General features: G+C 66.5%; 53 protein-coding genes and 1 tRNA gene (2 of these 54 only partly in view). 26 read left to right on the forward strand and 28 right to left on the reverse strand.

Annotated elements, in window-relative coordinates:
- On the reverse strand, positions 1-371 hold the 5' portion of the coding sequence (secA, locus tag V7S63_RS11235) for a preprotein translocase subunit SecA (protein ID WP_336530284.1). The gene continues 2,476 nt to the left of window position 1, outside the view; only the first 371 of its 2,847 coding nucleotides appear in the window; its start codon is at positions 369-371; its stop codon lies beyond the left edge, outside the window.
- 306 nt (positions 372-677) lie between these two features.
- On the opposite strand from secA, the gene V7S63_RS11240 reads away from it, so the two are divergent.
- Positions 678-1,526 carry a peptidylprolyl isomerase gene (locus V7S63_RS11240; protein WP_091838140.1) on the forward strand — a complete coding sequence of 283 codons (849 nt, stop codon included), beginning with the start codon at positions 678-680 and terminating at the stop codon, positions 1,524-1,526.
- A gap of 24 nt (positions 1,527-1,550) precedes the next feature.
- Here V7S63_RS11240 and V7S63_RS11245 read toward each other — a convergent pair whose 3' ends face one another.
- Positions 1,551-1,922 carry a helix-turn-helix domain-containing protein gene (locus V7S63_RS11245; protein ID WP_091838138.1) on the reverse strand — a complete coding sequence of 124 codons (372 nt, stop codon included), beginning with the start codon at positions 1,920-1,922 and terminating at the stop codon, positions 1,551-1,553.
- A gap of 12 nt (positions 1,923-1,934) precedes the next feature.
- Entirely contained in the window at positions 1,935-2,189 is a 255-nt protein-coding gene (locus V7S63_RS11250; RefSeq protein WP_336530285.1) for a type II toxin-antitoxin system RelE family toxin, read from the reverse strand.
- Positions 2,190-2,286: 97 nt separating this feature from the next.
- Between V7S63_RS11250 and argJ the strand changes: the two genes are divergently transcribed.
- The 4 genes from argJ to mutT are packed head-to-tail and all read left to right on the forward strand — an operon-like array spanning position 2,287 to position 5,369.
- The gene (gene argJ / locus V7S63_RS11255; protein WP_336530286.1) at positions 2,287-3,540 is read left to right on the forward strand and encodes a bifunctional glutamate N-acetyltransferase/amino-acid acetyltransferase ArgJ; all 1,254 of its coding nucleotides are present in this window, start codon (positions 2,287-2,289) and stop codon (positions 3,538-3,540) included.
- On the forward strand, positions 3,509-4,450 hold the full coding sequence (locus tag V7S63_RS11260) for a DMT family transporter (protein ID WP_336530287.1): 942 nt from the start codon (positions 3,509-3,511) through the stop codon (positions 4,448-4,450). Before argJ ends, V7S63_RS11260 begins: the two co-directional genes overlap by 32 nt.
- Before the next feature lie 14 nt (positions 4,451-4,464).
- Entirely contained in the window at positions 4,465-4,956 is a 492-nt protein-coding gene (locus V7S63_RS11265; RefSeq protein WP_244543920.1) for a carboxypeptidase regulatory-like domain-containing protein, read from the forward strand.
- 8 nt (positions 4,957-4,964) lie between these two features.
- Entirely contained in the window at positions 4,965-5,369 is a 405-nt protein-coding gene (gene mutT / locus V7S63_RS11270) for an 8-oxo-dGTP diphosphatase MutT (RefSeq protein ID WP_091838125.1), read from the forward strand.
- Positions 5,370-5,585: 216 nt separating this feature from the next.
- Here the strand turns inward: mutT and V7S63_RS11275 are convergent, their stop codons facing one another.
- Positions 5,586-7,010: a glutamate synthase subunit beta gene (locus tag V7S63_RS11275; RefSeq protein ID WP_091838122.1), complete on the reverse strand. Its 1,425-nt coding sequence runs from the start codon at positions 7,008-7,010 to the stop codon at positions 5,586-5,588.
- A gap of 4 nt (positions 7,011-7,014) precedes the next feature.
- The gene (gene gltB / locus V7S63_RS11280; RefSeq protein ID WP_442896453.1) at positions 7,015-11,751 is read right to left on the reverse strand and encodes a glutamate synthase large subunit; all 4,737 of its coding nucleotides are present in this window, start codon (positions 11,749-11,751) and stop codon (positions 7,015-7,017) included.
- Positions 11,752-12,414: 663 nt separating this feature from the next.
- On the opposite strand from gltB, the gene V7S63_RS11285 reads away from it, so the two are divergent.
- Together V7S63_RS11285 and V7S63_RS11290 are read left to right on the forward strand one after the other, a co-directional pair.
- Entirely contained in the window at positions 12,415-13,473 is a 1,059-nt protein-coding gene (locus V7S63_RS11285; protein WP_336530288.1) for a threonine aldolase family protein, read from the forward strand.
- Positions 13,474-13,575: 102 nt separating this feature from the next.
- A complete protein-coding gene (locus tag V7S63_RS11290) occupies positions 13,576-14,373 on the forward strand; it encodes a hypothetical protein (protein WP_336530289.1) in 798 nt (265 codons plus the stop codon).
- Between the two features lie 98 nt (positions 14,374-14,471).
- On the opposite strand, the gene V7S63_RS11295 is transcribed toward V7S63_RS11290, so the two are convergent.
- On the reverse strand, positions 14,472-14,933 hold the full coding sequence (locus V7S63_RS11295; RefSeq protein WP_091838111.1) for an Hsp20 family protein: 462 nt from the start codon (positions 14,931-14,933) through the stop codon (positions 14,472-14,474).
- Between the two features lie 296 nt (positions 14,934-15,229).
- Here V7S63_RS11295 and V7S63_RS11300 point away from each other — a divergent pair, with 296 nt between their 5' ends.
- Positions 15,230-16,297, forward strand: a complete 1,068-nt coding sequence (locus V7S63_RS11300) for an alpha/beta hydrolase (protein ID WP_336530290.1) — start codon at positions 15,230-15,232, stop codon at positions 16,295-16,297.
- On the opposite strand, the gene hisN is transcribed toward V7S63_RS11300, so the two are convergent.
- The gene (gene hisN / locus V7S63_RS11305; protein WP_336530291.1) at positions 16,202-16,984 is read right to left on the reverse strand and encodes a histidinol-phosphatase; all 783 of its coding nucleotides are present in this window, start codon (positions 16,982-16,984) and stop codon (positions 16,202-16,204) included. The genes V7S63_RS11300 and hisN overlap by 96 nt on opposite strands.
- A 349-nt stretch (positions 16,985-17,333) precedes the next feature.
- Complete coding sequence (locus tag V7S63_RS11310; protein ID WP_091838103.1) at positions 17,334-18,254, reverse strand: N-formylglutamate amidohydrolase; 921 nt, start codon at positions 18,252-18,254, stop codon at positions 17,334-17,336.
- Positions 18,255-18,543: 289 nt separating this feature from the next.
- On the opposite strand from V7S63_RS11310, the gene cpdR reads away from it, so the two are divergent.
- A complete protein-coding gene (cpdR, locus tag V7S63_RS11315; protein WP_038363805.1) occupies positions 18,544-18,903 on the forward strand; it encodes a cell cycle two-component system response regulator CpdR in 360 nt (119 codons plus the stop codon).
- A 145-nt stretch (positions 18,904-19,048) separates the two neighbouring features.
- Positions 19,049-19,123: transfer RNA gene (locus V7S63_RS11320), tRNA-Val, on the forward strand.
- Between the two features lie 62 nt (positions 19,124-19,185).
- Here the strand turns inward: V7S63_RS11320 and V7S63_RS11325 are convergent.
- Entirely contained in the window at positions 19,186-20,076 is an 891-nt protein-coding gene (locus V7S63_RS11325) for a LysR family transcriptional regulator (protein ID WP_336530292.1), read from the reverse strand.
- A gap of 186 nt (positions 20,077-20,262) precedes the next feature.
- Here V7S63_RS11325 and bla point away from each other — a divergent pair, with 186 nt between their 5' ends.
- Positions 20,263-21,132: a class A beta-lactamase gene (bla, locus tag V7S63_RS11330; protein WP_336530293.1), complete on the forward strand. Its 870-nt coding sequence runs from the start codon at positions 20,263-20,265 to the stop codon at positions 21,130-21,132.
- 216 nt (positions 21,133-21,348) lie between these two features.
- On the forward strand, positions 21,349-21,600 hold the full coding sequence (locus V7S63_RS11335; protein WP_442896464.1) for a hypothetical protein: 252 nt from the start codon (positions 21,349-21,351) through the stop codon (positions 21,598-21,600).
- Positions 21,601-21,604: 4 nt separating this feature from the next.
- Here the strand turns inward: V7S63_RS11335 and maiA are convergent, their stop codons facing one another.
- The 15 genes from maiA to V7S63_RS11410 all read right to left on the reverse strand — a co-directional run bounded on the left by maiA (position 21,605) and on the right by V7S63_RS11410 (position 37,760).
- Positions 21,605-22,237, reverse strand: a complete 633-nt coding sequence (gene maiA, locus V7S63_RS11340) for a maleylacetoacetate isomerase (RefSeq protein WP_336530294.1) — start codon at positions 22,235-22,237, stop codon at positions 21,605-21,607.
- A gap of 37 nt (positions 22,238-22,274) precedes the next feature.
- Entirely contained in the window at positions 22,275-22,880 is a 606-nt protein-coding gene (locus V7S63_RS11345) for an acyloxyacyl hydrolase (protein ID WP_336530295.1), read from the reverse strand.
- Positions 22,881-22,979: 99 nt separating this feature from the next.
- On the reverse strand, positions 22,980-23,168 hold the full coding sequence (locus tag V7S63_RS11350) for a twin transmembrane helix small protein (protein ID WP_091838089.1): 189 nt from the start codon (positions 23,166-23,168) through the stop codon (positions 22,980-22,982).
- 80 nt (positions 23,169-23,248) lie between these two features.
- Entirely contained in the window at positions 23,249-24,118 is an 870-nt protein-coding gene (locus V7S63_RS11355) for an ABC transporter permease (RefSeq protein ID WP_336530296.1), read from the reverse strand.
- Positions 24,115-25,173, reverse strand: coding sequence for an ABC transporter substrate-binding protein (locus V7S63_RS11360; RefSeq protein ID WP_091838083.1), 1,059 nt, complete (start codon positions 25,171-25,173; stop codon positions 24,115-24,117). The genes V7S63_RS11355 and V7S63_RS11360 overlap by 4 nt, the downstream gene beginning before the upstream one ends.
- 34 nt (positions 25,174-25,207) lie before the next feature.
- Positions 25,208-26,260 (reverse strand): ABC transporter ATP-binding protein, encoded by a 1,053-nt coding sequence (locus V7S63_RS11365; RefSeq protein WP_091838081.1) that lies wholly within the window; start codon positions 26,258-26,260, stop codon positions 25,208-25,210.
- On the reverse strand, positions 26,260-27,060 hold the full coding sequence (locus V7S63_RS11370; RefSeq protein ID WP_199777487.1) for an ABC transporter permease: 801 nt from the start codon (positions 27,058-27,060) through the stop codon (positions 26,260-26,262). The genes V7S63_RS11365 and V7S63_RS11370 overlap by 1 nt, the downstream gene beginning before the upstream one ends.
- Before the next feature lie 63 nt (positions 27,061-27,123).
- Complete coding sequence (locus tag V7S63_RS11375; protein ID WP_336530297.1) at positions 27,124-28,359, reverse strand: metal-dependent hydrolase family protein; 1,236 nt, start codon at positions 28,357-28,359, stop codon at positions 27,124-27,126.
- A 99-nt stretch (positions 28,360-28,458) separates the two neighbouring features.
- Positions 28,459-29,739, reverse strand: coding sequence for a glycosyltransferase family protein (locus V7S63_RS11380; RefSeq protein ID WP_091838075.1), 1,281 nt, complete (start codon positions 29,737-29,739; stop codon positions 28,459-28,461).
- Positions 29,740-29,833: 94 nt separating this feature from the next.
- On the reverse strand, positions 29,834-30,625 hold the full coding sequence (locus V7S63_RS11385) for a polysaccharide deacetylase family protein (RefSeq protein WP_336530298.1): 792 nt from the start codon (positions 30,623-30,625) through the stop codon (positions 29,834-29,836).
- Complete coding sequence (locus V7S63_RS11390) at positions 30,622-31,695, reverse strand: glycosyltransferase family 4 protein (RefSeq protein ID WP_336530299.1); 1,074 nt, start codon at positions 31,693-31,695, stop codon at positions 30,622-30,624. Before V7S63_RS11390 ends, V7S63_RS11385 begins: the two co-directional genes overlap by 4 nt.
- Before the next feature lie 95 nt (positions 31,696-31,790).
- Positions 31,791-32,969, reverse strand: a complete 1,179-nt coding sequence (locus V7S63_RS11395; RefSeq protein WP_442896454.1) for an ABC transporter permease — start codon at positions 32,967-32,969, stop codon at positions 31,791-31,793.
- Positions 32,966-33,964, reverse strand: a complete 999-nt coding sequence (locus tag V7S63_RS11400; RefSeq protein WP_091838364.1) for an ABC transporter permease — start codon at positions 33,962-33,964, stop codon at positions 32,966-32,968. Before V7S63_RS11400 ends, V7S63_RS11395 begins: the two co-directional genes overlap by 4 nt.
- Before the next feature lie 5 nt (positions 33,965-33,969).
- Positions 33,970-35,883: an ABC transporter substrate-binding protein gene (locus V7S63_RS11405; RefSeq protein ID WP_336530300.1), complete on the reverse strand. Its 1,914-nt coding sequence runs from the start codon at positions 35,881-35,883 to the stop codon at positions 33,970-33,972.
- Complete coding sequence (locus tag V7S63_RS11410; RefSeq protein WP_336530301.1) at positions 35,883-37,760, reverse strand: ABC transporter ATP-binding protein; 1,878 nt, start codon at positions 37,758-37,760, stop codon at positions 35,883-35,885. The genes V7S63_RS11405 and V7S63_RS11410 overlap by 1 nt, the downstream gene beginning before the upstream one ends.
- Positions 37,761-38,081: 321 nt before the next feature.
- Here V7S63_RS11410 and V7S63_RS11415 point away from each other — a divergent pair, with 321 nt between their 5' ends.
- From V7S63_RS11415 to V7S63_RS11425, 3 genes are read left to right on the forward strand one after another with little or no spacing between them, the layout of a single operon-like run.
- Complete coding sequence (locus V7S63_RS11415) at positions 38,082-40,820, forward strand: ABC transporter transmembrane domain-containing protein (protein WP_336530302.1); 2,739 nt, start codon at positions 38,082-38,084, stop codon at positions 40,818-40,820.
- The gene (locus V7S63_RS11420; protein WP_091838059.1) at positions 40,817-41,266 is read left to right on the forward strand and encodes a cyclic nucleotide-binding domain-containing protein; all 450 of its coding nucleotides are present in this window, start codon (positions 40,817-40,819) and stop codon (positions 41,264-41,266) included. Before V7S63_RS11415 ends, V7S63_RS11420 begins: the two co-directional genes overlap by 4 nt.
- A gap of 16 nt (positions 41,267-41,282) precedes the next feature.
- Positions 41,283-43,019: an adenylate/guanylate cyclase domain-containing protein gene (locus tag V7S63_RS11425; RefSeq protein WP_336530303.1), complete on the forward strand. Its 1,737-nt coding sequence runs from the start codon at positions 41,283-41,285 to the stop codon at positions 43,017-43,019.
- Positions 43,020-43,023: 4 nt separating this feature from the next.
- Here V7S63_RS11425 and V7S63_RS11430 read toward each other — a convergent pair whose 3' ends face one another.
- A complete protein-coding gene (locus V7S63_RS11430; protein WP_336530304.1) occupies positions 43,024-43,452 on the reverse strand; it encodes a hypothetical protein in 429 nt (142 codons plus the stop codon).
- On the opposite strand from V7S63_RS11430, the gene V7S63_RS11435 reads away from it, so the two are divergent.
- The 8 genes from V7S63_RS11435 (at position 43,426) to V7S63_RS11470 (ending at position 51,733) form a co-directional block, all read left to right on the forward strand.
- The gene (locus V7S63_RS11435) at positions 43,426-44,319 is read left to right on the forward strand and encodes a class I SAM-dependent methyltransferase (RefSeq protein WP_336530305.1); all 894 of its coding nucleotides are present in this window, start codon (positions 43,426-43,428) and stop codon (positions 44,317-44,319) included. The genes V7S63_RS11430 and V7S63_RS11435 overlap by 27 nt on opposite strands.
- On the forward strand, positions 44,316-45,587 hold the full coding sequence (locus V7S63_RS11440; protein WP_336530306.1) for a glycosyltransferase family 4 protein: 1,272 nt from the start codon (positions 44,316-44,318) through the stop codon (positions 45,585-45,587). The genes V7S63_RS11435 and V7S63_RS11440 overlap by 4 nt, the downstream gene beginning before the upstream one ends.
- The gene (locus V7S63_RS11445) at positions 45,584-46,831 is read left to right on the forward strand and encodes a glycosyltransferase family protein (RefSeq protein ID WP_336530307.1); all 1,248 of its coding nucleotides are present in this window, start codon (positions 45,584-45,586) and stop codon (positions 46,829-46,831) included. The genes V7S63_RS11440 and V7S63_RS11445 overlap by 4 nt, the downstream gene beginning before the upstream one ends.
- Positions 46,832-46,977: 146 nt before the next feature.
- On the forward strand, positions 46,978-47,970 hold the full coding sequence (gene cobS / locus V7S63_RS11450; RefSeq protein WP_091838043.1) for a cobaltochelatase subunit CobS: 993 nt from the start codon (positions 46,978-46,980) through the stop codon (positions 47,968-47,970).
- Positions 47,971-48,035: 65 nt separating this feature from the next.
- Positions 48,036-48,386, forward strand: coding sequence for a GFA family protein (locus V7S63_RS11455; RefSeq protein WP_091838041.1), 351 nt, complete (start codon positions 48,036-48,038; stop codon positions 48,384-48,386).
- A 10-nt stretch (positions 48,387-48,396) separates the two neighbouring features.
- Positions 48,397-48,834, forward strand: coding sequence for a GNAT family N-acetyltransferase (locus tag V7S63_RS11460; protein WP_336530308.1), 438 nt, complete (start codon positions 48,397-48,399; stop codon positions 48,832-48,834).
- Positions 48,831-50,726: a cobaltochelatase subunit CobT gene (gene cobT / locus V7S63_RS11465; RefSeq protein ID WP_100962585.1), complete on the forward strand. Its 1,896-nt coding sequence runs from the start codon at positions 48,831-48,833 to the stop codon at positions 50,724-50,726. The genes V7S63_RS11460 and cobT overlap by 4 nt, the downstream gene beginning before the upstream one ends.
- Positions 50,723-51,733, forward strand: coding sequence for an esterase-like activity of phytase family protein (locus V7S63_RS11470; RefSeq protein ID WP_336530309.1), 1,011 nt, complete (start codon positions 50,723-50,725; stop codon positions 51,731-51,733). Before cobT ends, V7S63_RS11470 begins: the two co-directional genes overlap by 4 nt.
- A gap of 156 nt (positions 51,734-51,889) precedes the next feature.
- Here the strand turns inward: V7S63_RS11470 and rpmB are convergent, their stop codons facing one another.
- The gene (gene rpmB, locus V7S63_RS11475) at positions 51,890-52,177 is read right to left on the reverse strand and encodes a 50S ribosomal protein L28 (protein ID WP_091838032.1); all 288 of its coding nucleotides are present in this window, start codon (positions 52,175-52,177) and stop codon (positions 51,890-51,892) included.
- 253 nt (positions 52,178-52,430) lie between these two features.
- On the opposite strand from rpmB, the gene V7S63_RS11480 reads away from it, so the two are divergent.
- Positions 52,431-53,261, forward strand: coding sequence for a DUF3108 domain-containing protein (locus V7S63_RS11480; protein ID WP_336530310.1), 831 nt, complete (start codon positions 52,431-52,433; stop codon positions 53,259-53,261).
- 9 nt (positions 53,262-53,270) lie between these two features.
- Here V7S63_RS11480 and V7S63_RS11485 read toward each other — a convergent pair whose 3' ends face one another.
- On the reverse strand, positions 53,271-53,945 hold the full coding sequence (locus V7S63_RS11485) for a hypothetical protein (RefSeq protein ID WP_336530311.1): 675 nt from the start codon (positions 53,943-53,945) through the stop codon (positions 53,271-53,273).
- Entirely contained in the window at positions 53,887-55,140 is a 1,254-nt protein-coding gene (locus V7S63_RS11490) for a hypothetical protein (RefSeq protein ID WP_336530312.1), read from the reverse strand. Before V7S63_RS11490 ends, V7S63_RS11485 begins: the two co-directional genes overlap by 59 nt.
- Before the next feature lie 188 nt (positions 55,141-55,328).
- On the opposite strand from V7S63_RS11490, the gene V7S63_RS11495 reads away from it, so the two are divergent.
- Positions 55,329-56,219: an alpha/beta fold hydrolase gene (locus V7S63_RS11495; RefSeq protein ID WP_091838023.1), complete on the forward strand. Its 891-nt coding sequence runs from the start codon at positions 55,329-55,331 to the stop codon at positions 56,217-56,219.
- A 310-nt stretch (positions 56,220-56,529) separates the two neighbouring features.
- Positions 56,530-56,626, forward strand: the beginning of a protein-coding gene (locus V7S63_RS11500; RefSeq protein WP_336530598.1) for a helicase-related protein. Its footprint extends 3,239 nt past the window's final position; only the first 97 of its 3,336 coding nucleotides appear in the window; it begins with the start codon at positions 56,530-56,532; the stop codon falls past the right edge of the window.

Here is a 56,626-nt window from a genome sequence, read left to right on the forward strand (position 1 = left end):
TTGCCGGCGAGCGCATTCAGATAGACCGGCAGGGTCGCGACCAGGGTCTTGCCTTCGCCGGTCTTCATCTCGGCGATCGCGCCCTCGTGCAGCACCATGCCGCCGATCAGCTGGACGTCGAAATGGCGCTGGCCGAGCACGCGCTTGGCCGCCTCGCGCACGGTGGCGAAGGCCGGCACGAGCAGGTCGTCGAGCTTGGCGCCGTTGGCGAGCTGCTGCTTGAAGGTTTCGGTGCGGGCGCGAAGAGCCTCGTCGGAGAGCTGGGAGACCTCGGCTTCGAGCGCGTTGATCGCGTTGACGCGGGGTTGGTAGCCCTTCACCCGCCGGTCATTCGACGAGCCGAAGAGTTTCTTTGCGAGCGCGCCAAGCATGTCTGGCCTTTCAATGACGAATCCGGCCTGCGCAGACCGCGCGGCCGAAGCGGTAATCCATAGAATTCACGCGCGTGTTTAGACGGGCGCAGGCGCGTGGTCCAGCACGCGCTTATCCGCGCGCATGTAGGGTCCGGCGGGGCGTGTTCCAAGAGGCCTGGACTCTGGCGTCGCCGGCTGCAGCACAGTGAACCATGCTTGCCGGCTCGCGTTGATGTGCGAGGCGCCGTCTTGCCAATGCCGCGTTCTGCTGGCACTCAGCCGGCGAGATCGATCTTCGCGCCGTCCAGTCGAAAGGCCGCACCGATGTTGTCCTCCCGTCTCGCCTTGCTGTCGCTTGGCTTCGCGCTGGCCGCCGTGCCGGCCCTGGCTCAGCAGGACAAGCCCGTCGCCAAGGTCGACGGCATCACCATCACCGAAGGTGACATCAAGCTGGCCGAGGAGGATCTCGGCGAGCGTACCGCGCAGATGCCGGAGGAGCGCAAGCGCGAGGAAGTGATCAACTATCTGGTCGACCTCAAGCTCGGCGCCAAGGCTGCCGCCGCCGCTAAGGTCGGCGACGGGCCGGACTTCGCCAAGCGACTGGCCTATAACCGGGACAAGCTGCTGCTGGACGAATATCTGACGGTCGAGGCCAAGAAGGCGGCGACGCCCGAGGCGGCCAAGAAGCTGTTCGACGACACCGTCAAGGCGATGAAGCCCGAGGAAGAGGTCCACGCCCGCCACATCCTTGTGCCCGAGGAGGCGCAGGCCAAGGCGGCGCTGGAGCGGGTGAAGAAGGGCGAGGACTTCGCCAAGGTCGCGGCCGAGCTCTCCAAGGATCCCGGCTCGGGCAAGGAAGGCGGCGATCTCGGCTGGTTCGCCAAGGACAGGATGGTGCCGGAATTCGCCGAGGCCGCCTTCAAGCTCGAGAAGGGCCAGGTCTCCGAGCCGGTGAAGAGCCAGTTCGGCTGGCACGTCATCAAGCTTGAGGACAAGCGCACCAAGCCGCTGCCGAGCTTCGACGAGGTCAAGCCGCAGATCGACCAGTATCTGGTCCGCAAGGCGCAGCAGGACATCATCGTCGGGCTGCGCGACAAGGCCAAGGTCGAGCGCCTCGACAAGCCGGCCGCCCCGGCGACGCCCGCGACCCCGGCGGAGCCGAAAAAGCCCTGACATCCTGGCTCTCGGCCTGGTGCTTCAGATCAGATCGTCGACCGTGATCTTCAGCGCGTCGGCGATCTTCTTCATCGTTTGAAGCGTGCCCTCACGCTTGCCGGTTTCGATCTGCGACAGATAGGGCTGAGCGATGCCGGCCTTGTCGGCCAGCGCGCTTACGGACAGGCCGCGATGCTCGCGCCAGACGCGAACGCGGTTTTCGCCCGCGATGATGCGCCCGACCATGTCGGAGGGAAGGAGTTCCTCTTCTCCTGCCGCGAGGCGACGTTCGAATTGTGCGATGGCGCGCAGATCGGCCGCGTCCTCGGCTGCCTCGATAAGTCTCTCATAGGCTGCCCGTGACAAGGCGACATAAGGCTCGCCGTCGATCGTCAGCTGAAGATATTCTTTCATGACAGTCTGTCCTCAATCATACGCGGATCCCCTCGCCGCAACCTTTACGATCAGGATCACCGTTCCATCGTCGCGGAAGATGACCCGCCAATCGCCTACCCGAAGCCTGAAGTAGCCCTTGCTACCTTGCAGGGCCTTGACGTTGTTGGTCTGGGCTTTCGGGTCGGCCGCGTACTGAGCGATCTTGGCTCGGATCCGCGTCGCGGTATTGGCCGGCAGCCCGACCAGGGTCTTAAGTGCGTCCCTGCTGTAGCTGATCTGCCTCACGTGTGATCTATAGCAATATGCTATAAGACTGTCGATAGGGCGGCCTTGCCTTCTACCCTCCGCTGCGGCACATCGGGCCAACCATACGAGGAGGCGCATGATGGCTGGCAAGGATGTTCCCGTTTCTCCGCTTGCGCCGAAGCGCCAGCCCAAGGTCCCGGCCGTGCCGGGTGTGCGCTTCGCCACTGCCGAGGCCGGCATCCGCTACAAGGGCCGCACCGATGTTGTGCTCGTCCTGCTCGACGACGGCTCGCAGGCTGCCGGCGTCTTCACCCGCTCGAAATGCCCGTCGGCGCCGGTCGACTGGTGCCGCGAGAACCTGCCGCGGGGCAAGGCGCGCGCCATCGTCGTCAATTCCGGCAATGCCAATGCCTTCACTGGCCTGAAAGGCCGCGACTCGGTGGCTCTGACCGCGAAGATCGCGGCCAAGGCCGCAGGCTGCAAGGCGGAAGAGGTCTTCATCGCCTCGACCGGCGTGATCGGCGAGCCGCTCGACGCGACCAAGTTCGAGAGCGTGCTGGCCGATTGCGCCAAGCGCGCCGCCGACGGTCCATGGCTCGACGCCGCCAAGGCGATCATGACCACCGACACTTTCCCCAAGGCCGTCTCGCGCAAGGCCAAGATCGACGGGCATGAGGTGGTGATTGCCGGCATCGCCAAGGGCGCCGGCATGATTGCGCCCGACATGGCGACGATGCTCTCCTTCGTCTTCACCGATGCGCCGATCGCGGCGCCCGTGCTGCAGGCTTTGCTGTCGAAGGGCGTCAAGGGCTCGTTCAACGCGATCACGGTCGACAGCGACACCTCGACATCCGACACGCTGATGCTGTTCTCGACCGGGAAAGCCAGGGCGCGCGGCGTGCCGGAGATCACCGATCCGAACGATGCGCGGCTGTCGGGCTTCAAGCGGGCGCTGAACGCGCTGCTGCTCGAGCTGTCGCATCTGGTCTGCAAGGATGGCGAGGGCGCCCGCAAGTTCGTCGAGGTCCGCGTCGTCGGGGCGAAGTCGGCGCGCTCAGCCAAGAGGGTCGCGCTCTCGATCGCCAATTCGCCGCTGGTGAAGACCGCGGTCGCCGGCGAGGACGCCAATTGGGGCCGCATCGTCATGGCGGTCGGCAAGGCCGGCGAGCCGGCAGATCGCGACAGGCTCGACATCTCCTTCGGCGCGATCAAGGTGGCGGAAGCGGGCGCGCGCGCCGCTTCCTATGACGAGCAGGCCGTCTCCGACTACATGAAGGGCGAGCACATCGTCGTCACCGCCGATCTCGGCCTCGGCCGCGGCAAGGCCACGGTCTGGACCTGCGACCTGACCAAGGCCTATGTCGAAATCAACGGCGACTACCGCTCCTGAGCCTTCCGGCTCGGCAGGCCCGAGCAAGAGCTTCATCGTCGGCAATCTTGCTGCCTGCTCCCTCCTGTGGGGGAGCAGCTACCTGTTCATCAAGCTGATGGCAGGCGACGTCGCCCCCTGGGCGATTGCCGCCTGCCGCGGCCTGCTCGGCGCGGCGACACTGGCGCTGTTCGTCATGGCGCGCGGCCAGAGCCCGCTGCCCCGCCGCCATGAGCTCCGCCACTGGCTGGTGCTCGGCACCTGCAATGGCTGGCTGCCGAACGTGCTTGTCGCCTACGCGCTGATCCAGCTCGCCAGCGGGCCGGCGGCGATGATCCAGGCGGCGGGGCCGCTTGTCACGGCGCTGTTCGCGCATGTCCTGTTCGCGGAGGAGCAGTTGAGCCGGCGCCGGCTCGTCGGCATCCTGGTCGGCATGGCTGGGGTCGCCATCCTGGTCGGCCCGCACGTGATCGAGGGCGGCGGCACGGCGCTCAGCCTGCTCGCCATGGTCGGCGCGACGCTGTCCTATGCATGCGCGAACCTCTACACGCGCGCCGTGCCGCCGCGAGCGGGCGATCCGATCCGGCTCGCACTCGGCCAGCAGATGGTCTCCGGCACCGGGGCGCTGTTGCTGACGCTGACGGTCTCCGGCTGGGGGGCACTTCTGGCCCTGGCCCCGCATTGGCAGGCCGCGCTGGCGCTCGGCGTGTTCGCAACAGCTATGCCGGTGGCGTTCTTCATGCGGCTGATCCGTGCGGCCGGGCCGACACGGGCGGCGATGACCGGCTATCTGGTTCCGGCGGTCGCTGTCGCGATGGGTGTGCTCGTGCTCGGCGAAACGCTGGAGTTGCGGCAGGTCATCGGAGGTTGCATCATCCTTGCTGGCGTCTTTCTGGTCTCGACGGCGCCTGCGGGGGGACGTGCCGGATGATAAGGATAGCCTGCGTGCTGGGCCTTGCGGCTCTGCTGGGAGCTTGTGTCGCGCAGCCGTCGCCGACGGCTTCGTCCTTCTCGGCCGAGGAGGCCGCCGTCATCCGGAAACCCGGTACTGGCGTCATCGTCGGCCACGCCTTCCGGACGCGTTCGAAGGGGCAGGTGGTGAATGCGGCCGGCGAGGTGGTCAGGCTGATCCCGGCGACGGCCTATGCCCGCGAGCGCTTCAATCGCGTTTTCGGCAAGGCCAAGTTCCTGCCGCACTGGCGCTATCCGAACGAGCAGGTCGATCCGCGCTATGCCGAGCTGACCCGCACGACGAAAACGGCGGCGAATGGCCGCTTCAGCTTCGACAAGGTCGCGCCGGGCAGCTATTTCGTCTCGACCCAGGTGATCTGGGGCGAGGAGGATCAGGTTTTCCGCGAGGGCGGCACGGTCTATGACGAGGTCACGCTGACCGGCAAGGAAACCGAACCGGTCGAGGTCATCCTCTCGGGACATTAGATCTTGCCGTGAAGCTGCTGCTCGTCGTCGCCTGCGCGCTGGTCGATTCCGACAATCGCGTGCTCGTCACCCAACGTCCCGAGGGCAAGGCGCTTGCCGGCCTCTGGGAGTTCCCAGGCGGCAAGCTGGAGGCCGGCGAGCGGCCGGAGCCGGCGCTGATCCGCGAGCTTGCCGAGGAACTCGGTATCGAGGTCAAGGAAGCTTGCCTCGCGCCGCTGACCTTCGCCAGCTACGCCTATCCCGAGTTCCACCTCTTGATGCCGCTCTACATCTGCCGGCGCTGGGAGGGGACGGCGATGTCGCGCGAGGGGCAGGCGCTGAAATGGGTGCGCCCCGGCAAGCTGCGCGATCTTGCCATGCCACCGGCCGACGAACCGCTGATCCCGCCGCTGGTGGATCTGCTGGGGGCGTGAGTGTCAGTACGTGATTGGCGAGGAACCGGAACGCAGAACCCCTTTCCCGGATGGGAGAGGGGCAGGGGTGAGGGACCGCCGCTGATTATTCGGGCGAGGCGGCGCCGTTGCGCCTTCTACGGATAAGGCAGGCCCTCATCCCTGCCCTTCTCCCACACGGGAGAAGGGTTCACGCGCCCTTCATTCCGCTCTGTGCTTACCGATTACTCCAGCCGCTCAGCGCGGCAGGATGGTCTCGCCCATCAGGTGCTTGTCGATCGCGTGGGCCATCTGGCGGCCCTCGCGGATCGCCCAGACCACCAGCGACTGGCCGCGGCGCATGTCGCCGGCGGCGAAGACCTTCTCGACCGAGGTCTTGTAGGCCAGCATGTTGGCTTCGACATTGCCGCGGCCGTCGAGCTTGACGCCGAGCTTCTCGAGCAGGCCGTCATGCACGGGCGAGACGAAGCCCATGGCGAGCAGGACGAGATCGGCCTTGAGCTGGAACTCAGTGCCCGCGATCGGCTTGAAGCTGGCATCGACCTTGGTGCAGTGCAGCGTCTTCACCTTGCCGTTCTCGCCGGTGAACTTGACGGTGCCGACCGCGAAGTCGCGCTCGGCGCCTTCCTCATGGCTGGAGGACGTCCGCAGCTTCAGCGGCCAGTTCGGCCAGGTCAGCGCCTTGTTCTCCTTTTCCGGCGGCTGCGGCATGATCTCGAGCTGGGTGACCGAGAGCGCGCCCTGGCGCACCGAGGTGCCGATGCAGTCCGAGCCGGTGTCGCCGCCGCCGATGACGACGACATGCTTGCCGCCGGCGAGGATCGGCCGGGCGTTGCCCGTCGTGTCAGGCTCGCCGCCATTGCGGCGGTTCTGCTGCGGCAGGAAGTCCATGGCGAACTGGACGCCGTCGAGGTCGCGGCCCTCGATCGGCAGGTCGCGCGGCTTCTCGGCGCCGCCGGTCAGGCCGATCGCGTCGTACTGAGCGAGCAGTTCCTGCGGTTCGATGTCGACGCCGACATTGACGCCGTAATGGAAGACGACGCCTTCGGCCTCCATCTGGGCGACGCGCCGATCGACATGCGACTTCTCCATCTTGAAGTCGGGAATGCCATAGCGCAGCAGGCCACCGGCGCGGCCCTGGCGCTCATAGACATGGACCTCGTGGCCGACGCGGGCGAGCTGCTGGGCGGCGGCGAGGCCTGCCGGGCCGGAGCCGATGATCGCGATCTTTTTTCCGGTCTTGACCTCGGCCGGCTCAGGAACGATCCAGCCTTCTTCCCAGCCCTTGTCGACGATCGCGCATTCGATCGACTTGATCGTGACCGGGGTGTCCTCGAGGTTCAGCGTGCACGACGCCTCGCACGGGGCGGGGCAGACGCGGCCGGTGAACTCGGGGAAGTTGTTGGTCGAGTGCAGGTTGCCGAGCGCTTCCTGCCACTTGTCGTTGTAGACGAGATCGTTCCAGTCCGGGATCTGGTTGTTGACCGGGCAGCCATTGTGACAATACGGGATGCCGCAGTTCATGCAGCGCGCCGCCTGGTCGCGGGTCGCCTCCCGGCCGAGCGGGATCACGAACTCCTTGTAGTTGCGGATACGGTCCGAGGCCGGACGATACTTCCGGTCGCGACGATCAATCTCGAGAAAGCCGGTTACCTTGCCCATCGTCTCACTCCGCCGCGACCGAGACGCCGGCCTGGGCCCGCTCGATTTCCAGTAGTGCGCGCCGGTACTCGACCGGCATGACCTTGACGAATTTGGGCAGGTAGTCCGCCCAGTTCTCCAGGATCGCCTGTGCTCGCGCCGACCCGGTGTATTTCAGGTGGTTGGCGATGAGCTGGTGCAGGCGCTCGGCGTCATAGCCGGACATGTTGGCCATGACGTCGATGCGGCCCTTGAACTCGAGGTCGCCGCCATGATGGTAGAGGCGCTGGGTCAGCTCCTCCTCCTCCGGCACCGGCTCGAGATCGACCATGGAGAGGTTGCAGCGCTTGGCGAAGCTCCTGTCCTCGTCGAGGACATAGGCGATGCCGCCCGACATGCCGGCCGCGAAGTTGCGCCCGGTCTGGCCGAGCACGACGACGACGCCGCCGGTCATGTATTCGCAGCCATGGTCGCCGGTGCCCTCGACCACGGCGATCGCGCCGGAATTGCGCACGGCGAAGCGCTCGCCGGCGACGCCGCGGAAGTAGCATTCGCCGGAGATCGCGCCGTAGAGCACAGTGTTGCCGACGATGATTGCCTCCTCGGCGAGCGCCTGCGACTTCGGATCAGGGCGGATAATCAGCTTGCCGCCCGAAAGGCCTTTGCCGACATAGTCGTTGGCCTGGCCGGTGAGATCGAGCGTCACGCCGGACGTAACCCAGGCGCCGAAGCTCTGGCCAGCCGTGCCGGTCAGCTTCACCGTGATCGTGTCGTCCGGCAGGCCGAGCCCGCCATGGCGCTTGGCGATCTCGCCCGAGATCATCGCGCCGGTCGAGCGGTCCACATTGCGGATGGTGCTCTCGATCACGACCGGAGCGCCGCTGTCGAGCGAGGCGCCGGCCTTGGCGATCAGCGTGCGGTCGAGCACCGACTCGATCGGGTGGTGCTGGCGCTCGACATTGCGGATGGCGACGCCCTTGCCCGGCTCCGGCTTGTGGAAGATGCGGGCGAAGTCGAGCCCCTTGGCCTTCCAGTGGTCGATGGCTTCCTTCTTGTCGAGCCAGTCGGAGCGGCCGACGAGCTCGTCGAAGCTCTTGACGCCCATCTGCGCCATGATCTCGCGCACGTCCTCGGCGAGGAAGAAGAAGAAGTTGATGACGTGCTCGGGCTGGCCCTTGAAGCGCTTGCGCAGCACCGGGTCCTGGGTGGCGACCCCGACCGGGCAGGTGTTGAGATGGCACTTGCGCATCATGATGCAGCCGGCTGCGATCAGCGGCGCCGTGGCGAAGCCGAACTCGTCGGCCCCGAGCAGCGCGCCGACGACGATGTCGCGGCCGGTGCGCAGGCCGCCGTCGACCTGGAGGGCGATGCGGCCGCGCAGCTTGTTCATCACCAGGATCTGGTGGGTCTCGGCGAGGCCGATCTCCCAGGGCGATCCCGCATGCTTGATCGAGGTCAGCGGCGAAGCGCCGGTGCCGCCCTCGTAGCCGGCGATGGTGATGTGGTCGGCGCGCGCCTTGGCGACGCCGGCGGCGACGGTGCCGACGCCGAGCTCGGAGACGAGCTTGACCGAGACGTCCGCCGCCGGATTGACGTTCTTCAGGTCGAAGATCAGCTGGGCGAGATCCTCGATCGAATAGATGTCGTGGTGCGGCGGCGGCGAGATCAGGCCGACGCCCGGGGTCGAATGCCGGACCTTGGCGATGCGGGCATCGACCTTGTGGCCGGGCAGCTGGCCGCCCTCGCCGGGCTTGGCGCCCTGCGAGACCTTGATCTGCATCATCTGCGAGTTGACGAGGTATTCGGTGGTGACGCCGAAGCGACCCGAAGCGACCTGCTTGATCGCCGAGCGCATCGAGCGCCCGTCCGGCAGCGGCTTGAAGCGCTCCGGCTCCTCGCCGCCCTCGCCGGTGTTCGACTTGCCGCCGATCGCGTTCATGGCGAGCGCCAGCGTCGAATGCGCCTCATGGCTGATCGAGCCGAAGGACATGGCGCCTGTGGAGAAGCGCTTGACGATCGAGGCTGCGCTCTCGACCTCGTCCAGAGGGATCGGCTTGCGGCCGAGCTCGTCGGCCATCTTGACGTGGAACAGGCCGCGAATGGTCGAGAGCTTCTCGCTCTGGTCGTTGACCAGGTCGGAATAGGCCTTGAACTTGTCGCGGGCGTTGCCGCGCACGGCGTGCTGGAGCAGCGCGATGTTCTCCGGCGTCCAGGCATGCGCCTCGCCGCGCAGGCGGAAGGCGTATTCGCCGCCGATGTCGAGCGCGTCGCGATAGATCGGCGAGCCGCCGAAGGCGTCGCGATGGCGGCGCACGCTCTCCTCGGCGATCTCGGCGAGACCGACGCCCTCGATCGAGGAGATGGTGCCGGTGAAGTACTTGTCGATGAACTCGGTGCGCAGGCCGACGGCGTCGAAGATCTGGGCGCCGCAATAGGACTGGTAGGTCGAGATGCCCATCTTGGACATGACCTTGAGCAGCCCCTTGCCGACCGACTTGATGAAGCGCTTGACCACCTCGTAGCGGTCGACCTCCGGCGGGAATTCGCCGGCCTCGAACAGCGCTTCGAGCGTCTCGAAGGCGAGATAGGGGTTGATCGCTTCGGCGCCGAAGCCCGCGAGCAGGGCGAAGTGGTGGATCTCGCGCGGTTCGCCGGATTCGATGACGAGGCCGACCGAGGTGCGCAGGCCCTTGCGGATCAGGTGATGATGGACCGCTGCCGTCGCCAGCAGCGCCGGGATCGGGATGCGGTCGGGCCCGACCTGGCGGTCGGAGAGGATGATGATGTTGTAGCCACCATGGACGGCCGCTTCCGCGCGCTCGCACAGGCGCTCGATCGCGCCCTCCATGCCGGCCGCGCCCTCGCGGGTCGGATAGGTGATGTCGAGCGTCTTGGTGTCGAAGCGATCCTCGTAGTGACCGATGCAGCGGATCTTCTCGAGATCGTCATTGGTCAGGATCGGCTGGCGCACTTCCAGGCGCTTGCGGCGCGAGGTGCCTTCGAGGTCGAGGATGTTCGGCCGCGGGCCGATGAAGGAGAGGAGGCTCATCACGAGCTCCTCGCGGATCGGGTCGATCGCCGGGTTGGTGACCTGGGCGAAGTTCTGCTTGAAATAGGTGTAGAGCAGCTTCGACTTCGAGGAGAGCGCCGAGATCGGGGTGTCGGTCCCCATCGAGCCGACGGCTTCCTGGCCGGTCACCGCCATCGGCGCCATCAGGATCCTGGTGTCTTCCTGGGTGTAACCGAAGGATTGCTGGCGATCGAGCAAGGCGACGTCGGTGCGCGAGGCGCGTGCCTCGACCGGCGGCAGCTCCTCCAGCACGATCTGGGTGCGCTTCAGCCAGTCCTTGTAGGGGTTGGCGAGGCAGAGGGTGCTCTTGATCTCGTCGTCGCCGATGATGCGGCCCTCCTCGAGATCGATCAGCAGCATCTTGCCGGGCTGGAGCCGCCACTTCTGGACGATCTTCTCCTCCGGGATCGGCAGCACGCCGAACTCCGAGGCGAGCACGACGAGGCCGTCGTCGGTGACGAGATAGCGGGCGGGGCGCAGGCCGTTGCGGTCGAGCGTCGCGCCGATCTGGCGGCCGTCGGTGAAGGCGATCGCGGCCGGGCCGTCCCACGGCTCCATCAGGGCCGCATGGTATTCGTAGAAGGCGCGCCGGCTCTCATCCATCAGCGGGTTGCCGGCCCAGGCCTCCGGCACCAGCATCATCATGGCGTGGGCGAGCGAATAACCGCCCTGGACCAGGAATTCGAGGGCGTTGTCGAAGCAGGCGGTGTCGGACTGGCCCTCATAGGAGATCGGCCAGAGCTTGGAGATGTCGGCGCCGAAGAGCTCGGAATCGACCGAGGCCTGGCGGGCCGCCATCCAGTTGACGTTGCCGCGCAACGTGTTGATTTCGCCGTTATGGGCGACCATCCGGTAGGGGTGGGCGAGGCGCCAGGACGGGAAGGTGTTGGTGGCGAAGCGCTGGTGGACGAGGGCGAGCGCGCTCTCGAAGCGTTCGTCGGTCAGGTCCTTGAAGTAGGCGCCAAGCTGGGTGACCAGCACCATGCCCTTGTAGACGATCGTCCGGCAGGAGAAGGAGACCGGGTAATAGGTCGCGGTCGCCCGGTCATGGCGCTTGTAGACCTTGTTCGAGACCGACTTTCTGAGGACGTAGACCTGCCGCTCGAACTCGTCCTCGTCGGTGATCTCGGCCGGGCGGCCGACGAAGATCTGGCGATGGCAGGGCTCGGTCTCCTTGACGGCCTCGCCGAGATCGTTGTTGTCCACCGGCACGTCGCGCCAGCCCAGGAAGATCAGCCCTTCCTCCTCGACGGTCTGGGCGACGATCTCCTCGCAGACGGCGCGGTTGTCTGCCTCCTGCGGCATGAAGAACTGGCCGATGGCGTAGTGACCGGGCTCGGGCAGCTCGATGCCGATCCCGGCGCATTCTTCCTTGAAGAAGCGATGCGGGATCTGGGTGAGGATGCCGCAGCCATCGCCGAGCTTGGGGTCGGCGCCGACCGCGCCGCGATGGTCGATGTTGTGCAGGATCTGCAGGCCCTGCGCGACGATCGCATGGCTCTTGCGGTTCTTCATGTCGGCGATGAAGCCGACGCCGCAGGAGTCCTTCTCATAGGACGGGTCATAGAGGCCCTGGCGGGCCGGCATGGCCGGGTCGCGCACCTCGGGGAAACGCTCGAAAGCGGCCGTCGTCGTGGTGGCAACTTTAGCAGTGGTGTTGGCCATCGCGCTCGCCTTCCTGCTCTCGCTCATCGTCGCCTCCGCCCGCCTTCGGTCCCGCAGCATCGGCTGGGGAGCCCGCCAAAGTCCACCGCCGCTCCGGCTTCCACCTTGCCGAGCAAGGATCGGGCCGGTCCGGGTTTATTCTCGGTTTGCGAAGGTTGCTTGCGCTGGTCTTGTCTTGCGCCCGCGTCCTCCGCAGGCGCCTCGGGCGTCAAGCCCTGCCGCGCCTGGTCACGCCGCCGTTTTGCGGGCGGCGCGCGTCGTACGGTTGGCTTTGGCTTTGTTTGCCGTACCTCCCGTCATCGTCCGCTCCATCCGCCTGCGCCGGGGCCTCGGCGAGGCCCGCTTCGAAAATGGGACAGCATCGCTGTCCTATTGCCTTGACCTTGCCAGAATTCCAATCTGGGCACAAGCGCCGATTTTGCGTCGCGGCGACATTTTATTGCGACCTTCATCGCTGTCCGGACATTTTCACATCATGGTGGCTGGCTAGCCAAGCCGGAAGTTGTCAATCGCAGGGAATCGGGCCTGCCTGCGCCGCAGCCGGATTGGCCATCTGCTTCCGGTATGGTGGCCGCCTTTTCCCATCGGGCCTGCGCTTCAAGCAGATCGGAACGGGCTCCAGCATCGATTGCGCTGCGCCCGGCGGCTGCTTATCCCTCAAAATCCTGCAGCGGCCCGCCGGATATCTCCATGAACTTCATCAGCGACAATCTGGCCGGGGCGAGCGCGCCGGTGATGCAGGCAATGGCGGCGGCCAATGACGGCTTCGCCGCCGGCTATGGCAACGATGCCTGGACCAGGCGGGTCGAAGGGCTGTTCGCCGATTTGTTCGAGCGGGAGGTCGCGGTCTTCCTGGTCACGACCGGCACGGCGGCGAATTCCCTGGCGTTGGCGAGCCTGGTCCAGCCCTGGGGGGCGGTGCTCTGCCATCACGAGGCGCATATCGCCGCCGACGAATGCGGCGCGCCCGAATTCTTCACCGGCGGGGCCAAGATCGTCGGCTTGCCCGGCGATGGCTGCAAGCTCGCGCCGGAGGTCGTCATCGACCAGCTCGCGCGCCTGCGCGCGGGCGCCGTGCATCAGGTCCAGCCGCAGATGCTGTCGATCACGCAGGCGACCGAGTGCGGGCTGGTCTACAGGGCGGAGGAGATCGCGGCGCTGAAGCAGGCGGTCGCGCCGCGCAGGCTGAAGCTGCATATGGACGGCGCCCGCTTCGCCAATGCGGTCGCGGCGCTGGCTTGCGCGCCCGCCGAGATCACCTGGCGGGCGGGCGTCGACGTGCTGTCCTTCGGCGGCACCAAGAACGGCGCCTTCGCCGCCGAAGCCGTGATCGTCTTCGATCCGGCCGATGCGGATGAGATGCCGTGGCGACGCAAGCGCGCCGGGCACACCCTGTCCAAGGGCCGGTTGATCGGGGCGCAGTTCGAGGGTTTGCTCGCCAGCGGCCATTGGCTCGACCTTGCCCGCCATGCGAATGCGATGGCCAGGCGCCTGGCCGATGCCGTTGCGTCCGCCGGCAAGCTGCGGCTGGCTTGGGCCTGCGAGGCGAACGAGGTCTTTCTGGTATTGCCGTCGCAGGCGCAGGTCGCGCTGGCGGCGCAGGGCGCGCAGTACATCGCCTGGTCGGATGGTGCGCTGCCCGCGGGACAGGCGCTCCAGCCTGGCGAGGTCGTCGGGCGCTTCGTCTGCTCGTTTGCGACGCGGATAGAGGAGGTCGACAGGCTCGCCGCTGTCCTCGCGACCGTCTAGACGCCGGAAAGAGCCTGTTTCCCAGCCGATTCACGCCGCAAGCGCGCCGCAATCCTTATCAAGAACTGAAGACTGCGAATTTCGTCTGACAGAGGACAGACCATGGCAGTTTTGGTTTCGCCCGCCGCGCCGCGCCGCTTGCGCCGTCGGATGGCTGGCCTTGCCGTCCTGGCCGTGATGGCCGGTGCGAGCGGCCCGGCCCTGGCACAGCTCGACGACTATGGCGGTGGCTACGCCCGTTACGGCTACGACTACGACGATGACTACGGCCCGCGCTACGACTATGCGCCGCGCCGGGCGGCGCCGATCCCGCCACGGGCCGTCGGACGGATCGCGGCGCAGGAATTCGGCCTGCGCGAGGTGCAGCGGACGGTGCGCACCGGCTCTGCCATCGTCGTCGACGGCCTGGCGGCGAACGGATCGCGGGTGCGGCTGATCATCGACCGCTTCAATGGCGAGCTGATCGACCGGATCGTGCTGCAGCCGCCGCCGCGGGTCGTCAGGCTCGATCCGCGCGAGGAGGAGCGTCCGGCGCAGAAGAAGCTGACGCCGCGCCCGCCCGAGCGACCGGCCGCGTTGAAGCCGGCGCAGCCGCCGGCCGAGGCGAACGCGCCGGCGACCGTCGCGCCGCCGTCACCGGCCGCGCCCAAACCTGAAGCGCCCGCGACGAAGCCGGTTGCGGTACCCTCGGTCGCGCCGGCGGACATCGGCAAGCCGAAGCTGGTCAATCCCCAGGATGTCCGTGGGGCCGAGGGGCCCGATCGCCTGCCGCCGCTGGCACGGGCGCATCCGAGCGGCATTCCGACGCCTGACACGACCCTGCCGCCGGTGCAGATCGAGGAGATGAAGACGGCGCAGCCGAAGCCGGAAACGCCGATAGCGCCGGTCAATCCGAACTGAGGCGCTTCAACCATCGACGCTCATGGCAAAAAAGCCTCCCCGGTTTCCCGGGGAGGCTCTCGCGTCTCAGATCTGCGGTGCTTGCGCGCCGATATCGGTTACGCGGCCTTCCTGGCCTCGATCACCTTGGGGGTGCTGCCGCCGATCGGGATCAGGCGCGGCTTCTTGGCCTCGGGGATCTCGCGGACGAGGTCGATATGGAGCAGCCCGTTCTCGAGGCTGGCGCCGGTGACCTGGACATAGTCGGCGAGCTGGAAGCGACGCTCGAAGGCGCGGGCGGCGATGCCCTGATGCAGGACTTCGCGCTTCTCGGCATCCTCGGCGGCTTTCTTCTCGCCGCGAACGGTCAGCGCGTTCTCCTTGCTCTCGATCGAGAGGTCGGCCTCACCGAAACCGGCGACCGCGATCGAGATGCGGTAGGCGTTCTCGGAGATGCGCTCGATGTTGTAGGGGGGATAGCTCGGCGCATTCTCGACGCTGGTGGCCTGGTCGAGCAGCGAGAACAGGCGGTCGAAGCCGACGGTCGAGCGATAGAGCGGGGAAAGGTCATAAGAACGCATGATTGTCCTCCAAAGGAAGCGACATTCGGGTCAGCCCGCCTCCTCATGAGCGCGGGCCGGGTTTGGTCTCGCGCAGCCGCTTGACGGCCTGCGCAGCAATGATCTGGGTGGCGGTTTCGGCTTTTCAAGAGCTCTACCGCAGTGAGATCAATCGCCTGATGGAAGCGCGCTCGCGTGCAAAATGCCTGTCATGTCGGCGCTCTGCTTCGCTGTGGCCGGAATGACGGACCGACACCGGAGGGCAACGGAATTTTACCGCGATGACGCTATAACAGCAGGGTGACTCCGGAGCGCCGATGACGCAGGCCGAATTCTTCCATCAGCCGGACTACCCGGTGCCCGGCCACGGCAAGGTCTGGTTTGGCGAGACCGCCGACAAAGCGCGCCTGCGCCTGGCGAGCTGGCGCCCGAGCGTGCGGCGGGAGAGGGGCACCGTCCTGGTCGTGCAGGGCCGAGCCGAGTTCATCGAGCGCTACAGCGAGACGATCGCCGAGCTGCGCCGGCGCGGCTTTCATGTCCTGACCTTCGACTGGCGCGGGCAAGGCGGTTCGCAACGCTTCACAGGCCGGCAGCGCAAGGGGCATGTCGGCCGGTTGGTGCATTATGAGCGCGATCTGGCGCTGGTCGTAGCGCAGATGCAGGAGCGCCTGCCGCCCCCCTATTTCGTCCTTGCGCACTCGATGGGCGCGGCACTCTGCCTCGACGCCGCCCGGCACGAGGCGCTGCCGGTGGAGCGGTTGGTCGCGATCGCGCCGATGCTCGGCATCGCCATGATCGAGAATCCGCGCGGCGCGCGCTGGCTGGCGCGGGTGCTGTATTGGCTCGGCTTCGGCAAGGCCTTCGTGCCCGGCGGCGGCGATACCGCGATCGGCACCAAACCGTTCGAGGGCAACCGGCTGAGTTCGGACCCCGTCCGCTATGCCCGCAACGCTGCCTTGTCGGCCGCGGCGCGCGATCTTGCGATCGGCGACCCCAGCGTCGGCTGGATCTACGCCGCCTTCCAGTTGATGGACCGGCTGGCGCAGCCGCGCGCGCCGCTCGAGGTCAGGGTGCCGACGCTGGTCGTCGCCGCCGGGCGCGATCCCGTGGTCTCGACGCCCGCGATCGAGCGCTTTGCGGCGAGGCTCAAGACGGGTTCCGCTCTGGTGCTGCCGACGGCGCGCCACGAGATCCTGATGGAGACCGACGCGATCCGGGCGCAGTTCTGGGCAGCCTTCGACGCCTTCGTCCCCGGCGAGGAATTGCCGGTCGCGACGCCGGCCCCGATGTCAGCCGTTCAGGAGGGCGAGAGCGGCCTGGTGCAAGGCCTTGTTGCCAGCGGCGAGGATGGTGCCGCCCTGGGCGGCGCTGCCACCGTCCCATGAGGTGACGATGCCGCCGGCGCCCTCGATGATCGGGATCAGCGCGACGATGTCATAAGGCTTCAGCCCGCTTTCGATGACGAGGTCGACATGGCCGGCGGCAAGCATGCAATAGGCGTAGCAGTCGCAGCCATAGCGCGCCATGCGGACGGCGCTTTCGACCCGGTCGTAAGCGGCTTTCTGCCCGTCGACGAAGAGGTGCGGGCTCGTGGTCATCAACGTCGCCTCGGCGAGATTCGTCAGCTGCCGAGTATGAAGTTCGCGCGGTCCGTTCGGCCCTTCATAGCGCGCCATGCGGCCGTCGCCTGAGAAGCGCTCGCCGGTGAAGGGCTGGTTCATCATGCCGTAGACCGGCACGCCCTTGCGGGTCAGGCCGATCAGCGTGCCCCAGACCGGGATGCCGGAGATGAAGGCGCGGGTGCCGTCGATCGGGTCGAGCACCCAGACATAGTCTGCATCGGCATTCTCGGCGCCGAATTCCTCGCCGAGGATGCCATGGGCCGGGAAGGTGCGCTTGATCAGGTTGCGCATCACGTCTTCGCCGGCGCGATCGCCCTCGGTCACGGGATCGAAGACGCCGCCGCCGGATTTGTCCTCGGTGGTATGCCGGGCGCGGAAGAAGGGCAGGATCGCCTGGCCCGACAGGGACGCCAGCCGGGAGACGAATTCCGTGAAATCGACCGCGCTCATCAGGGTTCCTTCGGCTCGACCGGCCTGTCGCCTTCATGCTGTGCGGCGCACGGGATGACAAGCGCCGTCCCGGTCGAGGTCGATCAGGTCGGGACAGTTCAGCTTCAGCCGATCCCGCGAAATCGGACAGTTCATGACGATTGTGCGGTTCGTCATGCATTTTCTGCATGTCGATATCTGCGTTTCGGCTTGCGTTTTTGCAGCGCAATGCGCTATTGTGCACTGCGAAGGGGAGATGACCTCAAACCTTCGTTGCCCTCCTTGGGCGTTTCCTCCCTAGACTTCGGGCCGCCACGAAAGTGCGCGGCCCTTTTTCTTTGTCCTCAAGGGATTGGCCGAGGATGCAGGCTTACTCCGCGGCCTGGCGCCAGTCGTCGCTCCAGCCGCTCCAGCGGGCGAAGCATTCGGCCATGGCGGCGCTGATCACCTGCTGGAGCGCGGCAAAGCCGCTGCTCGGCTCGAGTGTCGCCTCGTTCATGTAGAGGCCGCGGCTGACCTCGATCTGCAGGGCATGCACGCCGGAGCCGGGTGCTCCGTAATGCTCGGTGATGAAGCCGCCGGCATAGGGGCGGTTGCGGGTCACGGTGAGCCCGGCGCGCGCGAATGCCTGTTCCGCCGCATCGACGACGAAGCTGGCGGCGCTGGTGCCGAAGCGGTCGCCGAGGATGATGTCGGCCTTGGCGGTGCCGTCGCGGTCGAGCCCGGCCGAGGGCATGGAATGGGCGTCGACCAGGATACAGCTGCCGAAGCTGGCTTGCGTGCGGTTCACCAGATGGCGCAGGCCGGCATGATAAGGCCGGTAGAGCGCCTCGATACGGCTGAGCGCATTCTCGACCGGAATGCGGCCGGAATAGATCTCATAGGATTCGCCGACGATGCGCGGGATCGTGCCGAGTCCGCCGGCGACGCGCAACGAGCGGGTGTTGGCGAAGCCGGGCAGCCGGCCCTCGAACATGCGCGGATCAAGCTCATAGGGCTCGCGGTTGGCGTCGAGAAAGGCGCGCGGGAACTCGGCGACGAGCAGGGGCGCGCCGAGCGCGACCGCATGGGAGAAGAGCAGGTCGACATAGGCGTCCTCCGAGCGGCGCAGCGCCCGCAGCGGCAGGCGCGAGCCCTCGACGAAGGCGCGCGGATAGCACCGCCCGGCATGGGGCACGTCGACGATGACGGGGACAACCTGCAGCGCGGGCTGATGGAGCGTGAACGGCCGCTCGATCTCGGCGATCACGTCGTCCGGGCGGGGAAAGGAGAATCCGGCTGGCAGCGTCATGTCGACGAACTCAAGCACAAAGCTGCCGCCGATTGAAGGGCCTGACCTTTCGTCATCTGGCGAGCCAGCCTTCACTGGTTGTTTACCGTAATGTCGCCAAATAGAACTGGCTGATCCATCCGGATGTGTGCGAGCGACGAGTTCGCCTCACGCCGGGCTGGACCGGCAACACCCGGAATGGCAGGGACGGCCACCCGGTACGAAGGACGACGAACGAGCGAATCGGCTTCCGGCCAATAAGGCAGGGCGGCGTGGGCTCGGTGCAACATCGCGGACGAAGCAAGGCGCCATGACCAAGATCCTCCTGGCCGAAGACGACAACGACATGCGCCGCTTCCTGGTGAAGGCGCTGCAGAATGCAGGCTATGACGTCGCCTCGTTCGACAACGGGCTATCGGCCTATAACCGGCTGCGCGAGGAGCCGTTCGAACTGCTCCTGACCGACATCGTCATGCCCGAGATGGACGGAATAGAGCTGGCGCGCCGCGCCACCGAGCTCGATCCCGACATCAAGGTGATGTTCATCACCGGTTTCGCGGCGGTGGCGCTCAACCCCGATTCGCAGACGCCGAAGGATGCCAAGGTGCTGTCGAAGCCCTTCCACCTGCGCGAGCTGGTCAACGAGGTCGAGAAGCTGCTGGCGGCGTGAGGGCCGGGCAGGGGCCGAGCAAGAGCTTCTTGCAAAGAAGCCGACGAAGCGCCTTGCAAGGTGCGCAGGTGTCCGCTATAGCCCCTCCACCTCGCAGCGATATCGCCCTCGGGCCGGTGTCGTTCCGGACGCTTTCGGGCGAAACGGGCGCGTAGCTCAGCGGGAGAGCACTACGTTGACATCGTAGGGGTCACAGGTTCGATCCCTGTCGCGCCCACCATTTTCTCCTTGGATTCAAGGACAGACGGCCGCCCGACAGGGCGGCCGTTTTGCTTTGGCCGGTCAGTCCGCCCGGGACGCGATCCCTTTGCGGCTTTCATCGGTGAGCCAGTCGCGGAAGGCCAGCATGGCCGGTGTGAGCGAGCGCGATTGCAGCCAGGTCAGCCAGTAGCTGCCGAGCGAGACCTCGATCGGAAAAGGGCGGAGCAGCCTGCCATCGTCGAAATAGCGCGAGAACAGCAGAGCCGGCACCAGTGCGACGCCTTCGCCGGCCGCAGCGACCTCGGCAAGGGCGATCGAGCTGTCGAAGACCGGTCCGCGGGCCTGCAAGGGCTCGATGCCGGCCGCCTCGCTCCACAGCGTCCACTCATCGGCACGATAGGAGCGAAGCAGGGCATGGTCGGCGAGATCAACCGGCTGGTGCAGCGTTTCGGTCAGCGCCGGGGCGCAGACCGGCGTCATCGGCGCCTCGAACAGGCGCAGAGCCGCCGTGCCGTGCCAGGCGCCGCCGCCGAAGCGCAAGGCGTAGTCCAGCCCTTCGGCTGCGAGGTCGACGCGGTTGTTGTTGGTCGTGAGGCGCAGGTCGATCTCCGGATGAGCCAGCCGGAAGCCGGCAAGGCGCGGCAGCAGCCAGCCGAGCGCGAAGGTACCGACCGCGCCGACATTCAGGACCTCGACCGGCCTGCCGGTCTCGAAGCGCTCGAGCAGCCCGGCGATGCGGTCGAAGCTCTCACGCAGCGTCGGCAACAGGCTGCGGCCTTCATCGGTCAGGGCAAGGCCGCGCGGCAGGCGGCGGAAGAGCTCGACACCGAGCCTCTCCTCCAGCCCCTTCACCTGATGGCTGATCGCGGCCTGGGTGACGCAGAGCTCGATCGCCGCCTTGGTGAAGCTGAGATGACGGGCCGAAGCCTCGAACGCGCGCAGGGCGTTCAAGGGGAGATGCGGGCGCAGCATGACAAGGCCTTAGGAAATCTAATGGCTCCGTAGAGATATCATCGTTTGCGATTGGGCAAGCTTGCGGCGAGAACGGCGGCGGGCACTGCCCCGCTGCCTCGAACGCGGCGTCCTCCCCAAAACCCATCTCTGCCTGACGCGCCAGCATTCCGCTTGGGCACGAGGGCTCGCGCATGGAGACAACCGATGATCCGACGCCGAGAGCTGCTGATCGGCTCCCTGATGGCCGCTCCTATGCTGGGCTGCCTGCCCAGTCTGGCGCAAGAGCGCGAAGACAAGCTGCGCGAGGGCCTGTTCGCGCTCGACCGCAAGCATGGCGGGCGCCTCGGCGTCGCCATTCTCGACAGCGGCAACGGCCGCATCGTCGCCCATCGCGGCGAAGAGCGCTTCGCCATGTGCAGTACGTTCAAGTTCGTGGCCGCGGCCTGCGTGCTGGCGCGGGTCGATCGCGGCGAAGAGGAGTTCGAGCGGCGCGTGAGCTACAGCAAGGCCGATCTCGTCACCTATTCGCCGGTGACCGAGAAACATGTCGAAAGGGGCCTCACGCTCGCCGAGATCTGCGATGCGGCGGTGACGCTGAGCGACAACACTGCCGGCAACCTGCTGCTCGATTCCTTCGGCGGCCCGAAAGGGCTGACGGCCTATATGCGCTCGCTGGGCGACGACGCCTCGCGGCTTGACCGGCGCGAGCCGGACCTCAACGAGGCCAGAACCGGCGATCCGCGCGATACGACGACGCCGGTCGCCATGGCCGGCGTGCTACGCCAGACCGTTCTCGGAGGGGCATTGTCGCCGGCCTCGCGGCAGCAATTGACGACCTGGCTGGTCGCCAACAAGACCGGCGACAAGCGCCTGCGGGCCGGCGTGCCGAAGGGCTGGCGCATCGGCGACAAGACCGGAACCGGCAACAACAACGCCACCAACGACATCGGGGTGATCTGGCCGCCCGGCCGAGCACCGCTGGTCGTCACGGCCTATTATGCGGAAGCGTCTGCAGCATTCCCCGAGCGCGAAGCCGTGCTGGCGGAAGTCGGGCGGCTCGCCTCCTCGCTCTGAAAAAGCAGGAAAAGCTTCCGAAACAGGCGCTCGTCGCAGGCCGTCCCTGAATGTTAGAACATTTCTGCAATTCTTCGAATCGCGGAAATGTCCTAGGCCCTTGTTTTATCGCATTTTCTTAACGCGAACCGGTAGCCACTTCGCTCGAAAATGCTCTGGCGTCAAAGCGCTGCTTTCATGGCATGATCTCCGCGAATCCCGCACGGCCTGGAGGATCTGACGATGCGTGCGACATGGCTCATCGCTTTGGGGCTGGCAGCCGCGCTCGGCGGCTGCATGACGGCGGCCGAGCAGCGCAGCGCGGATGAAGCACGCTGCCGCTCCTACGGGTTCAAGCCGGGTGCGGAGGGCTTCGCCAATTGCCTGATGGAGGTCGATCTCGATCGCTCGGCCTCGCGCCGGGCGCGCCTGGAGGCCTCCGGCTTCTATGGCCCATATTGGGGGCCATGGCCCTATCGGCGCTGGTGACGCATTATTCTGCGTCGGCCTGACGGTCGGGCGTCGCATCGCGGAAGGCGGCAAGCTCCATCGCGGCCGCCTCCGCCCGCAGCAGGCGCGGGAATTGAGCGATATCGACCTTGAAGCGCCGGGCATTGCCGAGCTGCGGCACCAGGCAGATGTCGGCGAGGCCGGGGCCATCGCCGAAGCAGAACGGGCCGGGAGTGTTCGCCACGAGCTGTTCGCAGGCCGACAGACCGTCGACATTGACGCTTGCCGCCCAGGCCAGGGCCCTGTCGCCATCATGGCCGAGCTCGCGCAGGCGGTTGAGCACCTTGAGATTCTGCACCGGATGGGTGTCGCAGGCGATCGCCTGGGCGAAGGCACGGACTTTGGCGCGCTCGAGAGGGTTCTTCGGCAGCAGGCCCGGTTCCGGATGGGTCTCGTCGAGCCATTCGATGATGGCGAGCGATTGGGTCAGCGCCGTGCCGTCGTCGAGTTCCAGCGTCGGCACCAGCCCCTGCGGGTTGAGGGCGAGATAGGCAGGGTCGCGCTGCTCGCCATGGCGCAGATGGTGCGAGACGTGCTCGACGTCGAGGCGCTTGAGATTGAGCGCGATCCGCACGCGCCAGGCGGCCGAACTGCGAAAATAGCCATGCAGCTTCATGACGCCGCCTCCCATGAGCCGGCGCCGAATGGCCGGTTCAGAAGGTATAGCCGAGGCGGGCGCCGAAATTCGAGGGGCCGCGCGGATTGCCGGCATTGGCGACGGGGTTGTCGGAGCAGCCGGTGGTGCTGAAATGCTCCAGCGTCGCGATCAGGCTCCAGCGGTCGCTGAGGCGGAAGCCGAGGGCGGCGGCGCTGCGCGCGCCGGCGTTGCAGCCGACATTCAGGCGGTTCTCGGGAACGACGAAGCCGGTCTTGCCATTGTTGACGGCGGCGCCAAGGCTCGCCTCGAGGAAAACCGATTGCGAGACGTCGAAGGTCCAGGTCGCACCGGCATAGGCGTATTGCGTGCCGTTGACGTTGAGGCTGGAGCCGAGATGGAAGCGCGGGACGAAAGCGTTGGCGAGGCGGTCGTTCAGGCTGGCGATGCGCGGCGTCAGGAGTTCGCCGCCGACATTGAGCAGGCCGCTCTCGCGCCCGCCGGGATTGGCGGCACCGAGGCCGAAGCGGGCTTCCCAGGCGGGAGCCGGCGCTTCCGTCGCGGGGGCATAGCCGAGCGCGCGGGTGCCGCCACGGTCGTTCTGCGCCAGCGCGGGCGCAGACAGGACCGAGAGGACAGCGAACAGCGACGCGACGCGAACCATGACAGGGAAACGGGCTTTCAGCGGAGCTTCAAGGATTGGAAAAACGCAGGGAGTAGTGGCCGCAATGTGACGACGCCGCCCTTGCGCACTGCGTCATGATCAACCGGCACGCCACCAGAGCACGCCGAGGATCACCAGGATCGCGATGAACTGCAGCACCACGCGCAGCCGCATCAGCTTCTGCGAGGTGTTCGAGCTGCCGCCGCGCAGCATGTTGATCAGGCCGAGCAGCAGCACGACGGCGACGGCGCCGACGGCGATCGGGACGATGGCGGAGGAAACGTTCATCGCCGTGCTTTAATCCTCGCCGGGGCGGTTGACCAGCGTGGCCGTGGCGGCGAAGCGCCACAGCTCGGGATAAGTCCGGCCTAGCGATAGCGTCGCTGCACGATCAGGTTGGCGGCGATCGTGAGCAGCAGCGTCGCCGTCATCAGGATGAAGGAGATCGCGCCGCCAAAGGGCCAGTTGTTCTGCTGGGCGAACTGGCCGTAGACGAGCGGCCCCATCGTCTGAAATTTCGGGCCGCCGAGCAGGACCGGCGTGGCATAGGCGTTCATCGCCAGAATGAAGGTCAGGATCGTGCCGGCGAGGATGCCGGGCATGGCCAGCGGCCAGAGCACGCGGCGAAACATCGCTGCCGGCCCGGCGCCGAGGCTGAAGGCGGCTTCCTCGACATTGCGATTGATGCCCTCGATCACGCTCTGCAGCGTCAGCACCATGAAGGGCAGGTTGACCGCGATGATGCCGATGATCACGGCTGTCTCGGTGAACATGATCTCGAGCGGCTGGTCGATCAGGCCGAGGCCCATCAGCGAGGCGTTGAGCGCGCCCTTGCTGCCGAAGGCGGTCATCCAGCCGGCGGCGCGCACGGCGTTGCCGACGAAGAGCGGCAGCACCACCAGCATGATCAGCAGGTTCTTGAAGCGGCTCTGCGTGCGCGCCAGCACATAGGCGAGCGGGAATCCCATGATCAGGCAGACGATCGTGCAGATCACGGCGACGCGGACCGTGCGCCAGAGCACGTTGAGATAGAAGCCGTCGGTGAAGAACTTGACGTAGTTCTCGATCGTCAGCCCGTCGACCATGAACTGGCCGGGGATGAACTGGTTGAGCGAATAGCGAAACAGGATCGCGATCGGGCCGATCAGCCCGATCGCGACGAAGATCGTCGCCGGGACGACGAGCATCCCGGCAAGATTGGTGCGGGCACCCGCGACTGGTTCGGGCGCTGCGCTCACCCCTTGAACACCTTGTCCCACCACTCCTTCATGCCGGCGTCGTTCTTGGCCAGGAAGGCGTAGTCGAGATCCTTGATGCGCTTCTCTTCCTCGGGCGTGAAGCCGATGCGCTTCTGCAGGTCGGGTGCGACGGAAAGGCCGGAGACGGTGCCGTTATAGCCCATGTCGACGGCGAAGGCCTCCTGCGGCTCCTTGGCCAGCATGGCGTTCATATAGGCGTAGGCGTTGTCCTTGTTGGGCGCGTTCTTGGCGATGACGAAGCCGGAGACATAGGCCGGGATGCCCTCGACCGGCGAGACCGCCTCGCAGGGGATGCCCGCGTTCTGCCATTGCACCACGCGCGCCTTCCAGATCGCGCTGATGCCGACTTCCTCGTTCTTCATCGCCTGGGCGAAGGCCTCGTTGGTCGGATAGACGCGCGCGCCGGCCTTCTTGACCGCGAGCAGGATCTCCTTGGCCTTCTCGATGTCGTTCATGCTGGCGCCGTTCGTGGCGGCCATCGAGGCAGCGATCATGATCGCCTGGTACTGGATGTCGATGAAGCCGATCTTGTTGCCCCATTTCGGGTCGAGCCAGTCCTTGAAGCCGGTCGGGGCCGGGCTGATCAGCTTGGGATTGTAGATGACGACGTTGCCTGAATAGATGTGCCCGATGCCGTACGGGTACTTCATCGTCGGCAGGAGGTTCTTGGCGTTCGGGATCTTCGAGTAGTCGAGCTGCTCGGTCGCGCCGGCCTCGTTCATCTCGAACATATTGGCCGCCGAGAAGCCCTGGATGTCGACCGTGCCGCGCGGCAGGCGGCGCTCGGCGACCATCTTGGCGCGGCGCGGCGCGTCGCCGGCCTGGTCCTGCACAACCTCGAGGCCCTTGGGCTTGAGCAAGGGGTCTTCGATGTTCTTGGTCAGCAGGCGGGCATAGTCGCCGCCCCAGGTGCCGACCACGACCTTGCCGGCCGACTGCGCCAGCGCGCGGCCGCCGAGCGCCGGCATTGCAACCGTAGCGCCGGCACCAGCAGCCAGGCCTTTAAGGACATCGCGTCTGTCGATCTTTTTCATGTTCGTTCCCCTGTTGGACGCCTGTCGAGCGGGTTCAAGGCTCGCGCGGATAGACGAGCCCGGCGTCTTCGGCCCAGCCTATCGTGATCATGTCGCCCGGCTTCGGCTCGGCCGCGCCCTGGCGGTTGGGCACCTGCAGCAGGATGCGGTCCTGCTCGGTCAGCCGGACATCGATGTCGAGCAGCGCTCCGAGATAGGAGACGTGCTCGACCCGGGCCGGGAAGTGGTTCGCGCAAGCTTCCGCTTGCGCGCCGATGGCGAGGCGTTCGGGCCGCAGCGCCAGCGTTGCAGGGCCTGCCGCAGCCGTCCTGCAGCTGATGTCGAGGCCGCCGCCGCTGCGGAAACGCCCGTTCGCCGCTTCGCCATCGAGGAAGGCGCTGCGGCCGATGAAGCCGGCGACGAAGCGGTCGGCCGGCTTCTCGTAGAGCTCGCGCTGCGTGCCGATCTGGCGGACCTTGCCCTTCTCCATCACCACCAGCCGGTCGGCCATGGTGAGGGCCTCCTCCTGATCGTGCGTGACCATGATCGTGGTCAGGCCGAGCTTGCGCTGCAGGTCGCGGATCTCGACGCGGACCTCCTGGCGCAGTTTGGCGTCGAGATTGGAGAGCGGCTCGTCGAGCAGCAGGACATCGGGCTCCACGGCGAGCGCGCGGGCGAGCGCGACGCGCTGCTGCTGGCCACCGGAGAGCTGGCGCGGGTAGCGCTCGTCTAGGCCGGTCAGGCGCACGAGCCGCAAGGCCTCGGTGACGCGCGGACCGCGATCGGCCGGCGCGACCTTGCGCATCTCCAGACCGAAGGCGACGTTTTCGGCGACCGTCATATGCGGGAAGAGCGCGTAGGACTGGAAGACCAGGCCGCAATTGCGCTTCCAAGGCGGCAGGTTGGTGACGTCACGCTCGCCGATGGTGATCTTGCCCGCCGTCGGCTGGATGAAGCCGGCGACCATGCGCAGCGTCGTGGTCTTGCCGCAGCCGGAAGGGCCGAGCAGGACGAGGAATTCGCCCTCCGCGATGTCGATGCTGCAATTGTCGACGGCGGTGAACTCGCCATAGACCTTGCGCAGATGCTCGATCGACAATCTGGCCATCAGACCACCCGGCTCAGCTTGACGTAACGGTCGGTGACGATCATCGCCGCTCCGATCAGGACGATCTGGATGACCGAGGCGGCTGCGACCGTCGGATCGATCTTCCATTCGAGATATTGCAGGATCGCGATCGGCAGCGTCGTGCGGCCGGGCCCGACCAGGAACAGGCTCATCTCGAGGTTGCCGAAGGAGGTGACGAAGCCGAACAGCGAGCCGGCGACGAGGCCGGGCCTGATGCTCGGCAAGGTGACGCGGCGAAAGGTCGTCCAGGGGCCGGCGCCCAAATTCTGCGCGGCTTCCTCGATGGTGCGGTCGAAGCCGGCGAGGCTGGCGGTGACGAGCTTCACTACCCATGGAATGACGACGAGGCTGTGGGCGGCGACAAGGCCGCCGGCCGAACCCATCACCGGCAGGCCGGTCGCGATCTCGGTCTCGATCTGGAAGACATAGAGCGAGGTGCCGAGCACGATGCCGGGCATCACCAGCGGCAGCAGCAGAAGCGTGTTGATCGCGGGCCCGAGCGCGATGCGATGGCGCATCAATGCGAGGCTGGCGGGCACGCCGAGCACGAGCCCGATCAGGGTCGCCGACACGCCGACCTGCAGGCTGAGGATGAAGCCGTCGACGAAGGGCTTGTTGTTCGCCGCCGCCTGGAACCACTTCAGCGAATAACCTTCCGGCGGGAAGGAGGGGATCTCCTGGCGGAAGAAGGCGAGCCAGAAGACGAAGAACAGGGGCAGCAGGATGAAGCCGAGCGAGAGCGTGGCAGCGCCGTTCAGCGCAAGGCGTCCCAGGCTCAAGCGTGCGGCGCTCAAATTCCAGCCCTCTTCATCGCCATGTGCTCGCCCTCACAGTGCTCGCTCTCAATGCAGCGTATTCTTGTGGAAGGCGCCACCCTTCATGATCACAGGCAGCTTCGCGCCCTGATCCTGGAACAGCTCCAGGCTCTTCAGCGGATCGCCGTCGACCAGGATGATGTCCGCATAAGCCCCTGCACGCAGCGTGCCGAGCTTGCCTTCCATGCGCAGCAATTGCGCGCCGATCGTGGTGGCCGAGCGGATGATCTCGACAGGCGACAGCACCTCGCGGCGCAGCAGGAACTCTCGCGACTGGTCGACCTGGAGCTGGCCGAGCAGATCCGAGCCATAGGCGACCGGCACGCCGGCGCGCTTGCAGATCTCAAGAGATTTCAGGCCGCCGTCGATGACAAGGTCGTTCTTGGCGAGCATCTCGGCATTCATGCCGAACTCGGCGGCGCGCTCGCGCATCGCGTAATAGGCGACGAGGTTGGCGGTCAGGAACATGTTGTTCTCAGCCATCAGCTTCGCCGAGGCCTCGTCGATCAGGTTGCCGTGCTCGATGGCGCGCACGCCGCATTGCGCGGCGCGGGTGATGGCTTCGGGCGTATAGGCATGGGCGCAGACATAGCGGCCGAAGGCCTTGGCCTCGGTGACGGCGGCCGTGACCTCCTCGACCGTGAACTGCATGGAATCGAGCGGGTCGTAAGGACTGGCGACGCCGCCCGACATCATGATCTTGATGTGGTCGGCCCCGAGCCGCATCTGCTCGCGCGTCGACTTGATGACGGAGGAGACGCCGTCGGAGATGTTCATCGTATAGGCCATGGCGTTGCAGCAATGGCAGCGCGCGCCGAAATCGGTGCGCCGGCGCGGGTCGCTGTGGCCGCCGGTCGGGCCGATCGCGGCACCGGCGATGAACAGGCGCGGGCCGGGGACGTCGCCCTTCTCGACCGCTTCCTTGATGCCCCAATCGGCGCCGCCGGTATCGCGCACCGAGGTGAAGCCCCGGTCGATCATGCCCTTCATCAGGCGGGCGGCGCGGGCGGTGGCCAGCGTCAGCGGCACTTTTTCGAGCAGAGGGATCGAGACTTCCGACAGCATGACGTGGACATGGCTGTCGATCAGCCCGGGCATCAGCGTGCGCCCGCCGCAATCGATGACATCAGCCTTGTCGGCCTTGATCGGCTTGTCGGAGACCTCGCGGATCAGCTCGCCTTCGACAAGCAGCTCATAGCCCTTGCGCAGCTCGCCGTGGTCGGGCTCCAGCATCGCGAAATTGCGGAACAGGACCTGAGTCATGGCGGCGTCTCCCAACGGTCGTCGTGATATATTACGAACTTCGTTGGCCCTGTCCATCGCGCCATGCGCGCAATGATTCGCTAGAATCTCCTCATGCGATCAGCCGGCTGCGGCGTTCTGCGCCAGCGCCCGGCCGCGGACCGGCGGCGAGAGATCGTCGGCCAGCGCCCGATTGATCGCCGGCAGCCCGTCGAGCAGGTCCGGCAGGAAGGCCTGCGAGGGTGGCAGGCGCTTGGGCAGCGCGTGCAGCGCCTTGGCCATCTGCCCGGGATCGCGGGCATGCGCGCCGGTCTGGGTCGGGTCGAACAGCACGTCGATCAGGCGCAGGCTGTCGGCGCGCTCGGCTCGGATCGCCTGCTCCAGGCGCGGCCGGACGCGCGGCACGATCAGCGCCGGCTTGTCGAAGGAGAGGATCTCGCAGAAGGTGTTGTAGCCGCCCATGGCGACGACGCAGTGGGCGCGGTTCATCAGGAGTTCGAGACGCGGCTCGAAGCCGATGCTTTCCAGCTTCGGCAGCCTGGCGATGCGCTCGGTGAACTCCTTGCGCTTCTCACGCGACAGGAACGGGCCGAAGACGATCAGTGCCGGCAATTCGATGGTCGGATCGGTTTCATAGGCCGAAATCACCCAGTCGATCACGCCGGCGCCGTCGCCGCCGCCGCCGGGTGTCACCAGGATGAACGGGCCCTTGGTGATGCGCGGGTGCCGGTTCGGCGGCATCGGCGAGGGCACGGCGCGCTTGAGATAGCCGGTATAGCGGATCTTGCTGGCGAAGAGATGCTGGTTCGGCAGCCCCTCGAGCGGCCGGTAGATGCTGTCCAGCCCGTAGACCCAGATGTCGTCGTAGATGGTGGCGAGCGCGTCGAGCGCGCCGCTCTGGCGCCACTCATCATGCAGCTTGGCCGGCTCGTCGAGCACGTCGCGCACACCGAGCACGATGCGGGCGCCGCGCCGGCGCAGGATTTCGAGCGAGGGGATGAGCTCGCCGCGCAGACCGATCGGCTCCTTGTCGACGATTACGATGTCAGGGTCGAAGGAGAGCACCGTCTGCTTGATCAGGTCGGTGCGCAGGCGGATCGTATCGGCGAGGTCGAGATTGAGATGATGCGGCAGGTAGCGTCCGTCGCTCTGCTTCTCGATGCCGGGGATGCGGACATAATCGACGCCGTCGCCGAACTGGAAACTGGAGATCATCGACGAGCCCGAGACGATGATCACTGATATATGAGGATAGCTCGCGACGAGCGAATTCGCGATCGCCCGGCAGCGGCGGATATGGCCGAGACCGAAGGTGTCGTGGCTATAGATCAGGACGCGCGGCGCATGCGGACTGCATGGCGGGCGGCGCACCCCGCTATCATCGATCAGACTGAGGCCCATGCGCGCGTCGCGTCCTCTGCTTGAAGGTCAGATGGCCTCCGGGGGACGCAAGGAACGCACCCGAACTGGCCAAAACCATAGCGCCGGCGGCGCGTCAATCCAAGTCCGTTGCCAAGTTTGTTGCAGCGCCGAAGAGCGCATCGGGACTGGCGAATGCGACAGCGGCGTGACCGGAGAGCCGTTCCAGCAGATTCGTGAGAAAGTCCCAGGCCGTGGCATCGTGATCGTGATGGTGCAGCAGCAGGCCGAAAGGCTGGTTCGATCTCGGGTTCGCGCGGCGAATGGCGAGCGTTTGGACCATCTCGGTCAGGAGATCGCCGGGCTGCCGGCCGACACGGCCATTGGGCCAGTCGATCAGGTCGAGATCGGTGTTGACGAGGCGAGGGCCGCCGGCTGGCCCGAGCGCGAAATTGCGGAAGCAGGACAGGCCGACAAAGCCGAGGCTCGGCAATTCCGCCGCGATATCCGGATGAATGCGATTCCACGGCGGAACGAAGACAGGGAGGAAGGAACGGCCGAACAGCTCCCGAAGACGCTCCCGGCCGGCCACGATCTCGGCGGCGATGTCGGCAGTTGGCCGGTGCAGGCCGAACTCGCTCTTCTTCTCGCCGTGCGGTGCATGGTTGCGATGCCAGGTCCCGTGCTGGCAAGGCCGCAGCAGAGGTGCGGTCTCCAGCCGCCTCGCCAGATTGTCCTGTGCCAGCAGCGGGATCGAAGCGAGCAGCACGGGGATCGTGAAGCGCTCGGCAAGGGCTGCCAGCCGGTCGAGCTGATCGCTGGGAGCGGTCGCGTCGTCGTCGCGGAGCCAGAGATCGAGGCGTTTGCCGGCGATTGCCCAGCCATCGAGTTCGGTCACTAGCGCGGACCAGGCGGCATCCTCAGTCACGGCGCGATCTCCAAGGCCTTGCGGCCGTGCCGGGCGATGGTGGCATCCAGCGCGCCGGCGAGAATTTTGCGGGCGCCGTCGCCGTTGCGTTCCTGGCGCGCGAACACTTGCGCTGCCGAAGCCATGCAGGCGCGAAGTTCAGCATCGCCGATCAACCGTGCGATCGTCGCGGCCAGCGCGGCCTCATCGCCGTGGGGGGCGAGCAGCGCGGTGCGATTGCGGTTCACGACAGCCGGAACACCGCCGCTGTCGAGTGCGGCAACGGCAAGTCCTGCCGCCTGCGCTTCGAGATAGACGACGCCATAGGCCTCGTTCAGCCCAGGCCAGATGAAGAGGTCGTGGTTCGTGAGTTCGGTGAGGATGTCGGAGCGCGCCTGCTTTCCGAGGAAACGGACGCGACCAGGCGGAAATTCAGCGAACGCGGCTTCGATGATGGAGCGCTCGGGGCCGTCGCCGATCAGTGTCAATGTCCAGGGCAGGTCGGCGATGTGGGTGAGCGTGCGGGCAAGGAAGAGGTAACAGGCGGCCTTGTTGCCCTGGCGCATCATCGCGACGGCGATCAGCCGGATCGGTTCGTTTCCGTGGCGGGGAGCTATGGAATGCTGCGGAACCGCCTCGACCCCGAGCAGGAAGGGCGGCAGGTCGATCAGGCGCTCCGGCTCCGGGATGAGCCGGGCGAGGCCTTCGCGGTCGCGCTCGGTCATGCACAGGTGCAGGTCGGCACGCAGGATCGCGGTGCGGGCGAGCGCGGCGGCCTCCGCCCAGGGACCGTCGAAGCGCTTTTGCGCATCGCTGGCCTCGGCGACGAGGTAGGGCAGGTCGAAGCGTTCGGCCAAGGCAGGGCCGATCAGGTCCGGGGCGCGGTAGTGGCAGTGATAAGTGAAGATGAGGTCGGGCCGGGCTCGCGGCAGCTGCCAATGCTCCCCCAGCGCGGCAATCACGCCCTGCGCCGCCTGCTTGTGCGCGGTGAGCAAAGCCGGATCGGGCTCGCGCATGAAGCTGCGCTCGGCCGGGACGGTCTCGACGGCATGGCCGAGGTTTTCCAGCAGCGCCACCAGCTGGCGCGCCATCAGCCGATCGCCCGAAGGGGCGCCGTCGCCATAGCGGTTGAGCGGCGTGTGGAATGCGATCTTCACGAAAGGTCTTGCGATGGCGCGAACAGGCTTCAGCGATACGGATCAGCTGCGTCACGCAGGCCGTCACCGAGGAAGTTGAAGGCGAGGATGATGACGATTACCGGGACGCAAGGGTAGAGCAGCCAGGGATAGAGCGCGACGACATTGATGTTCTGCGCCTCGTTCAGCATCACGCCCCAGCTGGTGATGGGCGGCCGCAGGCCAAGGCCGAGGAAGGACAGTGCGGTTTCGCCCAGGATGGTCTTGGGGATCGTGATCGTCGCGGCGGCGATGAGATGGCTCATGAAGCCGGGCACGAGGTGCAGGCCGATGATGCGGGCGGGCTTGGCGCCCATCAATTGGGCGGCGACGACATAGTCCTCCTCGCGCAGCGCCAGCAGCTTCGAGCGCACGGCGCGGGCAAGTCCGGTCCAGTCCATCAGCCCAAGGATCACGGTGATGCCGAAATAGACCAACAGCGGGCTCCAGGAGGGCGGCATGATCGCCCCCAGCGCCAGCCAGAGTGGGATATGCGGCAGCGACTGCACGATCTCGATGATGCGCTGGACGATGAGATCGACCTTGCCGCCATAGTAGCCGGCGATGCCGCCGATGATGATGCCGAGCACGAAGGAGACGCTGACGCCGAGCAGGCCGATGGTCAGCGAGATCCGCCCGCCATAGAGGATGCGCGAGAACATGTCGCGCCCGAGCCTGTCGGTGCCGAGCAGATAGAGCGTGCCGCCTTCGGGTGGGCAGATCAAATGGAGATTGCCGGGGATCAGGCCCCAGAACTCGTAAGTGTCGGCGCGGCAGAAGAAGCGCAGCTTCTGCGGCTTGCTCTCGTCGACGTCGTATTCGCGCTTCAGGTTCTCCATGTTGAGGCGCTGGGCATACGGGTAGACGAAGGGCCCGATGAAGCTGCCCTCGTGGAAGAGATGCAGCTCCTGCCGCGGGGCGCGGATGAAGTCGGTGTTGCGCGTCGTGTAGTGATAGGGCGCCAGGAACTCGCAGATCGCGACCGACAGGTACATCAGCAGGATGACGATGCCGGAGATCACCGCGAGCCTGTGCTTGCGGAATTTCCACCACATCAGCTTCCATTGCGGCGCGAGGTAGACCCGCTCCTGCTCGGGCGACATCTTCTCGATCGCATAGGGCTCGAACGGCGCGGTCGACCAGCGATGCGGCAGCGGCTCGGAAGCCTGCGGGGCGGGAGGCGTCGTCACTTGGTCGCCGTCCCTTGCAGGCGGATGCGCGGATCGAGGATGGCGAGCGCGATGTCGGAGATCAGCACGCCGATCACGGTCAGGAAGGACAGGAACATCAGGAAGGAGCCGGCGAGATACATGTCCTGGCTCTGCAGCGCCCGGATCAGCAGCGGGCCGGTGGTCTGGAGCGAGAGCACGATCGCGACGATCTCGGCGCCGGAGACGATCGACGGCAGGATGTCGCCGATATCCGAGATGAAGAAGTTGAGCGCCATGCGCAGCGGATATTTGCGCAGCGCCTTGCCCGGCGGCAGGCCCTTGGCGCGGGCGGTGACGTAGTACTGCTTCTGCAGTTCGTCGAGCAGGTTGGCGCGCAGCTTGCGGATCATGCCGGCGGTGCCGCCGGCGCCGATGATGATCACCGGTATCCAGAGGTGCTCCAGCACCGATTTGAACTTGGCCCAGCTCATCGGCTGGTTGAGATATTGCGGGTCGACCAGGCCGCCGATCGAGGTGCCGAACCAGATATTGGCGAAGTAGAGGAAGATCAGCGCCAGCAGGAAATGCGGTATGGCGAGTCCGAGCATCCCGATGAAGGTGAGGCCGTAATCGCCCCAGCTGTACTGGTGCGTCGCCGAGTAGATGCCGATCGGAAACGCGACGATCCAGGTGAAGATGATGGTGAAGAAGGAGACGATCATCGTCAGCAGCAGGCGATCGCCGACGACGTCGCGCACAGGCAGCTGGTATTCGAAGGAATAGCCCATGTCGCCGCGCAGCAGGCCGGTGACCCACCAAAGATAGCGCTCGGCCGGCGGCTTGTCGAAACCGTATTCCTTCTTCAGGAACTCGACGCGGCTCATATCCGCCTTCTCGCCCTGGGCCTGCATTTCGGCGACCATCGTCTCGAAATAGTCGCCCTCGGGGAGGTTGATCACGGTGAAGATCAGGACGCTGGTGACGAACAGCGTCGGGATCATCACCAGAATGCGCTTGAAGATGTACTTCAGCAGCACGATTACTTCCCCTCGAACCAGAACGTGTCCGGCATGTAGCGGCCGAAGAAGGCACCCGGCTCGAAGCTGTAGAGGCCTTTCTCAGGCAGGTTGCGCAGCGTCCTGGCGACGACGACCGGCTGCAGCGTGGCGTTGACCACGCCGATGGTGAACAATTGCTCGGCGTTGATCTTCAACATCCTCTGCCAGATGTCCCGGCGCTCCTGATGGGTCGCCGAATGCCGCCAGCCCCGGTAGAGCTCGACCAGCTCTTTCGCTTCCGGAATGGTGGGCGCTTCGCCTTCGCGGCCGCCGCTCTCGAAATACTGGCCCCAGCGCGGCCAGTTGAACTGGGCGGGCGAGGTGGGCGCCAGCGCGTCCGGCTCCATTTCGGCGGCGACCAGCGCATTGTCCATGCCGGTCCAGCCGGACATGATCGTCTGGCCGGCGAGGATGCGGCGGCGGAAGACATCGAGCTGGCTTGAACGCGGGTGGATCTTGATGCCGATCGCGATGAAGTCCTGCTTGATCAGGTCGAGGATGTCGGTCTCCTCGGTCGAGGCGCCGGCGGTCTCGATGGTGAATTCCAGGCGCCGCCCGTCCGGGAACAGGCGGATCTTCTCGCTATCACGCTTGGAAAGGCCGATCTCGTCGAGCAGGCGGTTGGCCTCGGCGAGATCCGGCGTCATGTTGAGCTGCGCCAGCGCGGCATCGTAGAGCGGGCTCTCGGGCAAAGCAGTGTTGCCGCTCTCCTTGGCGAGCCCGAAATAAATGACGCGGTTGATGTCGCGGCGATTGATCGCGAGCGATAGCGCGCGGCGATAGCGCACATCGCGGTTGAGGTCGCGCCAAATCGGATCGATCGCGTTGAGATTGGGCATCAGCGCGAACGAGGCGCCCTCGGCCCGTTTCCACAGCTTGACCTCGAAATTCATCCGCTTCGCAGCGCCTTTGAGGAAAGTGTAGTCCTCGAAGCGCAGATAGCGGGCCTGCAGGTCAGAATCGCCGGCGGCGGTCTTGGCCGGAATCAGCGCCGAGCTGCCGATGGTCAACGTGACCTCGTCGACATAGGGCAATTGCCGGCCGTTCTCGTCGATCCGGTGGAAATAGGGGTTGCGGACGAAAGTGAAGCGCTCGGCCGGGATCGCCGTGGTGTTGCGCCAGGGGTCGAGCGTCGGCAGATCGGGGTTCTCCGGCCGATACTGGCGCGAGAAGCGCTCGTGCAGCGAGCCCCAGTCCTTGACCCGGCCGGCCTTGACCTTCTGCTCCAGCTCTTCCTTGGCGGCATAGCGCTGGTGGAACTGCTTCAGATAATGCGCCGGCATGGCGATATAGAGCGGCTGGGCGCCGGCGAGCGCCGGCAGGAAGACCGGATTCGGCTCGGCCCAGCTGTAGCGCAGCGTCAGCTCGTCGAGGATCTCGAAGCGGCAGGTCTGGCCGGAGATCACCATCGCCTGCGGCGGCCCGCCCGGCGAGAGCCGCTTGTTGTTGGCGACATCCTCCCACCAATAGCGGAAGTCCTCGGCGGTGAAGGGATGCCCGTCCGACCAGCGATGGCCGGCCCGCAGCCGCAAGGTGAAGACGCGGCCGCGCTCGACCTCGAAACTCTCCAGCAGATCGGGCGCGAGCTCCAGCTTGTCATCGTAGACGACGAGACGGGTGTAGCCATAGATCGTCATCATGCGGATGTCGCGCTGGTCGCCCATCAGCATGCGCATGGTGCCGCCGTGCCGGCCGGGCGCGCGGCCCATCGCCGCCACGTTGATCAGCCGCGGCGATTTCGGCAGGCGCTCGGCGAGACCGGGCAGTTCGCCGGCCGTGACCTTGGCGGCGAGCGCCGGACTGTCGATCAGCGTCTCGACGCCGGCGAGGCCGAGCCGCGGTGCGAGGAGGGCGGCGCCCGACCCTACGAGAAAGCTCCGCCGCGCGATCCGCATCAGGCGAGCTCCCTGACATCGGCGCCCGGCTTGGCGAGAACGAGATGTCCGGCCCCGAGATCGAGATGGGCGAGCGGCTCGCCTTGCGCGTCGGGCTTGAAGGAGGCCGGCCAGTGGCGGGTGTCGGAGGCACCGCCGGGCGCCGCCAGCTTGAAGTCGAGCTTGCGGTCGAGATCGGCGAAGGGCACCGATTTCAACAGCGCCTTGGTGTAGGGGTGGACCGGCGTGGTGAAGAGCGTATGGCGCGGCGCGAGCTCGACGATGCGGCCGTTCGCCATCACCGCGATGCGGTCGGCCATGTAGTTCACCACGGCGAGATTGTGCGAGATGAACAGGAAGGTCAGGCCGCGTTCGGCCTGCAGGTCCTTGAGCAGGTTGAGGATCTGCGCCTGGACGGAGACGTCGAGCGCCGAGACCGGCTCGTCGCAGATGATCAGCTCGGGATCGAGCGCAAGCGCGCGGGCGATGCCGATGCGCTGGCGCTGGCCGCCGGAGAAGGAGTGCGGATAGCGCGAGAGGAAGCGCTGATCGAGCCCGACATCGTCCATCAGGGCCTTGACGCGAGCCTTCTGCTCGGTGCCGTCGCCGCGCTCGTGGATGACGAGGGGCTCGCGCAGGAGGTTCATCACGGTCATGCGCGGCGACAATGACGAGACCGGATCCTGGAAGATCATCTGCAGCTTGGGGCGGAAGCGGCGTAGCGCCTCGCCCTGCAGCGAGAGGAGGTCGACGCAGTCCTTGCCGTCGTCGAAGCGGATCTCGCCCGAATCCGGTGTCAGCGCCCGCATGATCAGCTTGCTGAGCGTGGTCTTGCCGCAGCCGCTCTCGCCGACCAGTCCGAGGCATTCGCCGCGCTCGATGTCGAAGCTGACATCGTTGACGGCGGTCACGGTCGAGGTCGTGCCCTTGCCGAAGAAGCGGCTCGAATGGGTCGTATAGGTCTTGTGGACGTTGCGCACAGCAAGCAGCGGTGCCCGCTGATCGCGGCGTTGCGGCGGCGGTTTCGGCGCGGCCGGCGCGCGCGGGCGCGCCTCGCGCAGGGCGACAAGCCGCTCGCCCTCCTGCATGTCGAAATGCGGCGAGGCCTTGAGCAGCGCCTTTAAATAGGGGTGCTGCGGGCGGCGGAAGATGTCCTCGGCCGGCCCGCTCTCCATGATCTCGCCATGGTAGATCACCACGACCTCATCGGCCATGTTGGCGACGACGCCGAGATCATGGGTGATCAGCAGGATCGCCATGCCCATCTCGGCCTGGAGATCGCGCATCAGGTCGAGCACCTGGGCCTGGATGGTGACGTCGAGCGCGGTCGTCGGTTCGTCGGCGATCAGCAGGGCCGGCTGGCAGATCAGCGCCATGGCGAGCATGGCGCGCTGGCGCAGGCCGCCGGAGAGCTCGAAGGCGTAGAAGTCATAGGCGCGGGTGGGATCCTTGAAGCCGACCCGCTTCAGCATCGCCTCGATCAGTTCGCGCGCCTGCGGTTTCGGCATCGGCCGGTGCAGCTGCAGCGCTTCCTCGATCTGGTTGCCGATGGTGTGGACCGGCGAGAGCGAGGACATCGGTTCCTGGAAGATCATGCCGATGCGCCCGCCGCGCAGGTTGCGGATCTCCTTGCCTTCGGCGGGAAGGGTGGCGATGTCGGTGACGGCATCGGCTGCCTGTGGGTCGCGGAACAGGATGCTTCCGCCGGTCACGGCGCCGGCCCGCGGCAGCAGCCCCATGATCGCCTGCGAGATCACCGACTTGCCCGAGCCGGACTCGCCGACGAGCGCTACGGTCTTGCCGGCCGGAATCCGGAAATCGACGCCCTTCACGACATCGCGAGCGAAGCCGTGAATGGTGAAGCCGATCCGCAGGTCGTTGATCTCGAGAATATTCATCTGCGGCTGACGCCGTCGTCCCCTGATGTTCGTTGTCCGAACAAACGGCCGAGACCGCCATCCGGATCCATTTCCCGCCGAAGCTTGTTTGCCGCTGCAACGCAGCGCTCTCATTCTCTGCGGTCCCGCCGTCCTTGTCCCGTTCCGATGACGATCTTGCAACAGGGCGGCGCTGCCTGCGCGCCGCATCGTTCGATGCGAACTTGAAACGGCCGGGCTTGTCGAGTCCAGCGGCATGTTGCGCCGCGTCGTGAACTGCCCCCATATGGGGGACAAGCCGGCAGAGTGTTCGCTCGTCCGGATGCGGGATGGGAAAGCCCCTTGGAGAGAAGCCTCTTCCGTTACGTCTGGCAGAAGAGTCGCCGGGAGCAGATCATCGTTCTGCTCGTGATCCTGGTCTCGATCCCGTTCAACTGGCTGTCCTTCGACGTCCCCAAGCGCATCGTCAACGACGCCATCCAGGGCGGCGCCTTCAAGGATGGCAAGACGACGGCGACGGTGTTCGACTGGACGCTACATTGGCCCGATATCCTCGGCGGCGGCAGCATCCAGATTTTCGAGGGCTTCAAGGTCGGCCAGCTCGGCCTGCTGCTGACGCTGAGCTTCTATTTCCTCGCGCTCGTCCTGATCAACGGCGGCTTCAAATACATCGTCAACCTGCAGAAGGGCGTGCTCGGCGAACGCATGCTCCGGCGCATGCGCTACGACCTGTTCAGCCAGCTCATGCGCTTCCGGCCGGAAGAGATCCGCTCGGTCAAGCCGGCCGAGGTTGCCAGCATGATCAAGGACGAGGTCGAGCCGATCGGCAGCTTCGTCGGCGACGCCTTCATCCAGCCGGCCTTCCTGCTCAGCCAGGCGCTGACCGCGCTCGCCTTCATCATGATGCAGAGCGTCTGGCTCGGCTCGATCGCCCTGGTCATCGTCCTGATGCAGGCGGTGATCATCCCGATCCTGCGCAAGGAGCAGCTGCGTCTGGGCCGCGAGCGCCAGATTGCCTCGCGCCAGCTCGCGGGCCGCATCGGCGAGATCGTCGATGCCGGGCCGACCATCCAGGGCAATGGCGCGACGTCCTATATCCAGTCGGACATCGCGGGCCGGCTGGGGACGCTGTTCGACATCCGCTATGCGCTCTACAAGCGCAAATTCGCGGTCAAGTTCCTCAACAACCTGATGGCGCAGATCACGCCCTTCTTCTTCTACGCGGTCGGCGGCTTCTTCGCCCTGCAGGGCCGGCTCGACATCGGACAGCTCGTGGCGGTGATCGCGGCCTATCGCGACCTGCCGCCGCCGATCAAGGAACTGATCGACTGGGAGCAGCAGCGCAATGACGTCACCATCAAATACGAGCAGGTGATCCAGCAGTTCAATCCGAGCGAGGTGGTCACGCTGGAGGAGAAGGGCGAGATCGCGCCGCTGCCGCCGCGCGGCGAGATCAGGCTCGACAAGCTCGAGATGGTCGACAATCGCGGCCAGCCCTTGCTGGCACCGCTGAGCCTGAGCTTGCAGCGACCTGGGGAGGTCGCGCTGATCGGGCCGGCGGGCAGCGGCCGCGACACGCTTGGCCGCATCCTCGGCCGGCAGACGATGAGCTATGGCGGGCGTGTGCTGATCGACGGCGAGCCCCTGTCCGCCATCAGCGTCGAGCGTGCCAGCCATCTGATCGGCTATGCCGGCCCCGAGATCGAGATCATCAACGGCTCGCTGCGCGACAACATCCTGCTGCCGCTGAAGCGCAGGCGGCCGGTGGTCAAGCCCGACCGCGCCGTCGACCAGGACGAGCATCGCCGCTTCATCGAGGCGCTGCGGGCCGGCAACACGCCATTGCCCTTCGGCGCCGACTGGAACGACTATGAAGGTGTGGGCCTCGACGGCGAGGAGGCGCTGGAAGAGCGGATGCTCGCCGTGCTCGACACGCTCGGCTGCGCCGACGAGATCTATGAGCTCGGCCTCGACGCCAAGGTGATCGCGCCGCTGCCAGAAGGCGCGGCCGAGCGAATCGTCGAGGCGCGCAAGGTCGTCGCGGCCGAACTGACCAAGACCAAGCTCGGCGGATTGATCGAGACCTTCGACCTCGACCGCTACAACGCTAATGCGACGATCGCGGAGAATCTCGTCTTCGGCGCGATGCGCAATGGCCGCCAGCCGGCCGAATTCCTGCTCGAGGACGCTTACGCCCGCTCGGTGCTGCAGGCCGAGGCGCTGGAGGAACCGCTGGCCGAGATCGGCGGGCGCATCGCCTCGACCTTGGTCGAGATCTTCGCCGGCCTGCCGCAGGGCCACGTCCTGTTCGAGCGCTACGCTTTCGGCGGGGAGATCGACCTGGAGAAGCTTGGCGAACTCGCCGAGGCGCTGCGGCGGCATGACCGGCGCAGCCTGCTCGATCCGACCGTGCAGCGCGAGCTCGTCGCGCTCGCGCTCGGCTATATCGAGCCCAAGCACCGGCTCAATCTGCTCGATGTCGCCCTGCGCCGACGTGTGCTGCGGGCCCGGCACAGCTTCAAGACCTATCTGCCCGGCGAGAAGGCCGACGAGATCGAGTTCTACGATCCGGCCGATGTGATCCACGGCGCGAGCGTGCGCGACAACCTGCTGTTCGGGCGTATCGGCTTCGGCGTTCCCGATGCCGGTCGCAAGGTGGCGGAGATCGCCCGGGCGGCATTGTCGCGCGCCGGACTCGACACGGCGGCCTATCGCCTGGGACTGGGCACCGATGTCGGGCTGCGTGGCCGCCATCTACCGCTGCGGCTGCGGCTGATGGTGCCGCTGGCACAGGCGCTGATCAAGCGACCCGATATCCTGGTGCTCGATCTCGATGCCTTCGCCGTCACCTGTGCTGATCCCGGCGGCCTGATCCAGCGTATCGGCAATTATTGCCAGGACAAGACGGTATTCCTGCTCTTGACCGATCAGGGGCTGGCTGCCGATATCCCTGAGAAGATCGTATTCAACGGAGCTGTGGCCCGCGTGGGCAGCAAAAGCGGAGCCAGCGACGAGGTGGACGATCTGCAGGACGATCTGCCGGTTCCCAATGGCGCGGTTCCGATCGAGGCAAGGACATGACGCTCGAGAGCGATATAGGCTGCCTGAAGTCCATCCCCCTGTTCCGCGGGCTGCCGGGGCCGCGGCTGAAGCTGCTCGCCTTGATGGGCGAGCGGCTGCATTTCCCGGCCGGCACCGTCATCACCGAAGAGGGCGACAAGCCGGAGGAGGTCTATTGCGTGCTCGAAGGCGAGGTCGAGCTGTCGCATGAGGCGCCGGAAGGACCGTCAAAGACCTTCCGGCTCGCGAGCGGCAGCCTGATCGGCGATGTGCCCCTGCTCTGCAACCAGACCTATGCGGCGCGGTCCACCGCCAAGACCGACGTGGTCGCGCTGCGCTTGCCGCGGACATTGTTCTTCGAACTGCTCGACAATATTCCGGAGTTCTCGGTCGCGCTGTCGCGCGATCTCGCCGGGCGGCTCTACCGCCTGGCCGACTCCGTCCTGCATGGCGAGAAGACACATTGAAGCGCCGGGTGCGCCGATGACAGCGATTCCGAGCACGCCGGCGGGGCGCAAGCCCGCCTCAGGCTTCGACCAGATGTCGTCCTGGAGCCGCGACGTGCGCTTCGCCTCGGGCTGCATCCTGATGGTCTTCGCGACCACGCATTTCCTCAACCATGCGCTCGGCATCTTCGGCGTTGCGGCGATGGAGGCGGCGCAGGAGTGGCGCTACTGGTTCTGGCACAGCTGGGTCGGCACGGTCGCGCTCTATGGCTCGCTCATCGTCCATCCGGTCTTCGCCTTGCTGCGCGTGGCGCAGCGGCGCACCTTCCGCATGCCGATGCGCGAAGTGATCCAGATCATCCTCGGCGTCGCGATCCCGCTCCTGCTGATCGACCATATCGTCGGCACGAGGGTCCAGGGTTCCCTGTTCGGCCAGGACGAGAGCTATCACGCGGTGCTGCGCCGGCTTTGGCCGGGCCTCGCCTTGTCGCAGAGCTTCCTGCTCTTGCTCGTCTGGACGCATGGCGTGATCGGCCTGCACTTCACGTTCCGGGCGCGCGACGCCTATGCGAGCTGGCGCGATCCGTTCCTGCTCGTTTCGATCCTGATACCGCTTCTGGCCATCATCGGCTTTTCGGTGGCAGGCCGCGAAGCCCAGATGATGGCGCTCCCGCCCGAGCTCTATACGGCCAACCAGGTCGATGCCTTCAATCTGCATGTGACCTGGGCCAAGCGGGCCTTCTTCGGCCTGATCGGCGGCTTTGCCGGCTTCGTCGTGCTGCGCGAGCTTCGCGCGCGGGCGCTGGGGGCCATCGCGGTGCGCTTCGTCGGCCACGGCGTGCGCCGCGTCGTTCCCGGCCCGACCCTGCTCGAGATCTTCCGGCGCTTCGGCATTCCCCATGCCGCGCTCTGCGGCGGGCGGGCGCGCTGCGCCACCTGCCGCGTTCTGGTGCTCGACGGCGGAGATGACCTGCCGCCGCCCGCTCAGGCGGAAGCGCGCCTGCTGCGCCGGATCTCGGCCGGCGACCATGTCCGGCTCGCCTGCCAGATCAGGCCGAAGCGCGATCTCCAGGTCCAGATCCTGCTCGCCGCCAAGCAGCGCGGCGCCGGCCCGTCGGGCACTGTCGATCCCGACGATCGGATCGGCAAGAAGGGGCTGACGGTGATGGTCGCAGACCTGCGCGCCTTCACCGCGCTCTCCGAGCGGCAATTGCCGCACGAGCTGATGACCCTGCTCAACCGCTTCTATGACGAGATGTCCCAGGCGATCGCGGCGCATGGCGGACGGATCGAGGCGATCTATGGCGACGGTTTGATGGCGGTGTTCGGCCTGGAGACGACGCCGGGGCGGGCGGGCGCGGCGGCGATCGCGGCGGCCGGCGACATGGTGCGCGCAGTCGATGCGCTCAACCGCGAATACGCCAATGGCCTGCCATTGCCGCTGCGCATCGGCATCGGCATCCATGGCGGCCAGACGATCGTCGGCGCGGTCGAGAACGAGAGCATGGGGCGGCGCGAGATCACCGTCGGCGAAACCGTGATGATCGCGAGCCAGCTCGAGGCGGCAACGCGGCGGCTCCTCTCGGATATCGTCGTCTCCGCCGAGACGGTGAGCGCGACCGGCCGCAGCTATCGCGACACCGTCCCGCACAAGATCGCGGTCAAGGGCCGCGACAAGCCGATGCAGGTCTATGGTTTCGGCAGCACGCCGGCAGGCGCCGCGACCGTTGTCGAGTCGGCGCCGGAGGCGCCGGCGGAGCAGAAGCCCATATAATCAGTCAGGGAGCGCCGAATGCGAGCCAGCGGCGGCGATCATAGCCTGCTCGCGCCATCGCCGCGTCATTGATTGTGATCTCGAGATCGATTGTCGGAGCGTCCTCGCGTGTCGCCAGCAGAGTTCCGATGAGGTTCTTGGCCCGGTGGAGGTCGAGCGCGTAGTCGATCACCAGCACGCTGGCGGCTCGCGCCAGCGCCAGCAATTCCGGCGGCATGGCTGCCTTGGCGCCGAACGGCTTCAGCGACAGGCCGAGCAAGACCAGCGCGAAAGGTCGGTCTGGCGGCGCCAGCGGCACCTGTTGCAGCTTCGCGGCCAGGTGCCGGACGCGGCAGGGCGCACCGTTCAGTGTCTCGGCAGCGAAAGCGGGAATCTTCGGGTCGATCACCGTCACCGAGGCCGGGCGATGATGCAGGAAACCGGTGATCGGCAAGCCGGCGCCGCCGATCTCGATCACATGCGGGCAGTGGCGCACGGCATGAGCGGCCAGGACCTGCCGCAATGGCGCGGCTGGACTCGACAGATGCGGCAGCAGCACACCCGGCGCGGCCACGCTGGCGTTTGTCGGCGGCTGTGCATATGGTCCCGCCGCCCGCAAATCCTCCGGCATCATGGTATTCCGTTCGTCGTCCGCATGATCAGCGCACCGCCTGCCGACACTCTCTATGACATCCTGCGCGGTGTTGCAGCTTTGACCGGCGATGCGGTCGTCGCCGACCTGGCGCGGCTCGTCGGCAAAGGGGTGCCGGCTGATCTTTCGATTGCCTTCAACCATAAGCAGATCGCTTCGAAGCGCTGGTTGGTGGACGAGTTGACCAAAGTGCTGCCGAAGCCGGACGGACCGGTCTTCGTTCTCGGCGCCTGGTACGGTGTCCTCGGCGCCCTGCTGCTGGCCGCGCCGCGCCTCGACATCGCCGAGCTGGTCAGCCTCGACATCGATCCCGATTGCGCGCCGATCGCCGAAATTCTCAACCATCGCCATGTCGCTGCGGGGCGTTTCCGGGCCGTGACCGCCGACATGATGGGGCTCGATTTCGAGCGGGTCGAAGGCGGGCGTCCGGGGCTGGTGATCAACACCAGCTGCGAGCATCTCGATGATGTGCCGGGCTGGATCGCCACCCTGCCGGCCGGGTTGCCGCTGCTGCTGCAATCCAACGACTATGTCCGCGAGCCGGACCATCGCAGCTGCGTGCCCTCGCTCGAGGCCTTCAAGGCGCAGGCCGGGCTGTCGGAGCTGTGGTTCGCCGGCGCGCTGCCGACTAAGAACTACACCCGCTTCATGCTGATTGGCCGCAGATGAGCAGCGCCGAGTCCGAAGGGCCGGCGGTCGCGATCGCGATGAAGGGCTATCCGCGCCTGTCGGAGACCTTCATCGCCCAGGAGCTGCTCGGCCTGCAGCGGCTCGGCCTGCCCTTCGCGATCTGGTCGCTGCGTCATCCGACCGATGGTGCGCGGCATATGATGCATCGGGAGATCGCGGCGCCCCTGAACTACCTGCCGGAGTATCTGCACGACGACTGGCCGCGGGTGCTGCGCGGGATCGCCGCGGCCTTCGCGCGGCCGAGCATCGTCAGGCTGCTCGGCGTCTTCCTGCGCGATCTTGCCCGAGACCGCACGCGCAACCGTCTGCGCCGCTTCGGCCAGGCCTGCGTGATGGCCCGCGAGCTGCCGGCCAGCACGCGCCATCTCCATGTCCATTACCTGCATACGCCGGCTTCGGTGATCCGCTATGCGGCGCTGAGCCGGGGTCTCTCCTGGTCGTTCTCGGCCCATGCCAAGGACATCTGGACGACGCCGGACTGGGAGAAGCGCGAGAAGATCGCCGACGCGCGCTGGGGCGTGACCTGCACCCGCGACGGCCATGCCGAGCTCAGCCGGCTCGCCGAGCGGGCGGACAAGGTCGCGCTTCTCTATCACGGGCTCGACCTCGCGCGGTTTCCGGCCCCGCCCGAGGCGCGCGCGCCGCGCGACGGCTCAGATCCGGCCGAGCCGGTGCGGTTCATCACCATCGGGCGGGCTGTGGTGAAGAAGGGCTTCGACGACCTGCTGGCAGCGCTGGCGATCCTGCCGGCCGAGCTGAACTGGCGGCTCATCCATATCGGTGGCGGCGAGATGCTTGCCGCCTTGAAGGCGCAGGCGGACAAGCTCGGCCTCGCGGCGCGGATCGAGTGGCGCGGGCCGCAGGAGCAGGATGCGGTGATCGCGGCGCTGCGGGAGGCTGATCTCTTCGTGCTACCCTCGAAGCAGGCGGACAACGGCGACCGCGACGGCCTGCCCAATGTGATGATGGAGGCGGCGAGCCAGGCCCTGCCGATCGTCGCCACCGATTTCGCCGGTATTCCGGAATTCGTGCGGCACAGCCGCGAGGGATGGCTTTTACGGCCGGGCGACGTCACGGCTCTGGCCAAAGCGCTGGAGGGGCTGGCGCGCGATCCGCACTGGCGCGCGAAGCTCGGCGCCGCCGCCTTCGACAGGTTGCGGACCGAGTTCTCGGCGCAGGCCGGGCTGGAACGGGTGCATCGGGCGCTGTTGGCGGCGGTCGCCGGCACGGATGATGGCGCGCCATGAGTGCGCGCATTCTGGTTGCGGTCACGCATCTGCTCGGGATCGGCCATCTGGTGCGGGCGCGGCAATTGGCGCGGGCGCTGGCTGGAGCAGGCCACGAGGTGACGCTTGCCAGCGGCGGCATGCCGGACGACAAGGCGGCGGCGGATTATCGCTTCGTGCAATTGCCGCCGGTGCGCACGCAAGGCACGGATTTCCGCAATCTGCTCGATGAGGACGGAAAGGCCGCTACGCCGGAGCGACTGGCCGCAAGGTGCGAGCAACTGATCGCACTGGCGCGCGAGGTGTCGCCCGATATCGTCGTCACCGAGCATTTCCCGTTCGGCCGGCGCCAGCTCGCCAGCGAGTTCCTGGCGCTGATCGCGGCAGCACGCGATGCCAATCCGGATGCGCTCGTCCTATCGTCGATCCGCGACGTGCTGGTCGCGCCGCAGCGCCCGGACCGATTGGCCGAGACGGCCGAGCGGATCGCCAAGTTGTTCAATGCGGTGCTGGTCCATGGCGACCCAGGCGTCCTGCCGCTCGAAGCCTCCTGGCCGGTGACGCCGGAGATCGCAGGCAAGCTCATCTATACTGGCTATCTGGCGACATCAGCCCAATGCCCTCATCCTGAGGAGCCGCGCAGCGGCGTCTCGAAGGATGCTCCAGAAGGCACCGGAGCCTCGGCGAGCATCCTTCGAGACGCCATCTCTGACGAGATGGCTCCTCAGGATGAGGGCTTGAAGAATGCAGACGGCACCATCCTCGTCTCCGGCGGCGGCTCTGCGGCGGCGCTGCCCCTGTTCGAGACCGCGCTCGCCGCTGCCCGGCTGATGCCGCAGCGGCCTTTCCATCTCCTGATCGGCCGCGGCGTCTCCGAGGCCGACTTCGCCACCCTGCGACAATCGGCTCCGGACAATGCCGTCGTCGAACGGGCCCGGCCGGATTTCCCCGGCCTTCTCGCCGGCTGCGCGCTCTCGATCAGCCAGGCCGGCTACAACACCGCGCTCGACCTGTTGCAGGCCGGGCGGCCGGCGCTGCTCGTCCCCTTCGACGCCGGCAACGAGACCGAGCAGGCCCTGCGCGCCGCCGCGCTGGAACGGGCCGGGCTGGCGCACGTCGTGAAACTTGCCGACGGGGCGCAGGCGCTCGCTGCCGCTATCGAAACGACGCTGGTACAAGGCGTCCCGCCGGCTGCGACAGTGGATCTCGACGGTGCGGCGGGCACTGTCGCGGCGATCGCGAAGCTGCTCGCAAGCCGTGCGTGAATGCATGCCGGCGAAGGGACGGCATGCCTCTTGCGAATTGCCGGCCCAAGGCTTTCGCTTTAATGAGGTTCTACACGCCTCCCTTTCGGTCGGCTCCAGGACACCGGATCTTCAGCCGGCCCCTGTCCTGCGCCCGGAGAAGAACGATGACAACGACGACTGCCTCCGCCCCCGGGATGCCCGACATGAAGCTGTCGGTGCGTCAGGTCTTCGGGATCGACAGCGATCTGGAGGTGCCGGCCTATTCGCAGGCCGAGGCGCATGTTCCCGACTTCGACGCGGACTACCGTTTCGACCGCGACACCACGATCGCGATTCTCGCCGGCTTCGCCCATAATCGCCGCGTGATGATCTCGGGCTATCACGGCACCGGCAAGTCGACCCATATCGAGCAGGTCGCGGCCCGCCTCAACTGGCCCTGTGTCCGCGTCAACCTCGACAGCCACGTCTCGCGCCTCGACCTGGTCGGCAAGGATGCGATCGTGCTGAAGGAAGGCAAGCAGATCACCGAGTTCCAGGACGGCATCCTGCCCTGGGCGCTGCAGAACAACATCGCGCTGGTCTTCGACGAGTACGATGCCGGCCGCCCGGACGTGATGTTCGTGATCCAGCGCATTCTGGAGCAGTCGGGCAAGCTGACGCTGCTCGACCAGAAGCGCGTCATCCGCCCGCACGGCGCGTTCCGGCTGTTCGCCACCGCCAACACGGTCGGCCTCGGCGACACCTCGGGCCTCTATCACGGCACCCAGCAGATCAACCAGGGCCAGATGGACCGCTGGTCGATCGTCACCACGCTGAACTACCTGCCTCACGACAACGAAGTCGCGATCGTGCTCGCCAAGTCGAAGCACTACCAGACCTCGCCGGAGGGCAAGGACACCGTCAACAAGATGGTTCGCGTCGCCGATCTCACCCGCAACGCCTTCATGAACGGCGATCTCTCGACCGTGATGAGCCCGCGTACGGTGATCACCTGGGCGGAGAACGCGGCGATCTTCGGCGGCGATATCGGCTTCGCCTTCCGCGTCACCTTCCTCAACAAGTGCGACGAGATGGAGCGCACGCTGGTGGCCGAGTTCTTCCAGCGCTCCTTCGGCAAGGAATTGCCGGAAAGCGCGGTCAACGTCGTCCTGAGCTGAAACGCCCTCGCGAGAGTGGCCCCACTCTCGCGATCGGACCAGGCTCAACCAGCAGGAGGCCGGCCATGGCTCGGTATGAAGGTTCCTGTCACTGCGGGCGGGTCGCCTACGAGGTCGAGGCCGACCTCTCGCGGACGATCACCTGCAACTGCTCCTATTGCCAGCGCCGCGGCTCGGTGCTGGCCTTCAGCCCGGCGACCAGCTTCACCCTGACCAAGGGCGAGGACGCGCTGACCGAATACCGCTTCAACTCGCAGAAGATCCAGCATCTCTTCTGCGAGACCTGCGGCATGGAATCCTTCGCCCGCGCCAACGCGCCGGACGGCACGCCGACCGTCGCGATCAACGTCCGCTGTCTCGCCGGCGTCGAGCCGACCGAGCTGAGCCCGACGATGTATGACGGGCGCTCGCGCTGAGGAGCACGCCGTGAGCGCCGCCGACAGCAAGCAGGCCACGATCCAGCGCGAGGCGGATTTCGCCGCGACGCGCGAGGCCGTCGTGCGCGGACTCTCCGCCCATAACGAGGCCAGGGTCGGGCCGCGCAATGCCGAGCCCCTGGCGCTCAGCCTGCGCGACGAGAAGGGCGTCATGGTCGGCGGCCTGATCGGCGAGCTGAAATGGGAGTGGCTCTATGTCGACCTGTTCTGGATCGACGAGGCCCATCGCGGCGCCGGCCATGGCGAGGCGCTGCTGGCGATGGCCGAGCAGGCGGCGCGCGACTATGGCGCGCGCGGCGTCTATCTGGGCACGATGAGCATCCAGGCGCCGGGCTTCTACCCCCGCATGGGCTATCGCGAATGCGGCCGCATGGAGGACTATCCGGTCGCCGGGCAGAGCTTCCACCATTTCATGAAGGCGCTATGAGCATTTCCAACCGCAAGCCCGGAACCCCGAAGGAAGCGCCGGCCGAGCCGCTGAAGCGGGCGGTCTCGGGCGCGATGAAGGCGATCGCGCGCAAGCCGGAGATGGAGATCGTCTTCGCTGCCGACAAACCCTCGCTGGTCGGCGAGCGCGCGCGACTGCCGGAGCCGCCGCGCAAGCTCACCGCGGGCGATGTCGCGATCCTGCGCGGCCATGCCGATTCGATGGCGCTGCGCCTCGCCTGCCACGATGCGGCGGTCCATCGCCGCGCCGCGCCCGAGGGCGATGCGGCCCGCGCCGTCTTCGATGCCGTCGAGCAGGCCCGGGTCGAGAGCGTCGGCTCGCGCCGGATGAGCGGCGTCTCCGGCAACATCTCGGCGATGCTGGAGGACCGCTATCATCGCGGCGGCCGCTATGAGGAGATCACCGACCGGGCCGATGCGCCGCTGGAAGATGCGCTCGCTTTGATGGTGCGCGAGCGCCTGACGGGCCTGAAGCCGCCCAAGGCGGCGGAGAAGCTGGTCGACCTCTGGCGCGAGCAGATCGAGGCCAAGGCGGGCGACGATCTCGACCGGCTGTCGAAGTCGATCGAGGATCAGCGCGCCTTCGCCCGCACCGTGCGTGACCTCCTCGTCTCGCTCGACATGGCCGAGCAGTCGAGCCAGGGCGACGACGCCGAGGAGGACGAGGACGATCAGGACCAGTCCTCCGACGACCAGCAGCAGGAAGAGGGCGAAGCCGAGCAGCAGAGCCAGGGCGAGCGCTCGGAAACCGAGACCAGCGAGGACGCCGCCGAGGAGTTGCAGGAAGGCGCTTCCGAGGCGGCCGATGCGCCGGCCGGCGACTGGGACGAGGAAGACGAGAATTCCGAGGCCGAGGAGGCCGGCGAGGCGCCCCGTCCGCGCGACAGCCGCGCCAATGACCGGCCGCAGACCGACTACAAGGCCTATACCCAGAAGTTCGACGAGATCGTCACGGCCGAGGAGCTCTGCGACGCCGAGGAACTGACCCGCCTGCGCGCCTATCTCGACAAGCAGCTGGCGCATCTTCAGGGCGTCGTCGCCCGGCTGGCGAACCGGCTGCAGCGCCGCCTGATGGCGCAGCAGAACCGCTCCTGGCAGTTCGACCTGGAGGAGGGCGCGCTCGATCCCTCGCGCCTGCCGCGCATCATCATCGACCCGTTCCAGCCGCTCTCCTTCCGGCAGGAATCGGACACGAACTTCCGCGACACGGTGGTGACGCTGCTGATCGACAATTCCGGCTCGATGCGCGGCCGGCCGATCACGGTCGCGGCGACCTGCGCCGACATCCTGGCGCGGACGCTGGAGCGCTGCGGCGTCAAGGTCGAGTTGCTCGGCTTCACCACCCGCGCCTGGAAGGGCGGGCTGTCGCGCGAGAGCTGGCTGCAATCGGGCAAGCCGGCCAATCCCGGTCGCCTCAACGATCTCCGGCACATCATCTACAAGGCGGCCGATGCGCCATGGCGGCGGGCGCGGAAGAATCTCGGGCTGATGATGCGCGAGGGGTTGCTCAAGGAGAACATCGACGGCGAGGCGCTCGACTGGGCGCATAAGCGCCTGCTCGGCCGCCCCGAGCAGCGCAAGATCCTGATGGTGATCTCGGACGGCGCGCCGGTCGACGATTCTACCCTCTCGGTCAATGCCGGCAGCTATCTGGAGCGGCATCTGCGTCATGTCATCGCCGAGATCGAGACGCGCTCGCCGGTCGAGCTGATCGCGATCGGCATCGGCCACGACGTCACCCGCTACTACCGCCGCGCCGTCACCATCGTCGATGCCGAGGAACTCGGCGGCGTGATGACCGAGAAGCTGGCCGAGCTGTTCGAGGAGGATGCCGCCGGGACAAATTCGCGGGGCTCGCGCCGCCTGCAATGAGCCCCAGCCGTCGCAGCGTCCTCGCCGGCCTCGGCGCGGCGGCTTTCAGCCTGCCCGCACGGGCTCAGAGCCTGGAACCCGGGCGCATCGCGATCAGTATCTCTGCCCGGCCGATCGCGAGCTTCGAGCCGGGCAATGCGACGAAGACCCGTTTCGGCCAGCTGACCTTTCGTGGCGGGCTCCAGCTCTCCGGCAGCCATCCCCGCTTTGGAGGTTTCTCCGGGCTGTGGCGCTCGCCCGACGGGGAACGGATCGTCGCGATCACGGATAATGGCTTCTGGCTGACGGCAAGGGTCGCTCGCAAGCTGGGCAAGCTCGCGGGGCTGGAGGAGGCGGAACTCGCGCCGATCCTCGGGGCGTCCGGCAAGCCGCTGCATCGCTCGCGCTATTTCGATACCGAATCGCTGGCTATCCAGGGCGGTACGGCCTTCATCGGCGTCGAGCGTACCCATGACATCCTGCGCTTCGACTTCGCGCGCCATGGCGTCGAGGCGCGGGCGCAGCTCGTGCCGGTGCTTCCGGCTGCCAAGCGCCTGCCGAGCAATCGCGGCTTCGAGGCGCTCGGCGTGCTGCCGGCCGGCCACCCGCTTGCCGGGGCGCTGATCGCGATCTCCGAGCGCTCGGGCCGCGAGGACGAGCCGACCACGGGCTTCATTCTCGGCGGGCGCCAGCCGGGCACGCTGCAGGTGGTCCGCCGCGACGGCTACGACATCACCGACCTCGCCTTCCTGCCGGGCGGCGACATGCTGCTGCTTGAGCGCTGGTACAAGCCGCTGCGCGGTGTCGGCATGCGCATCCGCCGCATCGCCGGGGGTGCGATTCGTCCCGGAGCAAAACTCGACGGGCCGATCCTGATCGAGGCCGATCTCGGCCAGGAAATCGACAACATGGAGGGGATGGCGGTCCACCAGGAGAGCGGGCGGACCATCATCACCCTGATCTCGGACGATAATTTCTCGACCTTCCTGCAGCGGACGGTGCTGCTGGAGTTCGAGCTGGTACCTTAGCCGCTCGTCATGCTCGGGCGTGCCCGAGCATCTCAGGCAGGATGAGGCGCTCATCGGCGCTTTCTTGCGCTTCGCTTCGCCCGAGAATGACGAGATGAGCCCAAACGAAAAAAGCGGCCTTGCGGCCGCTTCGTTCAGTCCGAGGGAAACCGGCGCTCAGTTGGCGGCGAGCTTCTTCTCGATGTCGCGCTTCAGCGTCAGCGCGCCGGTCGACAGATCACCTGCCGGAGCCTTGACCAGGAAGGCATCGAGGCCGCCGCGATGGTCGACGGTGCGCAGCGCATTCGCCGAGACGCGCAGGCGGACCGAACGGCCGAGCGCATCCGACTGCAGCGTGACGTTGACCAGGTTCGGCCGGAAGACCGTCTTGGTCTTGCGGTTCGAGTGGCTGACGAGGTGGCCGGTCAGGGTGGCTTTCCCGGTCAGTTCGCAACGGCGGGCCATGATCGTGTTCCCAAAATCTCCGAGTACTCAACGCAAAATGCCGACACGCGACGTGCCGGCAGGCGAGCACCGGAAGTCAAATTGAAGTGGGCGGTCTATAACGGGCCGGTGACAGCCCGTCAAGGCAGGTCGCGCGAAAGCGCCCCGGAAACATCTCGGTAACCATTATCCCGCCAAGCTGACGGCAGCCAGTCACGATTCGGACCGAATCCCAGTGCATGCGACGATGTCCGTCGCGCTTCGGAGCCTCAAGATGAAGCTCGCCTTGTCGCCTGCCAGCAGCGCCCTCATCACGGTGCTGATGCTTGCCCTGCCTGCGCCGGCCGTACAGGCCGCGTCGCTGGATGCGACCTATGACGTCAGCCTGCTCGGCCTGTCGCTCGGCAAGGCCAATCTCGCCGGCGGTATCGACGGCGGCAGCTACAAGCTCGACGCCACCGCCAAGCTGACCGGCCTCGTCGGCAGTTTCACCGGCGGTCGCGGTTCCGGCACTGCGACCGGCAACCTCAACGGCAGCCGGCTCTCGCCGACGGCCTTCGCGGTGTCCTCGGCCAATTCCAGCGAAAGCCGCACGGTGCGCATGGCGCTCGGCGGCAATGCCGTGCAGGCGCTGGCGATCGAGCCGCCGATCGATCCCAAGCCCGATCGCGTCCCGCTCAAGGACGAGCACCAGCGCAACATCATGGATCCGCTCAGCGCCTTCCTGATGCCGGTCGAGGCTTCCGGCCGCAATGGCGGCGCGGCGGCCTGCAACCGCACGCTGGCGATCTTCGACGGCGCGGCGCGCTACGACATAAAGCTGAGTTATTCCGGCACGCGCGAGATCAAGATCGACGGCTATAGCGGCCCGGTCTCGGTCTGCCAGGCGCGCTATGTACCGATCGCCGGCCATCGCTCCCTGCGGCCCTCGACCAAGTTCATGGCCGAGAACAAGGAGATCTCGACCTGGCTCGCCCCCGTCGCCGGCACGAACATGATGCTGCCGGTGCGCATCTCGGTGAAGACGATGATCGGCACCGCGGTGATCGAGGCCTCGAGCTTCAAGGTCGATCCGGGCGTGACGGCGACCGCGACGCGGAATTGAGGTTCCCCATCAACGGCTACGGCCGAGTTCGAACGGGAATGGCACCTGCTCGAAGATCGGCAAGACTCCGATCTTCTGGATCGTCTTCATCTCCCAGTCGTGCAACATGGCCGCAATACCGGCTTCGTCTCGCGCTTCCAGTAAGGGAGCGAGATGGTCAACAATGAGCGCATAGCTACCCTCCGACCAGTAGCGAGATTTTCGGGGGTGCAGCGCCATCCAACGCGCGGTCTCGAGCGCATCATCAAAACGCCCCATCGCTGAAGCCAGCTGGACCTTGTGCAGCGGCGAATTGACTGTCTCACGATAGCCAAACTCTCGATTCTGGTCGAAGCTCAGAAGCGCATCGAAGCTTTCGATGGATCTCAGCATCGGTAAGATGCGTTCCTCCACGACTTGGAGGAATGCATCCTTGAAATTCGGTTGCGACCAGTATCGTGGCTGGTCCTGGCCGGTCGAGAAACCCTCGAGCCAAAAGCCTTGCACGGTTGCGCAGGGGTCGCAGGTATAGCCGATCGAGAAGAATAGATCCGGCAGGTCGGATACCCTCGTACGATCGATCGAGACGGAACGGATGATATGGCGTAGTGGCCTGAGGACGACAAACGGTCCATATCGTACCAAGTCATGGTGCCGAGCTACCAATGTGTCGAGGAGCTCGGCAATTTGCTTCTTCGATGTCACTTGCTCGGCCTGACTTCGAGGACGACGATGCGACGCGCGCTAGCAAAGCCAAATCGCCCTGCGTTCGCCAAAATATCCGAGCGGCGAACGGACAGGCCTCGTCTCCCGGCCTTGAAATCGTAAATGCAAGTGTTCCGTCAGCCCTCAATTCGTAGACGTCATAACGCACTGTATCGGGATAACCGTACCGGCGCAGGGTCTCCGAGGTCGGTTCGCTTAACTCCTTCAAGAACGACCGCTCGGCCTTCAGGTCGGGATAGTTCTGCGTCGTGATTTGGTTGCCCATGTTCGTATGCACATACGTCCCGTAAACGGCCGGTGATGGATATTTGCTCGCGGGCCCGACCGTCGCAATGGCGGCGTCGAGGCGGGACTGCAGTTCGGGCAGATAGCGACAGGCTGCTTCCGCTTCGGAGCGGCTGATCTGGCCGACATAGCCAAGGTCGAAGCCAGGCGCTTCGCTGGGGCGATAATCTCGCGCGTTAAAGGCAATGGTCGCTTCCAGCCCATCGGTCTTGTTTCGCGCCGACAGCCAGGTGAAGAGCGTCAGAGCCGATGTGATCGTGACCTCCGCCGCCGCGGGGGCAGCGGGCAGCAATGGAGCGAACGCCTGCTGCACGGTCGCCTCCCGCTCCGGCCCGCGCTCCGTCCAGGTCGCGCGCGAGACGACTTCGCCATCCGGCCCGCCGTCGCGGATCGTCTGGGTGCGATCCGAGGTCTCGAAGGTGGTCTTGCCGCCCTCGGGCACCGTGACGGTGTGGCGCTCGTCCCAGTCGCTCTTGCGGTCGGGCTCGGCGAACTCGGAGTGGATGGTCGAGCCGTCGCGGTTGACGACGGCGCGTTCGGCCAGCGAGCCGTCGGGGCGCGTGGCGTCCTGATAGAAGGCCCAGCTCTCCTCGACTGTGGTATCAGGGACGACATCGCCGAAGCTCAGCGCGGCCGAGAAGGCACTGCCGAGGTCGCCGGGAAAGTCGGTCCCAGTCGGCGTCGCACCACCGCCACCGCCGCCGCTGGTCCATTGCCCGCCGCCGGTATTGCCGGCCGGCACGCGCGGCTGATCAGGATTGTATTTGCAGGCGAGCTCGTGGCGAAGCAGCCGCGTCTGTGCCTTTAAAGAGACGAGTCTGCGGCGCAGAAGGACGATCTCACGCCAATGTGCACTGCCATGGGCTGAAGGCTGCGGCTGATCCGGCATGGCGTGCTCCCCTGTTTTGAGCGCGCCATTCTGAGGCCGCCGGAAGCGCGGGGGATGAGATCGCCGCCCATCCCCGCCGGCACTTCGGCTACCATGCCTTCCCGCGCATGCAGGCTCTGCCCCTGCGTGGATTGCGGAACGCTCGTTCGAGGCGCTAGCCTTCCCGGCGATTCGGTTCCGGAGCCGTCATGTCCAGCGATTTCGCCTTGCCGCCCGGCCTCAGGCACCGCCAGGTTGTCGTGCGGGACACCGTTCTCCACGTCGCCGAGGTCGGCGACGGGCCAGCAGTCCTTCTGCTGCATGGCTGGCCGGAATTCTGGATGAGCTGGCTGCCGGTGATGAACCGGCTGCACGGTGAGTTCCGTCTGATCGCGCCCGATCTTCGCGGTTTCGGCGACAGCGGCAAGTCAGCGACGCCGCGCAGCGATGTCGGCGCCAACGCCCATGCCGACGACATCGCGGCGCTATTGGACGCGCTCGGCACCGGGCCGGTCGGCGTCGTCGGCCACGATGTCGGCGCCTATGTGGCGCAGGGGCTGGCGCGGCGTCATCCGCAACGGGTCGAGAAGCTCCTGTTCTTCAACTGCCCGACGCCGAGTGTAGGCTCGGCCTGGGTCCGCGACGGCCATGTCAACGAGATCTGGTACCAGTCCTTCCAGCAATTGCCGCTGGCGGAGCAGTTGATCGGCTCCAGCCGCGAGGCCTGCGCGCTCTATCTCGGGCATTTCCTGACGCATTGGTGCCATCGCAAGGATGCCTTCGCGCCGGTCTTCGACACTTACGTCGAGAACTTCATGAAGCCCGGCAATCTGCGCGGCGGCTTCGACTGGTATCGGAGCCAGAACGCGGCGCGGATCGCCGCGATCGACGGGCACCCGGCTCCCTCCGTGCCGATCCATCAGCGCACGCGGGTCCATTGGGGCCGGCACGACCCGATCCTGAAATCGGAGTGGGCGAGCTTCCTGTCGCATTATTTCGACGATGTGGAGGTGAGCTTTTGCGAGGGCGCCGGCCATTTCGTCCATGTCGAGGCGCCGGATGAGGCGGCGCAGGTCGTGGCCGATGTGTTCGCGGATTAACTGGCGGCTTATCGTCTACCGTATTCCTCGGAGTCCTCTCGCGTTCTGGCGCACAACACCTACATGAGCGAAAGCGGCCCTCGCGCGCGCAAGTCGGCGAAGGATGAAGAATGAGGACGATTCAAAATCTTGTGGTTTTTGAATCGCTTGCCGCAATATCTCGCCGTGAACGAAACCTGATTCTGTGGGAGTCAGCGATTCGGCCTCGCTTCGTTCCGGACTCGTTCTGTTCACGGATCGGGTTGCCTTCAGGCGGCTCGACCCGGTAGGGCTTGCCCCGCCCGGGCTGCAGGAAAGCTCCAGCGTCTTGATCCAAACCCGTTCCCTTCCGCCTTCGCTCCGCGCTCGCGGCGTCACGGCGGTGCTCGGACCGACCAATACCGGTAAGACCCATCTGGCCATCGAGC

The sequence above is a fragment of the Allobosea sp. CCNWLY174 genome (genome assembly GCF_037120455.1).
In the GTDB taxonomy this organism is placed as follows: Bacteria; Pseudomonadota; Alphaproteobacteria; order Rhizobiales; family Beijerinckiaceae; genus Allobosea; species Allobosea lupini.

Coding starts and splice junctions, on each gene's coding strand:
- V7S63_RS11240 (WP_091838140.1), top strand. CDS start 678: ATGTTGTCCTCCCGTCTCGCCTTGCTGTCGCTTGGCTTCGCGCTGGCC.
- V7S63_RS11245 (WP_091838138.1), bottom strand. CDS start 1,922: ATGAAAGAATATCTTCAGCTGACGATCGACGGCGAGCCTTATGTCGCC.
- argJ (WP_336530286.1), top strand. CDS start 2,287: ATGATGGCTGGCAAGGATGTTCCCGTTTCTCCGCTTGCGCCGAAGCGC.
- V7S63_RS11260 (WP_336530287.1), top strand. CDS start 3,509: ATGTCGAAATCAACGGCGACTACCGCTCCTGAGCCTTCCGGCTCGGCA.
- V7S63_RS11275 (WP_091838122.1), bottom strand. CDS start 7,010: ATGGGCAAGGTAACCGGCTTTCTCGAGATTGATCGTCGCGACCGGAAG.
- gltB (WP_442896453.1), bottom strand. CDS start 11,751: ATGAGCGAGAGCAGGAAGGCGAGCGCGATGGCCAACACCACTGCTAAA.
- V7S63_RS11285 (WP_336530288.1), top strand. CDS start 12,415: ATGAACTTCATCAGCGACAATCTGGCCGGGGCGAGCGCGCCGGTGATG.
- V7S63_RS11290 (WP_336530289.1), top strand. CDS start 13,576: ATGGCAGTTTTGGTTTCGCCCGCCGCGCCGCGCCGCTTGCGCCGTCGG.
- V7S63_RS11295 (WP_091838111.1), bottom strand. CDS start 14,933: ATGCGTTCTTATGACCTTTCCCCGCTCTATCGCTCGACCGTCGGCTTC.
- V7S63_RS11300 (WP_336530290.1), top strand. CDS start 15,230: ATGACGCAGGCCGAATTCTTCCATCAGCCGGACTACCCGGTGCCCGGC.
- hisN (WP_336530291.1), bottom strand. CDS start 16,984: ATGAGCGCGGTCGATTTCACGGAATTCGTCTCCCGGCTGGCGTCCCTG.
- V7S63_RS11310 (WP_091838103.1), bottom strand. CDS start 18,254: ATGACGCTGCCAGCCGGATTCTCCTTTCCCCGCCCGGACGACGTGATC.
- cpdR (WP_038363805.1), top strand. CDS start 18,544: ATGACCAAGATCCTCCTGGCCGAAGACGACAACGACATGCGCCGCTTC.
- V7S63_RS11325 (WP_336530292.1), bottom strand. CDS start 20,076: ATGCTGCGCCCGCATCTCCCCTTGAACGCCCTGCGCGCGTTCGAGGCT.
- bla (WP_336530293.1), top strand. CDS start 20,263: ATGATCCGACGCCGAGAGCTGCTGATCGGCTCCCTGATGGCCGCTCCT.
- maiA (WP_336530294.1), bottom strand. CDS start 22,237: ATGAAGCTGCATGGCTATTTTCGCAGTTCGGCCGCCTGGCGCGTGCGG.
- V7S63_RS11345 (WP_336530295.1), bottom strand. CDS start 22,880: ATGGTTCGCGTCGCGTCGCTGTTCGCTGTCCTCTCGGTCCTGTCTGCG.
- V7S63_RS11350 (WP_091838089.1), bottom strand. CDS start 23,168: ATGAACGTTTCCTCCGCCATCGTCCCGATCGCCGTCGGCGCCGTCGCC.
- V7S63_RS11360 (WP_091838083.1), bottom strand. CDS start 25,173: ATGAAAAAGATCGACAGACGCGATGTCCTTAAAGGCCTGGCTGCTGGT.
- V7S63_RS11365 (WP_091838081.1), bottom strand. CDS start 26,260: ATGGCCAGATTGTCGATCGAGCATCTGCGCAAGGTCTATGGCGAGTTC.
- V7S63_RS11375 (WP_336530297.1), bottom strand. CDS start 28,359: ATGACTCAGGTCCTGTTCCGCAATTTCGCGATGCTGGAGCCCGACCAC.
- V7S63_RS11380 (WP_091838075.1), bottom strand. CDS start 29,739: ATGGGCCTCAGTCTGATCGATGATAGCGGGGTGCGCCGCCCGCCATGC.
- V7S63_RS11390 (WP_336530299.1), bottom strand. CDS start 31,695: ATGGCGCGCCAGCTGGTGGCGCTGCTGGAAAACCTCGGCCATGCCGTC.
- V7S63_RS11405 (WP_336530300.1), bottom strand. CDS start 35,883: ATGCGGATCGCGCGGCGGAGCTTTCTCGTAGGGTCGGGCGCCGCCCTC.
- V7S63_RS11410 (WP_336530301.1), bottom strand. CDS start 37,760: ATGAATATTCTCGAGATCAACGACCTGCGGATCGGCTTCACCATTCAC.
- V7S63_RS11420 (WP_091838059.1), top strand. CDS start 40,817: ATGACGCTCGAGAGCGATATAGGCTGCCTGAAGTCCATCCCCCTGTTC.
- V7S63_RS11425 (WP_336530303.1), top strand. CDS start 41,283: ATGACAGCGATTCCGAGCACGCCGGCGGGGCGCAAGCCCGCCTCAGGC.
- V7S63_RS11435 (WP_336530305.1), top strand. CDS start 43,426: ATGATGCAGGAAACCGGTGATCGGCAAGCCGGCGCCGCCGATCTCGAT.
- V7S63_RS11440 (WP_336530306.1), top strand. CDS start 44,316: ATGAGCAGCGCCGAGTCCGAAGGGCCGGCGGTCGCGATCGCGATGAAG.
- V7S63_RS11445 (WP_336530307.1), top strand. CDS start 45,584: ATGAGTGCGCGCATTCTGGTTGCGGTCACGCATCTGCTCGGGATCGGC.
- cobS (WP_091838043.1), top strand. CDS start 46,978: ATGACAACGACGACTGCCTCCGCCCCCGGGATGCCCGACATGAAGCTG.
- V7S63_RS11455 (WP_091838041.1), top strand. CDS start 48,036: ATGGCTCGGTATGAAGGTTCCTGTCACTGCGGGCGGGTCGCCTACGAG.
- cobT (WP_100962585.1), top strand. CDS start 48,831: ATGAGCATTTCCAACCGCAAGCCCGGAACCCCGAAGGAAGCGCCGGCC.
- V7S63_RS11470 (WP_336530309.1), top strand. CDS start 50,723: ATGAGCCCCAGCCGTCGCAGCGTCCTCGCCGGCCTCGGCGCGGCGGCT.
- rpmB (WP_091838032.1), bottom strand. CDS start 52,177: ATGGCCCGCCGTTGCGAACTGACCGGGAAAGCCACCCTGACCGGCCAC.
- V7S63_RS11480 (WP_336530310.1), top strand. CDS start 52,431: ATGAAGCTCGCCTTGTCGCCTGCCAGCAGCGCCCTCATCACGGTGCTG.
- V7S63_RS11490 (WP_336530312.1), bottom strand. CDS start 55,140: ATGCCGGATCAGCCGCAGCCTTCAGCCCATGGCAGTGCACATTGGCGT.
- V7S63_RS11495 (WP_091838023.1), top strand. CDS start 55,329: ATGTCCAGCGATTTCGCCTTGCCGCCCGGCCTCAGGCACCGCCAGGTT.